The organism is Campylobacter sp. RM5004 (genome assembly GCF_022369455.1).
Lineage (GTDB): Bacteria > Campylobacterota > Campylobacteria > Campylobacterales > Campylobacteraceae > Campylobacter_E.
Genome location: NZ_CP059599.1, coordinates 692,056 through 746,794, shown reverse-complemented (window position 1 = coordinate 746,794; position 54,739 = coordinate 692,056). Strand labels below are relative to the sequence as shown.

Sequence of the window (54,739 nt, the reverse complement as noted above, 5' to 3'; positions counted from 1 at the left end):
ACTTCATAAGTAACACTTGGAGCAGTTGCTATTAAGTCCAAATTAAACTCACGCTCTAAACGCTCTTTTATAACTTCCATATGTAAAAGCCCTAAAAACCCTACCCTAAAGCCAAACCCTAAAGCTAAAGAAGTCTCAGGCTCATAAGAAATTGAACTATCATTTAATTTTAACTTATCTAAAGCATCTCTTAAATCTTCAAATTTATCAGTATCAATAGGATAAATTCCTGCAAAAACAAAAGCCTTTGCCTTAGCAAAACCAGCAATTGGCTCGTCTGCCTTATCCTTTGCTAAAGTTATCGTATCTCCTACGCTAATTGCTGCAATATCTTTAAGACCTAAAACAACAATTCCTACTTCACCTGCTTTAATACTATCTGTTTGCATAGGATTTAGTGGATGTGGATAGCGTAAATCTAATACACTATGTTTTACTCCTTCGTGCATTAAATATATTTCATCGTTTTTCTTAATCTCTCCATCTCTTACTCTAACTAAAGCTAAAGCTCCCAAATAACTATCAAACCAACTATCATAAATTAAAGCTTTTAATTTATTAGCCTTACTAACTGGTGCTGGAATTCTTTCGCAAATTGCTTGTAATAATTCATTAATTCCTATTCCTGATTTTGCACTAACTTCTATTGCATTAGAGCAATCAATTCCTATGATATGCTCAATTTCATCCTTTACCCTTTGTGGATTTGCAGCAGGAAGGTCAATTTTATTAATTACAGGAATTATTTCTAAATCATGCTCAAGCGCCATATAAACATTAGCAATTGTTTGAGCTTGAACACCTTGAGAAGCATCAACTACAAGCAAAGCACCTTCGCAACTAGCAAGACTACGGCTAACCTCATAAGAAAAATCCACGTGACCTGGAGTGTCAATTAGATTTAAAATATAATTTTCATTGTTATAAACATAATTTAATCTCACTGATTGAGCTTTTATTGTTATTCCACGCTCTTTTTCTATATCCATAGTATCCATTACTTGTTTACTCATTTTGCGTTGTTCTATCGCATTACAAGTTGTAATCAAGCAATCTGCTAAAGTGCTTTTACCATGGTCAATATGAGCTATTATTGAAAAGTTTCTTATATTACGCATTGATTATCCATTTTTTTGATGTGATTTTAGATATTAACAAAAAAAAATAAATTACTTGTTGTAGCGAGTAGAATTTGAAATAGGAATTTCAAATTCTACTTTTAAATTATTTAAAAGAATTAGCTCTTTTAAGCTCCCATTCTTCCCAACTATGTGGAGTTGTATCCTTTAAATCATATAAAGTTTTTGCTAAATCTTTATGACCTATATGTTTATGACAATCAGTACATTTCATTTCATCTGTGCTACCCTTAAAGCCTAAATAAGTTTTATGAATAGGTAAAATATTTTCATCTTCTTTATTAAAAGCATTCTCATGGCATTTTAAGCAAGAGCTATCAAAGGTGTAGTTTTTTCTAGCGTGTTCTCTGTTTACTAACCAATCTTTTTTACTTGGATCTTTTGTAAGAGTTGTAAAACCTTCTGCTACTCCATTTTTAGCCTTATTAAATAAATATTTAGCTAAATTATCATGTGGCAAATGACAATCAGCACAATTAACAACTACTCCTTTAGGATTTTTTGCTCCGTGAATATCATCATTTACATTTGTAATAGCAATAGGTCCATCCCAAGAATGACAGCTTCCACAGAATGGATATTTTCCAGTTACATGAATAACTTTATTACCTAAAAACACTAAAACTAAAGTAATAACTACTATTAAACCAATAAAAGCAATTTTATTTTTCATACAACACCCCTTATTTAACTTTTAAATTTTTTAATATTTCTTGTGTATGACAACGTGTGCACATATTTACAGATGGTTTGTGTGTTTTATGGCAATTATCACAATCTAACTTTTCATAATGCGGGCTTTGATGAACATTGTTGTTATGTCCGTAACCTGCTGTATATTCTGCTAATTTTGAATAATCTCCGTGACATTTAATACAACTATTTAACATAGCTGATGAATAATCTTTAGCTTGAACTTCTAAATGACAATCATTGCATTTTAGATTAAGCTTTTTATGTATGCCTTTTACTTCATAAGCTTTTTCACTAAAATCAACACTAACATTACCTAAAGAATCTCTTAAAACATTTTCATTTGCAAACAATATACAGGTAAAAAAACAAATAAAAGCTACAAATCTCATATTATCCCCTTATTAAATTATAATTTTTAGCTAGAGTATTACCAGCTCTTTTTCCATACACTAAACAATCTAAAACAGCATTTGAACCTAATCTATTGTAACCATGTCTTCCACCTGTAATTTCACCACAAGCATATAGACCTTTTATAAGTTCTAAATCATTGTTATAAACTTCGCAGTCTTTATTGGTCTTTACACCACCCATGCAGTGATGAACCTTTGGACCTGGTCTTGCTGCAAAAAATGGAGCTTTTTCTATTTTTATATATTTTCCTTTGTAGTCTGAAAAATTACGATTAAATTCTGGGTCTTTATAATCTTTATCTTTTGAAGCTAATTCAACATATTCATTGTATCTTTTTAACTGCTCTAAGAAAGGCTCTTTATTAATATTATAATGTGCTATTAATTCATCCATTGTTTCAAATTGCTTTACTGCACCAACTAATAACCCCCTATTTAAATCTTCTATATCAACAGTTTTTGTTCCGTTAATATCCATAATTAAAACTGGTGGATTTAAACCTTTTTCATTCATTGCAAGTATTGCATCACTTCCTTGTTTTCTATCTGTGATTTCATTTACAAATCTTTTTCCTGTTTTAGGATTTACCATCATTCCATAAGCATAAGCTCTAGTGATCCATCTATATGCAAATCCAAAGCCACCTTCATCTTGACTTGTTACATGCATACTTTGAATATATTGCATATCAATAAATTTAACACCATCATTAATTAGTTTTTGTGCTGTATAACCGGTAGCTCCTAAGTGATTTGTGGTTAAAACATCATCTCTTAAGCTTGAATCAAATATTTGTCTAAACTTTAAATCAGCTCCCCAACCTCCTGTTGCTAATATAATTCCTCCATAAGTTCTATAATATTTAACAATTCCACTTTTATTATTTTTTTCTTCATATCCTCGCTCAAAATTAAATTGATATTTTTCTCTAACCTTTATTCCTATTACTTTATGATTTTTATCATAAATTATTTCATCCATTATAACCCTAGTAAGGATTTTGCCACCTCTATTAACAATTTGTTCTTGCAATGGTCTTGTGATATAACTACCAGCTCCAGCAGAATGAGAACGTGGAACGCTATGGCCACCACTTCTACTAACCCATTTAAAATTAACCCCATTATCTATTAGCCAATTAAGAGTCTTAACTCCATCGTTAATCATAATATTAACTAATTCAAGGTCATTTAGATTTTTACCACTTTTTAAAGTATCTTTTATATGTAGCTCTATATCATCTTTTATCCCATCTCTTTCTTGAAGTTTTGAACCAGCTACTGCCATAGAACCACCTGAATAAGCAGAATTACCTCCCAAATAAGGCATTTTATCAATGATAGCAACATTTTTAATACCATTGTCTAAAAGACTTAGCATCGCAGCACTTCCTGCAAAACCACTACCTATTACAACAGCATCGTAGTATTCATCCCATTTAATATCTTCGATGCTAATTTCTTCAGAAAATAACATATTTGGAGCTACCATAGAGCCATAAACTAAACTAGAAAATTTCAAAAATTTTCTTCTATTTTCGTTTTTCATAAAACCTCCTAATAAAAATAATAGTAGTTAATAATTTTAATTAATTAAGAAATATATTTAGTTAATAATTAAAATTTAAAAATAAAAAAAATTTTTTAATATTTTTTAAGTTTAATTAATTCAAAAATAATATTTGTTTTTATGCAAATGTATTCGGTTAATGATTAACAATAATTTCAAATGGTAAAATTAGCTTCGCAAATCAAATTAAGGAGAAAATATGTCAGTAGCAGTAGTTTTCGGAAGTGCTATGGGAAATACAGAAGGTGCAGCAGAAAAAATCGCTGAAGCTTTAGGAGCAGAATTATTAAACATTGCTGATGTTGATGCTGATAAACTAAATAGTTTTGATAAATTAGTATGCGGAACTTCAACTTGGGGAAGCGGTGATTTACAAGATGATTGGGAAAGCTTTGATTTTAGTGGATTAAACTTAGCTGGTAAAACTGTAGCTGTATTTGGTATGGGCGATAGCTCAAGCTACTCAGATACATTCTGCGGTGGTATGGGTAAATTAGCTGCGGCTTTAAAAGAAGCTGGTGCAAATCTAGTTGGTTCGGTTTCAACTGATGGTTATGATTTTGAAGATTCAGAAGCAGTAGTTGATGGCAAATTTGTAGGTCTTGCATTAGATAATGACAATCAAGAAGATTTAACTGATGAAAGAATTGCAAATTGGGTAGCACAAATTAAGGCTAATTTCTAATTATAAAATAGCAAGTTTATCTTGCTATTTTAAGGTTTTTGATGAAAAAAGTTTTAATTTTTCTTTTAGTTTTTATTTCAAACAATCTATTAGCTGATTTAATAAAAGTAGCAATCAAAAATCCTCCTACAAACATAAACCCTATATATAATCCAAACAATGATGTCGTGAAATTATTATATTCTGGACTATTTTATAAAAACAATAATCAAGAATTAGTCCCTGTATTAATAACTTCTTATAAGGTTAGTAATGATAAATTAAAATATGAATTTAAACTTCAAAAAGGCTTATATTTTATAAAAAATAATGTAAATTATGGAGAATTCAGCGCCGAAGATGTAAAAATAACCTATGATACTATCAAAAATAAATTATACAATTCTTCTTACGAACAATTTTATAATAATATTTTAGATATTGATATCATAGATAAATACACAATAGAATTTGTTTTAAAAAGTCCAGATAATGATTTTTTAAATAATCTTACTTTAGGCATAATGTCTAAAAATGCCTTGATTAAATATGGTTTAAGTTGGTTTAATACTGATGCAATAGGTCTTGGTACTTATCACTTAAAGCAATATAGTAACGAACAAATAGTATTAATAAAAAATCAAAATGCTATATTAAAACCAAATAACGATGGAGTGGTTCTTAAAATATATCAAAATGATGTGCAAATTAAAAACGCTTTAAATAATAACATAGTTGATGTAGGTCTTATTAATTATAAAAATCTTAAAAATATTGATGAAGATATAGAATATAAGGTATTAAAATCAACTCATTCAATAGCATTAAATCTAAATAATAAAATTATTTATAATAGAAAATTACGCTATGCAATATCTCTAGCAATATGCTCAAAACAAATTTCAAATCAGTTTCCAAATCTCATAATTAGCAAATATGCAAACAATTGCAATAAAGAAGAAGCAAGAAAACTTTTAAACGAATTAGGATATTTCAAAGAAAGAAAAAGCATTGATTTAAATATTAATAAAGAAAACAATGTTAATTATTTTAAAAAGCTTGATATTCCTTTAAAATTAGAAATTTTTGTAGATAATAAAGAATATTTTAACATAGCAGAAAATATTGCAACTCAGCTAAAAGATTTTGGTATTTTAACCACTATTTTACCAAGCAGTAATGATGAATACGAAGCAAGCAAAATAATAGACATAGAATATAATCACAATATAAACTTTATTAAAATATTAAATTCTAACAAAAAAGATAAAACTCAAACAAAAACTACTATAAATGAATTTCAAGAAAATTATTATAAAGAATTTCAAGAGCAAATTAAGTTTAATCAACCTTATATATTTTTAGTTGATTATAACTATTATTTAGCCTACTCAAAAAATGTTTTTGGTATCGATGATATGCTTGTAGGATTTAATGGAAGTGGGTTATTATCTCAAGTTATAAATTGGTATAAATATGAATAATCTTATTTTAGCAATAAAAGACTTTTTTACATTTAGATTTTTAGCATTTTCTTTTGTGCCTTTAATAGTAAGCTCATTAATATTTATCATAATATTTAAGTTTTTTATAAATTACATAACTAGTATAGATTTTAACGAAGAAGCTTTTAGTTTTTTTCTTGGAATATATATTCTACACGCTTTGCAAATACTAATATTTATATTAGGAAATGTATTTGGTGCTTATTTATCAGTTAATTTATCCATAATTTTTGCCCTAATAATTATTTCATTTTTAACACCATTAATAGTAAAAGCAATTAATTTAAAGCATTACAATTACAACAAACTAGATGAAGTTAGCTTTAGCTATACTTGTTGGATGATATTTAAATTATTTATGAAATTTGGTTTTTTATTATTTTGTGTTTTAATTTCTTATCTTATCCCAATAATTAACATATTTTCTAGCATATTTTTATTCTTTTTAATGTTTTATTTATTTTTTAATTTATTAATGATTGATGTTGCTAGCTGTGTATTAAATAAAAATGATTTTTTAAAATTTAACCCATTAAAATTTCATTATATTATGTGGGTTTTCTTGTTTTATTTGATTTGTAATATACCTTGGATAGGATTTTTCTTACCTGTATTTATTGTGATTTTTTTAACCCATTTAATGTATCAAAAAGAATTGCTTGTAAAAAGTATGTTAATTGATTATAAATAAGCCTTATATTCTATTTTTTAGTAAAATATATCATATTTTTTTAAGGAGAATAAATGATTTTAAATGAAGATATGATTTGTAATGTATGTGCCTTAAGAGCGAGTGAAGATGAAAACGCTGTATTTATTAGAGCGCATAAAAATCTAAAACCTATTGATATTTGCACAAGTTGTATTCCTAGTGTAATTCACGGCTCAGGAATAGTTGTAAAAAGCGATGATGAACTAATAAAAGATTTAGATTAATCTTAATTCCTAATTCAAATTCTTGAATTAGGAAATATTTTTTTATTACAGATTCTATAAAATAATATGATTTTCATAATGAATGGTGGAATTGTGGAGATTTGAAAATATCCATAAAATAATAGTTTAAAAATCTTAGGGGCTATTTTAGGGGCATTTTACTATTTTTTTTTTTTTTAATTCTAACTTTTATTTAATTCTTGTGTAAAAATCTCATCAACTTCATCTATGTCAATCTCGTCATTGATGTATTCTTTGATAGTTTTCTTTGATTTTTTTAGGTATTTATCTTTGCCTTTTTTTGTCCTACCAAAAAAATCAGGAGCTTTTTTGATCGCTATTGGGTCGTAAGGCAACACTCCTTCTCTGTCAATTGTAATTACTTTAACTCCTAACTTTTCATTTATATCAATTTTCTTTACTCCTAGCTTTTTGTCAATATATTCTGTTTTATTACCTTTCAAGTCATCAATACTAATTTTAGCTCTTGCTGTCGCACTAATTTTTATCTTTAGCTCGTTTGGTTTTGCTCTGTATGTTTTCATAACGCTTGATTTGTTTAAAATCTTTTTGTCTATGCCTGTTTTTTTCACCATATTATTTACAGCATCTTTTCTTACTTTTGTAATAGTTCTATTCAGTGCGTTCTTTATCTCTTTGTTTGCTTGTTTTTCTATGTCTTTTATATTTGTAATCCCTGTAATCATTCGCTATCCTTACCTATTAAATATCCTGTTATCTTTACGCTTTTTGCATGGTAAACGCTACTTTTTGGCTCTGCACCACGAGTAAAAAGCTCAGGGCTATCTGTCTTGCTAGTGATGAGTATCTTGCAATCTAAAAAATCATCAAAGCAGATGAAATCTACTGGAGTTTTAGCTTTAACAATCTCATCAAGTTTATTTAAAATATCTAGCCTATCTTCTACTAAATAAGCATTAAAACTTATTTCTTCAGTATATCCACCTACGCATTGATAAAAAGTATTACCTATACCTTCTATTTTATTTATCTTAGGAGTTAAGGTCCTTTTTATGCCATCAATTCCATCCTTAATATAAAGCTCTATATTATCAATTAAAATTACCATTTTTACTCCTACATATCAGCAAAGCTATAATCTTGAGCTTGTACTATCGTTGCTATTTCTTGTGCTGATTGCTGATTGTCTACATAAATATTTATTTGCTTATTGTCAGTTATGCTTTTTTGCTTATTTTGATTGTTTATTACTTGCTCTTGCTTAGCTTTATCATACTCTACGTTTAGTTTTATTAGCTCATTTACTTGCGTGTTTTTGATTGCTTTTTGTTCTACCTTTGGCTCATCATCTCCCCACAAGCCAAAGCCTGTACTGAAAGCTTTTTTGGTGTTATCCCATGCGTCGCCTATACTATCTCCTATTTTGCTTTTAATCTCACTAGCTTTATCAATTAGTCCTACCGTGTAATCGTAGGCTTTTGTAATCCAAGAAATAAGCTCTTGCATAAGATAAATTAGTCCACGCACTGGCATCATAACTATCTCAAATGCTTTAGCTAGTCCTTGTCCGAAACGCTCACCTGTGCTTCTTGCATTCTCTAGCTGTTCGCTTGAATACTCTGTTTGTGTAGTAAAAAAGCTAAAAAATGCTTTTATCTTATCCCACACCCAGCTAATAACATTACCTATTGTGTTAAATGTAGGGGTCAAGCTTTCAGTAATCGGAGCAAATGCACTCATAAAACCATCATAAACACCACTAAAAAAGGATTTTATAATATCCCAATTTTTCCACACTGCAAAACCAATTCCAACAATAGCAGTAATGATTAAGCCGATGGGGTTACTAGCGCAAGCTAAAGTTAAAGCCCTTGATACAGCCCAAATAGAACTTATACTAAGCTTTGAGCTTGTTTGCATAGCTGTTCCCGTGCCACGAGCCAAAAAAGCGCTAAGTTTTATACGCTCATTTAAAGCTGTAATTGGTAAGCCTATTAATTTAAAGATATTTTTCCCGCTTTCAAGGGCAAATAAAGCACTCTTATAAGCTACTAAAGCACTAACACCACCAACGATTACTTGAGTTAGCGTTTGATGATTTGCCGTAAAATCACTTACAAGCTGAATGCCACTTGTAAGATAATCTAAAAGCGTGCTAACAGTTGGCAAAAGTGCGTTTCCTATGTTTTGCCATAAATCCGTAACACTATTATTAAAAACTTTAAGCTGATTATTAAAGCCTTGTTGTACTGCTGCAACTTCGCCATCAAGCTTAGATTTGGCGTTCGCATCATTCATTTTCTTTTTAGCTTTGGTGTAAATATCCATATTGTGAGCTAGTTTTAATAACGCCGTGCTTTCTTTAGCACCCACCAAGCTTGTTAAAAGTTGTTTTTGTGTGTGGCTGTCATATTTGCTTATCATTTTCATAAAAGCTTGAAGCGTAACATCTGTATTTTGCTTAAGTGCGTTAGCAAAGTCTTGTGGGTCTATTCCCATTTGCAAAAACGCATTATTATCGCCTTTTGCAAAGCTTTCATAAAGCTTTTCTATTGCTTTTTCGCTTTCATTTGCACCTACACCTAAACTATTTAACGCTCCACTAAGTGCAGCGGTTTGTTCTAAGCTAAATCCGATTTGCTTACCACTTTCACCTAATTTATCCACTACATTTAATATGGCTTGTGGGTTGGTTTGCAAACTCTCGCCAAGATTATGAATTTGACCTGCAAGTAGATTTATCTCATCAGCTTTTAACCACATTTGATGAAGTTTGCCTGTTAGTTCTGCTGCTTTTGTGCTATCTAATCCAAATCCGATTGCAACCTTATTAGTCAGAGTTGTCATTTCATTTAGACTACTAGCACTTACGCCATTTTGAATGAGTGCTCCACTCATTGCTATTAGTTCGCTTGTAGCAGTTGGCGTCGTTCTTGCTAGATTTTTAATAGCATTTTCATAAGCTTTTTTTTGTTCTTCACTTAACGCAAGTGGATTTTTAATACTATTAATGCCTTCTTCAAAACTTGCAGCAGCACTTACATATTTTCCAAATGTATTTTTAAGAGTATAAAATCCTGCAAAAGCTTTAGTGCCATTGCTAACTATATTGTCAAACGCTTCTTTAGTATCAACCACTAGTTTTTGCTTTAGTGCTAGTTTTAAACTATCTCCTAGCTCTTTTATCTTATTTTGAGCTTTACTAATATCTAAATCAGCACTTTGTGAGATTTTTGTAGCTAGTTCTTCTTGAGCTCTTTTGTATTGTTCGTAGCCATCTAAAATAAGGTTATTATATTTAGTGCCTAGCGTTTCGCTTTCTTTGCTTATGCGATCAAACGCTTTACTCCACGCATCAATTCCTACACCAAATTCTAAAACTTTTTATTTTGCCACTAGCCACCCTTTTTTATTATTTTTACAGCTTCACTCATATAAAACTTGATTTCGCTAAAAGTCATTTTTTCACAATCTTTTAGCGAAGTGTTGAAGGTCCTACTGATTACACAATAGGACCTAGCGAGTTTTTTGCGATTTTTTCTAATACACCTTCGGGAACATTTAATGTATTGTAAGCATCTAATAACTCCATCTGCAACGATGAAGGCATTGCGTTATAATCTTCTTCTGTAATAAGTTCATCACTGGCGTAATATAAACCTAAAGCTAAGCCCTTGTGTTTATCTTTTTTCATTTCAATTTCAACAGCTCTCATTTTCTGAACTGAAAGCTCTTTTAAAGTTATTTTAAACTCACCTCTAACAATTTCTTTGCTCTTAAATAAAGTACTAAAATCCATCTTTTCTCCTTTTAAATATTACTTCTAATTTCTGCGTAAATGTCTGTAACGCCATCAGGTTTTAAGCTCTCGTTATCTATGTCATAGCTAAATACTGGCTTCATATCTACTAGCTCGTGATATGCATAACAAGTCATTTCTATTTCTACTTTAATTTCTTCTTCCATTGCTATTTTTGATGGTGTGATTTTTTTAATCTTGCCTTTTGCTACGACTTTATAACTAGTGTTTTTATCGTTATCACTTAGGTTATTTTCAAGTGCGATTAGCGTTCTTTTTAAGCTTGGGTTAAATGCAAGGGCAAACATCTTATTGTCAACTGCATTAACAACTACTTTTAGATTCTGTGGTTTTAATGTTGGTAAAACCATCTCTTTTCTGCCAATGCTCGCAGCTACTTCTTTTGTAATAAATTCATGCTCTGGCAAATCTGCTTCTACTAAAGCACCTTTACATTTAATACCGTTCATTGTTAGGTTTGCCCCTGTTAGAGCTTGTGGTTCTATTCTCATTTATTCTCCTTTTTAATAAATTTCCACTAAGAAAGCTACTAAAGGCTTTCCGTTTGAATCAAGTTTTGGGTTATTGTTTTTATCAAGATAGCATTTTGGATTAGGCAAATGCGTATTTAGCTCATCAAAAGCCATCTTACTTTGCCAAACACCTATATTGTTTCTTGTCTTGCCAGGAAGTAAGCAAGAATGAGTATCTGCGTCAGTGTTGCCTGTATGAATTGCCACTGCCTTATCCCACGACAAGTAATTTTTAGGATTATCGCTCCAAAGTCTGGCTAAAACACGCTTAAACTTATAACTATAATAATAACTTGCATTGTATAGACCAGGCAAAAGTGGTTTATCGTTATTTATTTCATTTGTAGGTTCGCCTGGTGGCTCACAACCGTAACATTCAAACAAACTCTCATTATTTTCTGCTCTTAAATCCCACACGCTAAGGGTTGCTTGTGGGGTTCTTAAATCTCTATGAACTATTAGTTTTTTCATTACGCAGCCTTTTGGATATTTTCAATAATAACGCCAAGATGCCCTGTAACTCTGTTTACAAATCTATAAATCTTCTTAGCGACATTGCGTTCTTGTATATCAAAATCTATACTTATCTCACATCCTGCTAAACTCGTTTCTGTGTTTTTAGTTAAATCAATGCTGATTTTTGCATAAGCAATAACTTTATTTGCAATTAATCTATTGTTAAAATCAGTTATACCTGCAAACACCGTGCTAAATAGCTCTAAATCTTCATCATTTACTTTCTTAAGTATTTTTTTAATCTCTCTTGCATATTCGTTGATGACAATGCCTGTTCTAATATCAGCGAAATCATCTTCTAGCTTTTGTATCTTGCACTCACAACCCCACACTTTAAAGCCATCATCGCTAACTACCATCGTGATATAGTTTGCTCTTAGTCTATCAGCTGTGGTGTCTTCACCTTCAAGATAAGTCGCAATTGTGTTTATTGCTGTGATACCTTTAAGATACTTGCTAGAAAGCGATTTACCAAAAGCGTAAGGCTCACTTGCTAATAATTCGCTATATCTAGCTAATAAAAATGCTTTAAGTGGGCGAATACCACCACCAATTCTTGTAACTAGTTGATAAGAGATTATCGCTTGTTGCACTGGGTAGTTTTCAGTCTTTGTTAAAATCGCACTTTCTGTATTTTCGCTAAGCTGATGAAAGAAAATAAAGCCCATTTTCACTGCGTTTTGATGAAGTTTAAAATAAGTATCATCATTATCTAAATCACATAAAACCCAAAACGCACGGATTTTAAGTGCATTTTCGCAATCATTTAGCTTATCAATAGCATCTAAACAATTTTGAGTAGTGTTTAATGTATCATCGTGATATGTGATAATAGCTATTTGTGAGTTAAAATTAGCTGCTTTTAAGTCGTTTAGATACTCTGTATCTTTTAACTTTAGTTCTGCTAGATCTTGCTCTAAATTAATTAAATCATCATATAAATAATAATTAATGCCTACATTTTCGCTCGCTAATATTAGCACTGTCGGTCTTGCGTTATCAATTTTAATAAAAGGAACACCTTTATTTTTCTTTATAACTGTTGTTCCAAACTTTCCTACTGACATTTTTTCTCCTTTTTATGTAATTGAATATTTTCCAGCACTTGAACCGCTGGTAATATCTGCTTTGGCATTAGCTTTGATTTCAGCTACAACTCCACTAGCGATTGCATCTATAAACTCTTTATTAAATGCTTTATGGTTTACTCCACCTTTAACTTGCTTATAACCAGCATTACTAAGGGCATTACATATAGCTTCACTCATAGCTTCTTTAGTCATTTTGCACTCCTTGTATTACTTGAGCCATCGCCGTGTGGTGCACCTGTAAAATGGCAAATGCTTTGACAAGTAATAACCCCAGTTCCACCAAGCCCTAAATCAATTGAAGGACTATCAACCTTAACAGTATTTGCTTTTACATTACAATCTACGCAAGTAATGTTTATCGTTTTTACTGCGTTGATTTCTAGTGTATTGCTTTTAGTGTTGTAGCTTAGTTCTGTGCCGTCTTCATAAGTTATTTTATGTATAAATTCATCGCCGTTACTTAGATAATCAGCGTTAAAAAAACTAGCTATTGCATACATAAAGCCACCATCTAATTCAATTATGCTTACTTGCTCTCCGACTCTAGCTGGTGTGTAGATTTTCACATACGAGTTTGCAACTTGCTTGTAAGGCATAAAATCGCTTATTGTTCCTTGATAGTCAACTTTAACCAAACTTTTTTCATAGTTTACTTTTACGATTTTTCCTAAGTACGCTTTCATATTGCAAAATGCTCCGTGCTATATTTAAGCTCACATTTAATAGACATTTTAAAAGCTTCTTTATTCGCAAGTTCAATATGTTCACGCTCAATACTTTTAATGCTTTTTACCATCGCTTTTAAATCTGCACTTTTAAGCATTTGCAAGATATTAAAAACAAGTTCATTACATTTAGTATAAGAGCTATCAAACACACTAATATCTAAGTCTATTATGTGAAAATACTGCTCAATATTTGCACTTATACTATCGCTCTTGTCTGTGATAATACATAGAGGAAACTCATCGCTATTTCTAATATTTAATGCGAATAATGAAGTATTTTTAATCAGCTTTTCTAATTCCGATTTTAAATTCAGCATTATTTCATTGATTTTAACTGCTGGTGCTTGTAGCTCTTCGCTTATAAATTGCTCTGTAATCTTCATAATGTCGCTTTCTTTATTGCTTCTCTTAGATAAAATCTATTATTAACTTCAGCGTATATTTCTTTTTTGATTGCTTCATATACGCTTTGATTAATTGTGATTTCATCGCCTACGCATACATAATCACTTGAGCTTTTTAGAGCTATTATTGAAGTTTTAACTTCACTTAGCTCATCGTAATTTAGTAATCTATTTGAAAAATTGGCGTAAAAATTGCCTTTTTCGTGGGCTACTTCTACGCCGTTTTTAAATAGTCTTGACAAATCACGCTCAAGTGTTTTATGTATTTTCATTACTTGCCTTTTTGTTCTTCGCTTTTTAGCTCGTCTGCTGTTTGTTCTTCGGACTTTAGCTCTTCACTAGACTTTGGACCTTCTTGTTTTTTGCTTTCTTTTTTAGTTTTTTTACTTGTTTCATCAAGCTCTTTAATGTAATTTGACCTTAATAGCTGCCTAGCGTCTTGTTCGCTAAGCTCTATATTGTCGCCTACTGGGTAGGTCTTTTTCTCGTAATAAAAGCTAACTAATACTTCATATTTTTTCATTTTTCATCTCCTTAAATTGTGGTATTTTGTGCTAGACAAAATGCTTTTTCATTTAACACGCCCATTCCTACATCATAAAAAGCTTCTAAGATATAAAGTCCTGCAGGTTGTGGCAACATTGACATTCTTAGATTTCCAAATGTTGCAAGTGCTAGATTGCTAAAATCACCAAACACCATATCTCCTTTTTTAGCGTTTGACAATGTGAGATTTTATTGCCTGCTAAGGTGTTATCTTTATCTATTAGATAAATACCTGTATTTGCTGATTTTTCTGTAGTTCTTAAGATATTAATATCTGTTTTATTTGCATAAAACTCAGTATTGCTTGGATCATAATTAGCACTTATTAAAGCGTTTTCAAAATCAAGAGTTTTAGCAAATGTAGGAGCTTTCATATAATTATCGTTTCTAGCTATGCCATTTGTAGCGAACAATCCTGCAAACTTACCAACTTCGCCATAACCTTCGTATAAAGCCATATTTTCAAACTTAGCTTTAAATGCTCTTACGCTCTCTCTCCAAACAATGCTTTCAAGATCAAAATCACTCATATATAACATTTGATGAGTAAGCTTTACTGTAATTCTAAGTGTTACAGGACTTATTTTTAATACATCAAAGTCTAAATTTTGACTTGCTTGTTCTGTTCCGTAAGCAACTTTTTCAGCTGTTAGCGTTGAGAGATCTTTTGGGATTACGATTTCATTTGTAAGTCCTGCAAACATACGACATTTATTTAAAATATCGCTTTCTATTCTCATTTGTTCTACTAATAAATCAGCTCTAAACTCATCGTGTGTTGCACCTTTTAAATTGTCGTTTAAATAGCCATTAAACGGATTTGCAAACTGATGACCGAATGATTTTGGCAATTCTAACATTGTGTTTGTTTTTTGATATTCACTTAGATTAAATCTTAAATCACTACTCTTAATCACTCCAGCTTGTAGCTTTAATGCTTGTGCTAATGAAAATTCACAATCGCTCATACTTCTTCCCGCTCCTTTTACACTAAATGTTTTTAAATCTTTTTGTTGGCTTAATAAAAGCTCATCTTTAAACTCTGCAAGACTTTTGCCTTTTGCGATAAACTCATTTGCTAACTCGCTTTTACCAAATAAAGCTCCAGCTTTTGCTATTTCTTGTTGCTCTGCTAGTTTTGCACTAAGCTTTTTTGATTTAAGCTCTTTTTTGTCTTCATCTTCTTCTAACTCTTTATCTTCTTATTGCTCTAGCTCTTCTTCATCCTTTTCCAACTCATCATCTTTTTTGATGTCTTCATCATTTAGTTTTTTATTCATTCTTGTCTCCTTTTTAAATTGATTAATTTTTTTTGCATTTGGGTCAGCTCCTAGCCAAACAGCAGACAATTCATAGATTTCGGCGTTTTTTAAAATGATATGTTCTAACTCAACGCCGTTACTTACTTCTGTAATTACTTCATAATCATCAGCTCTAGCACCAACGCTTACACTATCGCTAAGTCCATTTTTAAACTTTAAATATGCCTGATAGCTTTGTTCTACTTCTTTAAAGAACTGAACTTTACATTTAATGCCGTCTTGTTCGTGTTTAGTCTGCGTTATCTTGCCGATAGCATTTTCAAAGCTTGGCTCGTGGTCTAGGTAAAGCGTAGTGGCATTAAACTTAGCCGAACTAATATCTATTGATAAAAAGTATTTTTCATCGCTAAAAAAGTCAGTTCGCTCGTGCTTGTTGTCTTTGCTTAAAGCCATAAAACATATTTCAAGTTTTTCATCATCGTGGCTTAGTGCTTTTGCACTTAGCTTGAAATCTTTCACTCTTCTTCTCCTTTCTCTGTATTATTTTGTGTAAAATTTTGTGTATTATTTTGTGTATTTTTGTTTAGTTCTCTTTCCTTAATCAGTTTTATCAACTCTTGTTCTTTTTGCATTTCGCTTAAATGAGTATCAAGCTCTTTGCCTTTTTCTCTTAGTATCTCACTGTAAGTTTTCGTGCCGTTCTTTAATTGAATATCATTTGCCTGTGCGTCTTTGGTTGGGTCAATACTTTCGTATCCTTGCCCTTTAAAACTAAAATTAGCTTTTATTAATTCGTAGTCTTTTATGCTTATTTGTTCGTTTAAATACTCAATCTCTAGCCATTTTGTAAAAATTACTGAGTGTATTTTTCTAGCTAACTTTTTTTGTAGTCTTTTGTAATTTCTTATATTTATTAATGCACCTTGGCGAATGCTCGAGAAATTAACTTGGCTCATATCTCCTGTGTATGTGGCATAATCAACCTTTAAGGCTTTTGCCGTTTCTTGATTTGCACTTAATAAGAATTGTTGGAGTGATACTGGGTTATACTCTTTTATCATTTCAACATCTACATTTGATGGGATAAACTGCATTTTTCCACTATCAACTTCTCTAATTAATTGTATCTCTTCATCATCGCCCAAAGTGTCAGCTAATGGATTTTCTTTTTCTTTTAAAAAGCCTGTAAGTTTGCTTTGTAATTGTGCTCTATCTAATTCAGCTTCTTTTAACTCAGCACATTGTGTAACATTCAAAATCACAGATACAAACTCGCTTATCCCACGATGAGAAAAGGTCGCTTTATCATTTTTCACATAGATAATATTGTTTGAGCTTATTTCAATGGTTTTGCGAGTTATAGGGTCTGTGTAGATAAATGATTTTATCTCTTCATAACTTTCATCTTTGTATCTTATGCTATAAAATAAATCTTTATAATTCGTGTTGGCTGCTAAAAAGTTTGCACTATCAAGTAGCTTAATATGAAGCTTGTTTTTTATAATCTCACAATATATAAAGACTTCACCATCACGAATAATATTACGCAATATTTGCTCTTCTATATCTTCAAAATCAATATCAAGCTCGTATTTAAACCACTTGTTCTGAATAGCTTTGTTTAGCTTTGTATTTGGCGTGGCTACATCTAATACTAGACCTTCATCGCCTAAAATTTGAGCTACCATTGTATTTAAGTAACCTTGAATGAGTGGAAAATCATTTTCTAAATTTCTTGCCTGTATCCTAATTCGCTCAAAATAATTATCAGTTGAGCGTGGGATATTAAGTCTTGAAAATGCGTTTTGCTTAATAGGATTAGTATAGATTGATTTACTGAGATTTGCTTTTGCTTTGCGTTGCTTAGAAAAAAAATTAAATAACTTCATGCAAAATAAACCTCATCTCTTTAACTTTTAAAGAGTTCGCATAAGTGCTTTTTAATCTTTCAAGCTCAAGCACAAGCTCAGCACTTGATTTTTTGCTAATCACAACGCCATCAATCGTATAGCTTGTAATTGGGTCTGCAAGGCTTTCGCTTTGCAAAACTTCATCAATGGCAATGTCAATTAATCTAATTCTTTCTCTTATACGCTCTTTATTCATAGCGTGAGTTTAAAAAATAAAAGGTTGTTAAATAGCCGACATTTAAGAAAAAATAATTTGAAATTAAAAACCTATATAATAAAAAAAATAAAAAATGAATGGAGATTTTATGGCAAATGATTTAAAATTAGAAGACTTAATTTCAACACAAAGATTATCATATTATAAAGATATAAATGAACATTTTGATAATTTAATTTTTATAAGTAAACTTACACCTAAAATTGCAACAATTGAAATATGTATAAGAAACATATTTGATATGCACTACCCTAAAGACTGGATCATACAAAGTCAAGACAGTGAAATACAAAAACAAGTTAAAATAATCCAGCATAGATACAAAAATAATAATAATATTAATCATGAGCAGTATTTATCTAACTTAACCTTTGGGAGCATTGTTTATCTTATAAAAAGCAAGGGTTTGAAGTATCATCTATTTTTTAATAATGTAAATATTATTAATTTTAAAGATTATAGCAATTCCAATAAAAAATATTATAAAACTGAAAAACGTCCAAAAAATAAATTTACTGATCAAGATGTTTTTATTATTATTTTAAATCTGCTTGTAGAAATTAGAAATAGAAGCTATCACTGGGAAAATATGTTAAAAACAAAAATAGATATTAATAATTCAAATAAAATACTACCGCGTATTTCAACAAATATAAGAAATACAACAATAGGAATTATGCCTGAAAAAATCATTACCTTTCTTGATGATGTATTAGATATGATAAATCCAAATATTAAGCAGTTTTTAAACATTCAAAAAAATAAAAGAAGGAGATTTAAAAAAAAATAACAACTTAAATTAAGTTTTAAAAAGTGAGGCAGTAACCCGCCTCTTTCGTTCATCAAAATCGAATTATAGTTTTTTTGATTAACAAATACTTAACATACTTAGCAAAACATGTCAAGATTTTATAGAAATAAACGACCGACTAAGTTTTGCTCAAGTTTCACAGCTCGGAAAACTGCGTGACGCCGCCCCCATAAAATGGTTTAAGCTAGGAAGAACCTATTAAATCTCTAGCTCACAGTTGCTATCTAGTTCTTTATATTTTTCTAATAATTCAAGCTTTAAATCACTTAGCAATACTTCACAAGCTTCTTGTAAGCTTGAATGCTTATGCACTTCTTTATCAAGTTCATAAACTTTTTTTGTGAGCGCTTTGTAAGCATCGCTTAATACATTCTCAACTATTGAAGCTTTTATGTATTCTTTTTGCTTTATTTCATAATCTAATCGTTTTAAATCAGTTTCCGCTTTGGCTTTCTCCGTATCAGCTATAATCTTAGCAATCTTTGGATCATCATTCTCTAAGATTTGATTTCTTAAAAACTCAATATATACTTTTAAAAAATCATTTCCCCAATTGTTTTTCGCAATTGGCTTGATATCGTTTTGCTTTGCGAACTGATAAATCCTATCATCACTAATAGAACAAATGTTAGCAATTTCTTTAGTTGTCATTATACACTTTCAAATACACACTAAGAGCTTGTCTTAAAATCTCACTATGCTTTCGCTGTCTATGTTCGCTTAACTTACAAAGTTCATAAAGAGTTTTATCATCAACTCTTAATGTGAGCTTATGCCTTAAAAATGATTTTCTATTTCTCGTTTTCTTCACTGCTTAATCTTCCTTTTCTTTTTGCTTAAAAATGTTTTTATAGCTGCTAGATTTAGAACGCTTAGGTCTAACGCTTCGTTTCTATCTCTGTCCTTTGTAAATCTTAAGCCTTCATCTCCATATTTATTTTTTATCACCTTCAAACTCTCGGCTGTTAGTTGCTTAAAATACTCATCGCCATAAGTTCTGGCAAATACTACTCGCTTATTTTCTATCATTGCAAATACTTCGCTTTTGCCTGTGAATGTGCCGATTTCAATTAATCCTACACCTTGTTTAATAGCCTTGACTTTATTTACTAATAGCTTTTTATTATTGCTTGTTTCATTCGCCCCCTTTGTCGCAAAATAACTCTTATCTCTAGCTACGAAGTTGTAAACTTCTTCTGTTAGATAGCCACTATCAACAAAACATAAACTGCATTTTAAATACTCACCAACTTCACTCATAAAAACGCCGTTTTGCACTAGTTCGTGCAACTTATCCCACACTATTAAGTCTCTTGGATTGCCCTTAATAACTTTATGCATAATGTTATAAACTCGTAAATCTTTTAGGTCCTTATTTGCTCCTGCGAAATTAACTTCAAGCCTATCTTTTTGCACATCCACACCAGCCACGATAAACGCCACATCTTGCGAAAAACTAAGATTGTCATAATCTCTTTTAAGCTTGATTAAATCACTTTCATTCATCTTGCTTTCCACCTTTGGAGTATAGGTCCTAGCCAAAGTGGTATTTATAAATACTTGTAGTCCTGCCTCTGTTTTACACTTGTCTTTATAATCTTTAATTATGCTTTTTAAACTCACGTACTCACTATAAAGCGATGATAGATGAAAGCCTGCCGTTTCACTTTCGCACTCTTTTATCCACTCGCCTTTTTTAATTATTGCTAGGCGTTCTCTTTCGCTTATTTCGTGTTTGCAACTAATACAAACTAAGCATTCTTTATCTAAATCCACATTCTCCCATTCCAAAACTTGCTTAAACTCACATTTAGGACAAGGCACATAAAAACGCCTTTTGTCACTCTTGTCATACTCGTTTTGTATCTTGCTAGTGCCATGTAAAGTAGGTGTAGATACTAATAAAATCTTTGCGTTTGGAAAAGTAATTGTTCTTTTCTCTGCTAGTGCCACGCTATCACCTTCAGCGGTGTTAGAACATCTATCTACTTCATCAACGATTAAAAATCCGATAGGCTTAGAAGCAAGCTTACTAACACTATTTGAGCCCACAAAGTTTAAAGAGCCACCTTTGAAGTTTTTAATTAGTATCGTATCACTTGCGTTCTCGCCCATTATTTTGGCAACTTCTTTACAATCTCGCTTAAGTGGTGCAAATCTACGCTTACTAAAGTCTTCTGCCATTCCTTCGTCTGGCAACATATAAAGTATCGGCGTTGGGTCGTGTGCTATTAAATAAGCTAAAGTATTTAGACACATTTCAGTTTTGCCAAGTTGTGAAGCAAGATTAAGAACTACTCTTTTATGCTCTTTATCACTAATTACAGTAAGTATCTCACGCTGATAACTAGCCGCTTTAACCTACCTGGACGAGCACTTCCTTCCGCACTTAAGAAACGATATTTCTCACTCCACGCCAAAAGGTCTAAGTGTGGCTTAGTAAAAATACTATTCGCAAGTATCGAATAAAGATGCTTCGTATTCTTTAAGTCGTAATTTACGCTTAAACTCATTTATTAGCTCCGCATATTTGTAATAAATAAACTCGTTTTCAAAAAACACGATTTTATAACCTTGCTTGATTTCTTCTTCACTTAAGTAATCTCTAAAATCTTTCTTGCTTTGCTCTCTAGCAGTTCTTAACAATATGCTTTCAATTTCATTAAGATTTGTATATTTACAAGTTGAGTATAAAACGCTAAAGCTTTCTTTAATAAAGTTTGTTAATTCACTATCTTCATTGTAAGCATTAATCTTTTGCTCTAACAATTGTCTTCTAAGCGAATACGCTTCTCTTAGCTTAACTCTTGTGTAATCACTCTTAAACTCTTCAAATACTAATAACTTTAAGCTCGGTATTTTATAAGCAAAATCAGGCGTGTAAATACGCTCTACTCTTGTATTTTTCATCGGTGGCTTTCTTGCATGATTTTTACTATTGCGTTCTAAAGAATATTTAGTTTCTAAAGTGTCAATAATCTTAATCGGTGCTTGATGAACTAAGTCTTTAATCGCTCCTACGCTTTGCCAGCTATCCAAGATTTCAAGTCTTTTTAATTCAGGTTTTGAGCTACTCATACTACAACCTTTATCTGAAACAATTTAGCTAAGTTTTTACGATCTTGTTCTTCTTGTAAATATCTTTGCTTTTCTTCTTCACTTCTTAAAGCAAGTTGTAAATCTTCATATTTTGTTTGTTTTATTAATCCATCATCGTAAAAAATATAACAAATTGCAGGCTGAAACTCATCACTATTTTTAAGTGCATTTTTCTCGTTATAAACATATCTTCTTAAGCTCTTAGCTTGTTTTGAAGCTAATTCTATATACTTATCGCTAAAGCTTTTTATTCCCCAATCATTAAAGAAATATTCTTCATCTTGCTTGTTAAAAAATTCTAAGCCACCATAATTTTCAACTAAAGCACTTAAGACTAAATCGCTAAAAGTTATCATAAGCGTATTGCTCCATAGATTTCTTGAAGCTTTATAAAGTGTCTTCCTTGCTTTTTCTATGCGTTCGCTTAATGCATATTTAATTAAATCAGCTGGTAAAAGCGTATTTTTTGCATGCATAACTAGACATTTTTTTACTCCGTCTTTTAATTCTTCATCGCTTAAATGCTCTGTAGCTAATTCAAAACTCATTAAACAATTTTTATCTTTATCAAACGCTGATAATAGTGCTATCAATAGCTCTTTTCTCATATTCTGCTCCTTTTTTGATTTCGTTTTTAACCGCATCTAATGCACCCTTTGTTTTGCCAAACAAATCAAGCCACATCGCTTTTTGCACTGTGTAATTTTGCTCTGCATGTGCTTCTCTTTCTGTCATTTCGTTGTTATCTACTTTTCTTTGTAGTTCTGGTGCTAGGTATTTGTAGTTACTATTTGGCTTATTGCTTGTGCTTGTTTGAAAATAATGGCTCTCGCAAGTTATCCACCCTTTAGCTAAACATTTATTTATTGCAGTTAATGGGCTTTGGATTTGTTTTAACTCGTTAATTAAATCGCTTATGAACGCATCTGTGATTTTGTGCTTTTTATTACGATTGTTTAAAAACTCATCTAGTTTAGAAATAAATTCATCGCTAGTATTATTTAGCTCAGTTGCTATTCTTTGTACCTTTGATTTTATTTGAGATTTAATTTCATCTTTGTGGTTTTGTTTGGTTTGAGTTTTTAAAGAAATTTCATCACCAACAACGCAAGCCCCTTGCAAAGGGGTTTGGGGTTTTATAAATTCATCTCTTACTCTACTCTTACTCTTATATATATATAGGTAGGGCTTGTGTCATTTTGGCACTTAGCTTGTGACATTTTGTCAGTTGGCTTGTGACATTTTGTCACTTGCTTTGTGCCAAAAAGTCCCTTTAAATCATTTTCAAAATTGGGTTCTAATTGATAAATAACATCGCTTTCATTATGATATAATTTATCATCATTACTCTTTTTGATTATTAGATTTTTATTTAGCAAAACTTCAACATTTCTATAAAATGTCCTTGATGAGATTTGCAAGGCTTTTATACATTTGTCTAAATTAAACTTAGTTTTGCTTTTTAGTAAAAAATACAATAATTGCTTTTGTGTCTTATTAACTTTTACTAATTCATCAATTTTGCTATCAGCTACGCAAAAAGTCATTTTCTCTCCTTACTAAATTGATAATATTTAACGTTGCTAAAAAGCGTGTTTATCTCTATTAACTCATTTGCTTTTAGCTCTTCTACAAAGCTATCAAGACTATATTTCATATCTTTATCAAGCTTTAGAATTGTTTTCTTTAACTCATCTAAAGAAAACTCGTTTTGGAGTTTCGCTCGTAAGTTAGACATAAACATAGTTCGCTTTTTTTGAGCCCTTAAAAGCTCGTTTGTGTTAAATGTGCCTAATATCATTTTTTATACCTTATTTTCATATTATATATACTTTTTTAATATTAAAGTATAATAATTTAGAAAAAATAATATACTTTTTTGGTAAATATTATATTTTATTAATATACTTTTAGTATAATAAATTATATTTATAAGAATTTAAATCAGGAAAAAGGAGAGAAAACAAATGCTAGATTTATTTTTAATAATAGTAATTGCTTTTGCAATAGTTATGTTTGCTGACTTTTTAGAAATACTAAGCAAGAAAAAATAAGGAGCTAAAAATGAGTAAAGAATTAATTAATATCATCAGTAAAGATGATTTAAAAACAATCAAAGGAGCAAGTAACGATTTATTACTTATAAAAATAAATTGTGTATGATTATAAAAAGGATAGAAAATGGAAAAAGAAAATATAGTAAAACAAACTTGTAAAGAATTAGGAATTACGCAAAAAGAGCTAAGTGAAATTTTAGGTGTTGCACCAAATACAGCTACACAATGGGCTACGCAAATAGAACCACCGCAAATAGCTATAAATTTTATGCAATTATTACTTAAACACAAAAAACAAGAAGAACAACTAAATAACTTTAAAAAAGCATTTGATTTGATAGACGAAGCAAGGAAACACTAAGAAGGGAAAATTTTTCCCTTCTAAAAAATTCATAATATGAATATAGATAATAAAAAATATATATAATATAAATAAAATTACTTGACAATTATTCATTATATAAATATAATAATGGCATAAGAATTCATGTTATGAATTTTTATGTTCTTTTAGAGATGATTGTTAATTAATTTTATTTGCTATAATTTTTACTATGAAAGATTTATTAAAAGAATTAGGAAAACTTTCATTTGATTTTGCAAAAGTGATTTTTGCTCTAGCGATAATTACACCCGTTTTAAAAGATGAAAGTTTTAATTATTGGAGCATCACAGCAGTTATAATCTGTGTTGCTATCGGTTCTATTTATATTTACAAAGGAGGTAAAGATGGAAACGCTTGATATAATTTACAAAACAATTACTATAGGTGGAGCAATTTTAGCTATCGCTTTATGGTTTCTTATTCCAAATCCAAAAAAAGGAAAAGATAGTTAAATAAAATTAAACAATCATCTCTTAAAAATATTAAATTAGGAGATGATTATGTTACAAAAAATACAATACAAAAAACGCAAAAGGATTAAGAAATGATAAAATGCCCTCAATGTGGTAGTGAAAATATAAAAAAAGAAAGAATACATATAGAAGAAGCTGGAGATAGAGAAATAGATACTGGCGATAGAATATGTAAAGAATGTGGATATACATCTTTTAAGACAAGTTTTGAATACAATATAGTAAAACAAACTTGTAAAGAATTAAATTTAACTTATAAGCAATTAGGGGAATTGATAGGATACGGAGAAGATGCAGTAAGCAAAGCATCTAGAACTAACAATGTATCAAGTGCAATGAGTAAAGCAATAGATTTATATTTGGAAAATAAAGAACTAAAAGAAAAGCTAGAAACACTTAACACTCTATCTACAATCATTAAAGATTTAATCAAATAAGCGTATATTTTACGCTTATTTTTATCAATATAACTAACTTAATCATTTTTTTACTTGACTTTTAACGGATAAAATACTATATTTTTATTTATTAAAACGGATAAAAGCCGTTTTAAAATTAAAACGAAGGAAAAATTATGTTAGAAGTTTTTAACAACAATCAGTTTTTAGTCAGAGTTGCAAAAGATGAAAACAATGAGCCATTATTTTGCCTTAATGATGCTTGTAAAAGTTTAGAGTTAACAAACACAAATCACGCTAAAAAGTCTATTGAAAGGGAGTGGCAAGGTGTTACGTTAAATGTAACCCCTTTTAAAACAGAAGGTGGGGTTCAAAATTTTACAATGATTAGCGAACCCCAGCTTTACTTTTTAATAATGCGTTCAGACAAGCCAAACGCAAAAGCTTTTAGAATGTGGGTGAATTGCGAAGTCCTACCAACAATCAGAAAGCAAGGTTATTATAAATTGCAAAAAGAAACAGACAATAAAATCTCAAACCTAGAACGCAGAAATAAGCGAGTTGCCTTAGGCTATAAATCACAATTAGCACAACAAAAAGAAAAGTATGAGTTAAAGCTCAAGGTTTTAGAGTGCGAACTAGAACATAAAAGCAAGATTGATTTAGACAATCCTAGTAACGAGCTAAAGAAAGCATTAGCAGAGCGTGGGTGGTTGCTTATGAATAAGGATAATTTCAATGTTTTAGGAGAAAATATAGCCACTAGGATTTGCACTGGGCTTAGGGATATTCTAGGTACTAATTATCCGCCTTGCTTGAAGCAATTAATTGATATTAGTTTTATGGAAGCAAGGAATTATTTTATTAGAAAAATACACCTTAACCAAAACAAGCCTTATACGCTTGAAAGTTATAAAATAAAAAGAGCCGATAATTCTTATACACCGATTTATGGCAAATGGATTATTGAAGATGGAAAGCAGATTGCAGGTTGGGAGCTTGAGTTAAGGTGGAAAGGGGATAAAAAATTAAGTTATGGGAGCTAATGGCTCCTAATAAATTTAAAATAATCACCGTTTTGTTCTTTAAAATTAAATATTTTCATGTAAGATTAAACAAATTATTAGAAAAGGATTTAACATGGATAAAAAAAATACAATGGATTACGTACTTTGTACAGAGAGTTTGGATGTACGACAAGATATAAAAGCAATAATGGAAACCTATAGAAAAACTCAGCAAAAAATTTTAGACTCTAACAATAATAAAAATAATAACAACAACAATAGTAGCAATCAAAAATAACCCAAAATGGAGACAATATTAGCTTTTTTGAGAATATATTATGAATCTTTAAATGAATCTATGGTTTTGATAGTGTCCGCTGTTGGAGTTATTAAAACATATGTACTTATAGATTCTTATGCGAAAAACAATAGATATAAACAAATAAAGATTGAATTAAAACTAGTTGAGCAAGTAATAAAAAAAATTAAAGAGCTACGTTCAAAAGAAGAGCTTCAAGAAAAAGAGGTTCAAGAGTTCTTAAACCAAGTTGAACAACTAAGCTATTACATTAATAATGGAGATATTGATTTTAAAATTGCACAACAAATGCTATCTCATGTATATGAAACTATAAAAGAAGATTGTGAAGTTTTTTTAAAAGATCCAAAAACTTACAAATCAACTAAGAAAATTATAAATAAATTAAATAATGCTTGTATTTTTAATATTGTTGATTTTATTAAACGATATTTTGCTATTATCTTCGTTATTATATATATTGTTTTAAATTTTATTTATCTGAAATATAAATAATAAAATCGTTTAACTTACCTTATTTAAGATGAGTTGGGCGGTTTTATTAATGCCTTTGATTTCTTCTTTTACTTCTTTGCACATCTTCTTATTCCACAATATTTCAACATTACTTGCATATGTAGCGTTAAAAGTTAACAATAAAAAGGAGAATGGCTAAAAAGTTTTAATAACGATTTTTGGATAAAATCGTAAAGGAGCTTAAAAACTAAAATCTGCAGGATTTTAGTCATTTTTACTCCTTTTGAAACTTTTAAATGATAAAATATCACATAGTCTTATGACTATTAAAATATTTTAAAGGAGAGATAATGAAAGAATTATCCACAACAGATATAACTAGTATGCCAGGTATGGAAGACGCTAAGCAAAAGTTTTTAAATGGAGAGATTGACTTGCAAGTGGGCGATAAGATTATCAGCAATAGAAAAGACAAAGATAACACAAACGATCGTTCTAACGGCGATAAGTAAAATTGTAAATAATTTTATCAGCTAAGTGTGCTAGTTATATTTTATAGTGCAAGCTGGTCTAACAGCAACTAAAAGCATAAAAACAAGGTTTGCATTTATAAAAACCTTGTTTTTTTAATCTAAAAATTTGGGATTACACGCCAATTTACTTCATCCTCTCGCTCAAAACCTTTAAAAGTGTTACGATTTCTTGACTTAAATGCTCAATTCTTTCTAATTTCTTTTGATTTAAATACATTTGATAAATCAACATTCCGCCAAGCACTCCTGCGACCGTTAAATCTTGTATAGTCGCACCTTTTAAAATTAAATGCAACAACCCTTCTTCCATTATTTATCTCCTTCCACAAAATCTCTTATCGCTTTTAACTTAGCTTTGCAATCACGATAAGCACTCACGCTATCTATCACAAACAAAGCAAAATCGCCGTTTGTTTTCATATTTCTATCCATATCCAAATTCTCGCATTCTAAAAAGTCTGTTGGCACTTGCTCTTTTACATACACTATCTTTTCACTGCAAGCTGTTAAAAATATCAAGAAAATAATCATCAAGCTTATCTTTACTTTTCTCATTTTCAATTACCTTTTTTGTTAAAGATAAACGGATTTTTTGTTTATCTTGTAGTTTTTTATTTAGCTCATCTCGTGCTAAATTTGCTCTTTTTAGCTCATCATCTTTTGCTAAAATCACGGCGTTTAGCTCGTTTGCTCTAGTTTTTGCTTTATCTAAACTAGACTTTAAATCACTTATGTATAAATACATTAGCAAGATGATAACTCCTAAAATCGCATTTATCTTCATTAGCAAAACTCCACACTAGTTGTAAATCCACTTGCACTTATAGAATGCGTTATTTTTTCTATTTGAGTGTTTAAAGTCTTGTTTTCAAGCACTATATCAAGCAACGCACCTGCATTCATAGCACGACCAAGCACCTTTAAAGAGCCTTTAAAGCTCGCATTCTTTTGAGTTTGTAGCTTAGAGTTTGCTAGTGTTAATGCTTCTTGTTTATTCTTTACAAAAGAATTAATTTTTTTTACAGGCTCACTGCTACCTGCACGAACTACGATATCTTTATTCTCTTTCGCATCAAAATAAGTAACTTCAACACTACCTGTACTAACTCCAGCAATGAACTCATAATCAAGCTCTATAAGTTCGCTCTCTTGCAGCTCATATTTAAGCCTTTTATTCTCTTTATTAGCATCGTGTAAAATCAAAGTATTATTTTTAATGCTCATATTTACACCCAACTTATCACACTCGCTAGATAGGAAAGCTAAATCGCTTTGATTGTTTTGCTGATAATTTTTAAGCTCGTTTTTGCTAACCTGTGCTTTAAACTTTAAGCCATTTTCTTTTGCTATGCTTTCGGCTACTTTTAAAAATTCACTTTCTTTAAAAGTCCTGTTTTTGATTTGTTTTGCACGGCTTAGATTAGCACTCACGCATTCTAGCTCATAAGTTTGCTTATACTTGATTTTGATTTTATTTATATAAAAAGCACCTAAAAGCACACCATCGCAAAATACTTTTATAGTGTCATTTAATCTTGGCTCAGGTGTGTTATAACTTAGCGTGATATTGCAAGTATCAGCTTGTCCTTTTGCATAATCGTTTATCGTGATATTTATAAAAGGCATTTGAGCTGTTTTATCTACATCATTGTAAAAAAGCGTGATTATAGGCTTATGAACTAGCTCCATAAAGTCTCCGTTTTTTTAGTTTCGGCTTTAGGTTCTATTAATTCTATTTGTTCGCCACCATTAAAATAAATCTTATTCAAGTGTTTATGATTAGCTCTTAAAAACTCTTGATAAAAGCTAGATGAATAATCATCTCTTTTATAATGCTTTGCATAAATCACGCTTAGTTTTTCATCTTGTTTTGCAATATAAATCATCTAAAAGCCTTGTATTTTAAGTAGTGGTAAAATCTGCAAGAGTTGTAAAATAAAGCCGATTTGAAATTGCTAATATCAAGTTCTTTTAATGCAATAAAAAAACACTTTGTCAGCTAAGATAAAGTCTTCATAACTTTTATTATTTTGATATGCTTTATCACACAAGTAGTCATGAACGACTACTGCACTTAAGTATTCAGGTGAATTTGGCGGGTAGATACTCCACAACAAACGAGGTATGTTTGCTCCATTTGTTTTATATCCGCTAGGAATATCAACTTTAGCAAAACCACACTCAAAACTATAATCTTCTATAAGCTCAAACTTATCTTTTTCACAAGGCTTTAAAATAACTCTTTCCATGGTTAAAACTCCAATTTGATTAAATCTAGTTCATCGCTAGTAGTTGCATTTCTAATTTGCTCTTTATAAGACCAATATTTGGCAGTTATTTCTTGTGTTCTTTGTGCAATTAATAAAGATAGATTTTTTAAATCATCTAAGCTAAAAACATTAAGACTATTATCAGAGCTTTTCCAAACAAAATTATCAGGCACTGCACCAACTGAGCTAAAAATCACTAAACTTTGCGTTAATAATTCCTTCGCTTTACTATCTGCTTGATAAAGCTTATCTTTATATAAAATATCAGCATTCTCAGCTTGTGTTTTTGTGTTCTCAAGCTCGTTTAATTTATTTTCCTTAAGCTCATCAAAGCTTAGCTCAATGACTTGAGCTTTATGGATAAACTCGCCTTTTTCATAGAAATTCACTTGATTTTGCATAATTTTTATATATGTTTCTTCGCTAACTTCTACTGCGTTTTCAAGCTTTCTCATATCAATATAATCAATAAAGCCATTGTCTTTTAAAACAACGCTAAAACACTTCTCATCGCTAAAATAATCGTTAAAATCATCAATAATTTCATCTTGTATTAAATTGTTTAATTTTTCCATATTAAAGTCCTATTGCTATAAAATTAAAATTAAGTTTTTCTCTCTCAAATGGTTGTCCTACTGCAGGAACTGTATGCATATCTCTTTGTGCATCTCTATTTCTATATATTCTGTGAAAATTATTCAATGTTTGACCAGAGCAAAAAGCACCTTTGTAACTAGCACCAACTAAAAAGAATCCACTGATAGGTAAAGTAAAACTATAAAATACTTCATAATGACCCATATTTAAATGATTTTGATATCTATCAGCTCCTACAACAGGAACAATAGGAACATTTCTTAAAATTAAAATTTTTAAACCATTAAGTTCAAATAATTTACCATACGGAACATCTTTTTGAATTAAAGCTCCTTCATTAGTAGTTCTGTCAAAAAATATTCCGTGTTTATAAAGCGTATTTGGCACTAGATTACACTTCTTAGGAGAATTAACAAAGCTTCCATTTGGGTGTGCTTCATACATAGCAAATCCTCCCCAATCTACATAAAAACATTCATTAGTTATATTTTTAAAAATATCCCTATATGAATTCGTAGTTGTATTTCTCATAGAATAAATGCCACGACTTGAAGTATCAAAAGTATTTACTATAGAATTTACACTTGATTTTTCTGTTGCATAAAGACAAGCTTTTTTTATATTTGTAAATGTGGAGCTTTTAACATTTAAATTAGAATCATAAGCTAAAAGACCATAAGTTGCATTTTTAACACTACATTCAGCAAATCGTATATTTGCATTATTACCTGCAATTATAAGCCCTTGTGGTTGATTTATAAAGTTAAAATGAGCTTTATAAAAGAAACAAGAATTAGCATTATGAAAAGAAAAAACATTGCGATTTTCACTAATAGGATTAGCAAAATCACAACTTATTATACAATTGTTACTAGAAGTAAGGGTTATATGTGATAAATCGCAATTCTCAAAATACAAAAATTCTTTTAAAACAAAATTAGGTAACATTGTAATTACACAATTTCCTACACTAGGACTAGCTTTTTTAAAATAAGATAATGCCTTAAAAGCTTCAGCTAAAGTTTTAAATTCTCCACCAACTCCAACGCTACAAGTTAGTGGAGTTGTATAAACTTTCATCCTATCATCTTCAACTGCTTTAATCCTTGTTTCCAAGTCGTTTTTAACTTTTGTTAAGTCTGTATTATTTGCTTTAGCACTTAATTTTGTATTAATCTCATCTCTTGTAAAAACATTTAGTTTATCTGCTTTATTAGTTTCAAGAGTTTTTATTTTTTCATCTTGTGCTTTCTGAGAAGCTGTAAAATCGCTTGTATTGACTTTGTCTAATCCTAGTTTATCTATCTTCTCATCTTGTGCTTTTTGAGAAGCGTTGAAATGCGATAGTGTTGGATAAACTATCGTTTCATCTATTTTTATACTTAAATCCTTAGCGTTTTTAAGCTCAATTGCTAACTTATAATGAAACAATGAAGCGTTTGTATCTGTTGCTTTACTTAACACTGGAGTTCTGTTTATTTTAGTAAAACATAACAGCTCCCCATTTTTTGCAATAAAGCCAACGCAATTTATGAAAAAATCCCTAGCTGTATCATTTTTCAATACTGCTTCAAGAATTATTTTTGAGTTGTCAAATTCATCAATTCTAACACTTGTTGGAAGATTTTCATATTTTATGTTTGTTAAAGCCGTTGTGTTTTCATCTAGTGTATCTAAATTGCAATCAGCATAAACGACTTTTGATATAAACAAGTCAAGCTTATTAATGATTGAATGTGTTATTAGCTTTTTACCTTCATTTGTGATTATTGTCATAATTCTTTAAGCTCCTTTATTTGCATAACCGCCTTTATCTTAAGTGGTGTTTTGTGTATTGTGATAAGCTCTATATGTTCGCAAACTGAACGAACATTTTTGTATTTATTTATGTATTCGCTAAGCTTTAGTATGTTTTCGCTAGTTGAGTTTTCGCTAATCTCAACTACTGCTTTAAATGTGTAAGGTTTATCTAAATTAACAACTTTACAATCAGCAAAAACCCCACGCAACATAGTTTTAAAATAGCTCGCAGTCCCTTCGCTTTGATTTAGCAAAAATGGTGTTTTTAAGTCTTGATAATGCCCCCATTGAGATGACAAGATTTTTGTATTTTTTATATTCGGCTTATAAAAATGTTCGGTATTTATAGAATATGCCTTATCAAGTACTTCTAAAATAGAATTCTTGAAATCTTCTAAAGATTTTGAATAGATACTTAGATCCATTTTTCAATCCTTAGTGAATTTAGCCTTAAAATGCTATTTTTATCTACCATTAAAAGTGGAGTTGTGATACTTATATCGCTTATATTCTCATCATTGCATAAGCTTATAATTTTACTCTCGCTTACGCTCTCACTAATGTCAAGTTTTTTATAAAAATCTTTGATAATAAAATCAATCTTGGCTAAGTTCTCAGCGAATAAAAAATCATCTTTTACTTTGATTTTTATCAGTAGATCTTGCGTGATTTCTTTGCATTTAATAAGATTTATCTTATCTGTTAGTGGCACTTTATTTTCAAGTGCTTTTAAGATTTGTGGCTCTACATTTTCAGCTTGAGTGTAGTAGCAGATAAACACTTGCCCTGGTTTTGTGCTATCATCATATATTTTAGCTTTTAATACAGCTTTAGTTGATAATACATAGAACAAATAGCTTTCAGCACTTCCAGCAGTGCTAAATCTATGAAGTGCTAATTTAAAGCGTTCTTTTAGTTCTTCATCGATCTCACGATAGCTATCGTTTTTCCATTCTGTTACTTGTTCAATTTTCTCAATATAGATATTTTGAGTTTCAAGCATCGATATTTTCATATCTAAAAACTCGTTATTTTCTATCTCGCATAGCTCTATAATCTCATCTTTTACATATACATCATTTAGCAAATACGCATAATGTCCCTTACTATCGCTTAATTTTGCATTCTTTGGAATGAAGGTCGGGCTATTTGCTGTGATTTTTATTTTGCAAGTTGCATTATTTGCGTGTTTTCTAGTTAGTCCAACTAATGCTACTAATTCATCTAAAAATGTATCGCGTGAGTATGCTAGATAATTTTGCATAGCTACATTTGTGATATATTCGTGCTTTGTCTTAAACCACTCCAAAAAGCAGTCAGTTAAAATCATAATATCATCATTTATTAATGGCTTATAATCACTTTGATTTGCTTTGTTTTTATAGCTTTCTATGATTTCATTACGAGCTTTTTCAATGTCAAATGGAGCGAAAAATACATCATTATAATTCATAAACGACTCGCTCCTTGCTTTCAATTACTTCGTAATCAATAAGCACATTTGCCCCATTTAAAGCTAATTTTTTGATGATAATTCTAGGCTTAAGTAGTTTTATTTGCTCTGCTAAAGTCTTTAAATATACGTGAGTATTAGCGTGTGTTAGCTCCTTGTCAATCAAGCTATCACAGCCCAAAAATGGACGTAATGCATGGCTGAATTTACGTTTCTTCACAATTCTAGTTAAATTATCATCTATGCTTATCTTATACATAGATGAAGTTTAAAAAATAAAAGGTTGTTAAATAGCCGACATTTAAGAAGAATTATTTTTTTCTATAATATTCTAAAATTACATCTAATATACTTTTAAAATGCTCTCTAATTTTAAATGTTAGAGGAAATAACAATAAAAATATTGTTGCTCCAAATACAAGATTCACAATTCCTTTCCCTATACTTCTAACATAATCTGCATATAAATCAGGGAAAATATTTAATAATCCAGTATATGAACACAAATAGATAAAAACGAAGCATTTAATCATTTCAATAAAATTCTTCTCGTTAGATAAGAGAATTTTTAAAACATCATGATACCTTTCTTTTACCCAAGCATTGTTTAACTTTTCTTTCTTTATTAATTCCTCTTCGCTTGAAAGTTTTTCCTTTACATCGTTTTGCGAAGGCATATTGTTATTTTTTAATAAATCTTCATTTTCTGTTTCTTTTACTTTTGCATCATCAGGTGGCGATACTTGATTATCGCTTATTTTTTCATTCATTCAATAACCCTAAATATTCAAGCCTATAAGCTAAAGCCATACGACTTACAACTAGTTCGTTTGCTGTATTGTCTATATCATAAGCATTGCGTATCCAAGCTCTCCTAACTATATCTTCAGGCATTAACAAGCACGCTGCAAAAAAATTCGCTCTCATTTCGCTTGGATTAACACCTTGCGATGATAAAAGATTACGATAACTATATCTTGGAATATCACTAGGCTCTGCCTTGCATCCATAATCTAGTACCCAATGCCCTATCTCATGAGCAGTAGAGAATTTTTGTCTAAGCGGATAATCATTTCCATTTATATATATCCTTTGGTTTTGCGGATCTAATATACCTGAAATGTCTGGATTTGGTTCATTATATGTATATACAGTTAAACCTAAGTTATTCGCTATTTCAACAGTATTTACAGGAAAAGAGCTGCAGTATTGATTTCTAATATCATCAGCAATTTTGCTTACATATTCTTTTGTAAAATTACTAAGGTCAATGTTAAACATATGTAACTCCTTTCTTATTTAATAAGATTGTATCCTATTAAATTTATTGTATTTAAAACGGATAAGTATAATCTTTATCTATAATACCAAGATTTTTTAATCTATAAAAAGCAGCCATTCTTGATACTTCAAATTTACCTGCAATTAAAAGTATAGCTTCTTTTGCCGATAGTTCTTTTTCTTTTTGATATTCTAAAATACAATCTTCAATATGTTTTAATGGCATTAAAAGCTTAGCAGCAAAAACATTAGCTTTTGTTTCTATTCCACCAAAACGCTCACTTCTATAAAGTGTTTCGTATTTATCTACAATTGGATTATCAATACTAGGTAGCACATCATTAGCCAAATGTCCTAATTCATGTGCTAAAGTAAATCTTTGTCTAGTTTCTTTTTTAATAGGATTAACCCAAATTACAGGTTCTTCATTATTATCCACGCTAATTTGACCTTCATACTGCAATTTATCAAAGTCTAGTGAAGTACTAACATTTATATTTAGTTTTCTAGCTATATCAAACGGGTTAAATGGCGGTTCGTTAAAACCTAACATTTCCAAGATTTCATAAGGGTTTTTGTTTTTAATATCTTTATAGTTCATTTTAACCCTCCTATTTTAGTTTCTTCTTTTTCATAACCCATAAAATAAACATCTACTTTATCTTTAGTATGTAAATCTACCATTCTTTCAAATTCTTCTTTAAAATCTTCATTACTTAATATTTTACTTATTAACTCACTGCGAATACGTTCATCATTAGCAATTTTATCTAATAGTGAATTTGTTGTTTCTTCTATCGCTTTCTTTTTATCTTTATTAAAATAAATAGCAAGAATTATAGTAATAACTGCTGTTGCTAATGTGGCAAGACCTACAAAAACACCACTAGCTGTAATCATCATACTTGCTAAACTTAATACATTTCCATCTTCCATATAGCTATTATAACACAATAACATTATTAATTAAAATGCTATGTATTTACTTAGAATTACCTGCAAATATGCCGATTATCATCAATATAATAAATACCCAAGTAAAATAAAAATAAAAGCCACGCTTTTTCTTACCAGTTGTAATAAACATTATGATTTCTGAATATTTTTGCATTACATATTTCTTTTGCTTATCGTTTAATTTGCTTATATCTATTTCTAATATATCTTTTTTATTATTATCAAAGCTATTTTTTATGTTTTGTTTCATCATTTCATATTCTGCCGTATTTAAATCTGTTTCCTTTGGCTTTAAGATGGTTTTTGTATTGTCTGATGTCATTACTTCGTGTGCACTAGCTTCTGCGATTTTTTTATTAGGGCTTAAATCATGTTTATCAACTTCTTTTTTAGATCCTCACTATTCTCCATGGTATCAAATATACTCATTTTTTCATATTTTGGGTATAAATCTCTTATATTACTTGCATTAAATTTTCTTAAATGCACTGGTAATCTATTGAAAAAGTCTGTTTCTCTTGGAACATCGTAATCAGGATCATATTCGCCATCACGCTCTAGACTTTCTGAATAATCTGCAAGTTCTGAATGTCTTTGATACGTTTTTGCTAAAAACGCTTCAGTTTGAATTTCTTTTATAAAGTAGATTATCATCCAAGGCTTTCGACTGGTTAAATAATATAAAGTATCAATATTTTTGTAATACACCCAAGCAGGGAATTCGTTTAAATACCAAGTGCTTTCTTTGTCTAAAATATGTTCAAACATTCTATTTGTAAAATAAGGGCTTTTGTTTATTAAATACGAAAAACACTCTCTGTTAGTAAATAACATTGCTTCTATTATCTCGCTATCATCTAGCATATTATCATCAACTACTGTAACTATACTAAATGAACGATTTTGAATAAATCTTAATAATATATCTTTTGTTAATAGTTCTTTATTTCTAATATATACTATTAATTCTTGAAAAATTAAAGCATACATAATTATTTCATCATCGGTCAATACGCTTGCAATGTCACTATGAAAACTTTTATCTATATATGCAAATACCTTTTCATTTTCAAATAGTGTTTTTATAAAATCTTTATCTTTAAAATATTTTGGTGGGACAAAAGATACTCTGTTTGCTCTTAAGCCAATTACATTTAATAAAAAATCTTTATTTTCTAAGAGTTCAGGGTCAATCTTGTTAGCAAGGCTTTTATCTTTTGCAAAAGCGACAGCAACAATATCTATATCTTTTTTAAGTTCATCATCTAGGTCTTTATACTTTAAAACACCATTATTTAATTTAAATAAAACATCATCTTTATTCATAAACTATCCTTTTTTATCAAAGGATAGCTAAAATAGTCTTAAAAGCTAGTAAAATCGTAGTTATATGTGCCTATTACAGCCCCTAAGATTTCTAAACTTAAATCTTCGCTTACTGGCTCTGCTGGATATTGTGCTATGTTGTCGCTTATTATATATAGTTTACCTTCACGCTTTGCAAGGCGTTTAACTCTTAATTCATTATCATATCTAATTACATATATAACGCCTTCATGCTGATACTCACAGCACTTTCTAACTATTAATGTATGACCTTCTTTTAGTGTTGGTTCCATACTGTTTCCTTTCATAGGAAGCATTACAACATTTCTTAGTTCGTTTTCACTTTTTGCTTTTAAGTTTTTTAATAATTCATCTTTGTTAAAAGGTATCATAACTCTTTCAGTTTCAAAAACTTGTAAGCCATTTCCTGCACTCACATAAGCATTTTTATAAAAAGGTAGTGAGTGAATATTCTTGTTAATATCAAAATATAATTTTTCTATTTTGTCATAAAGTTCATAATTCTCATCTTTTATATCATGTTTATCTTTAAAAAATACATGCACACCAACACCTTCGTAGTCTGCTATAAAATTTAAAATCTCTATTGAAGGGGTTAAGTTATATTTTTCACTAACCCATTTTTTTATGCTTGGTACACTTGCACCAGCGATACCATTTTCAGCAAATCTTTCAGCCCAAGTTTCATATCCGCTTAAGTGTTTTTTTAGCATTGATAAATCTAACATCTCTTTAAGTATTTTCATATTCTTTCCTTTTAAAAATATACCTAAAGTATAACTTAAATATTTGTATTTGTCAATAAATATACTTTTTGTATAAATAATTAAGCTAATTTTAAGTATAATTATTTATACTTTTAGTATATTTTTAATTTTTACAAGGAGTATATATGTATGACTTTTTAGGCAATTTTGAATACAAATATGTCATTCAGGGACAAAAGGCAGATTATTCTAGTTTATTGTATTTTATGGATAATCAAGGCTATATTAGAGATAATAATATGGGTTTTGTTTGCGATAGAGTAAAAGAATAATTAATTATATTTAAAGGATACAAAAATGCGTAATTTAGAAATTGGTATAAAAGATTGTTTTGCGTCAGATGTAGCAAGATTTAATCTTGTTAATTTTTGCTGTGGCTTTAAAGATAAAAGCCGTGATGATTGTAGATATTACAAAAATAAAGAAGGGGTTGAGTTTTCTAGCTCAACTCACCATGTTGTTGATAATTCAATTATTAGAACTAGAAAATACAGAATTGATTGTGGAGATTTAGATGACTGATATTGTAAAAGCACTAAGTATAGTGCAGCAAGAAATCAAGGTAAAAAAAGATGCTAAAAATCATTTTGCAAAATATGAATATAGAACACTAGAAACTATTTTAGAAAACTATAAAAAAACCTGCAAAGATTTAGGAGCAATTGTAATCTTTACAGAGCGTGTTATATGTGAAATACAAGGAGTTATTTTATTAGAAGCAACAGCACATTTTAGAATTGCAGATAAAGAAATCACCACAAACGCTATCACTGAAATTGATTACAACCATAAAGGAATGAGTAAAGAGCAAATTTGGGGAACAGCTTCAACATATGCTAAAAAAAGAGCAGTTTCATCACTTCTATGTCTTGATGATAGTGCAGACGACCCTGATAGTTTAGCTGGAATGATTGTCTCAGGTTCTTTAGTTGATGAAATCAAAAACCTAGCAAAAATAAAAAATGTAGCAATAGAGCAAATACTAAAGTGCGAAAAACTTAAAAGCTTAGAAAATGCAAAAACCGAACAATTACAAAAAATACTAGATAATTTAAGGAGTTAATATGAAAGTAATTCACTTGGAACAGAACACACAAGAGTGGTTAGATTATCGCAAAGATAAGTTTAGTGCGAGTGTTACGCCTTGCCTTTTTGGCGTGGGCTATCACAAGGCCTATCAAGAAGCATATTATAGATATGGTGGTGGTAAACGCCCTGATATTTCGTGGATACCTGCAGTTGAACTTGGCGTAGAATATGAGCCAAAAGTTAGAGATTTTATAAATGTTAGCTTGGAGCGTAATTTTAAGCCTATCGTGTGTGAATGTGAGCAAGACGGTCGCTTTATCGCTAGTCTTGATGGTTACGATAACGGCGAGATATTAGAAATTAAGGTAAGCGAACTAGGGCTAATCGCTTATAGAAAGTCACACGAAGTTCCATTAAGATATATGTATCAAATACAGCATCAAATGATGGTAAGTGGAGCTAAAAAAGCACTTTTAGCTATCGCATATCCAAAGTATGATGGCACATTAGATATTGAACTTATAGACATAAAGCCTATTCCAACTATGCAAGATGAAATTAAAAGCAAATGGCTAGAGTTTGAAAGCACTTATAGATACAAAAATATTGATTATCAAGCACTAATAAAAACAGATGAATTATGCGAAGTGCAAAAGCAATTAAAAGCATTAGGGGAGCGTGAAAAAGAACTTAAAAGCTATTTTTATCAGTTTGATGATAGCACGATTTACGAAACACCTACAGCAAAGCTAACTTATAGCATAGGCACAAGAGAAACTATTGATTATAAAGCGATAGTTGAGCGTAACGGATATGAGATTTTAGAAAGCGATAAAAAGATTAGTGAAACAAGAACAATAAGAATTAAGGAGATAGCGTGAACAAATGCATAATAATAGGACGCTTAGTGCGTGATGTAGAATTAAAAACTTTAGGGCAAAGTGGCACAGCAGTAGTCAATAACGCAATAGCAGTTAGTAGATTTAGACAAGCACAAAACGGAGAGCGTATAGAAGAAACGCTCTTTTTAGATGTGGCGTTTTTCAATCGCTATGCAGAAGTTGTCAGTCAATATCTAAGAAAAGGTTCAAAACTAGCCGTAGAAGGCTTTTTAAAGCAAGAAAGCTGGGTGGATAATAACGGACAAAATAGAAGTAGAATTGTTCTTATCGTAGAAAGTATGGAAATGCTAGATAATAAGCAAGATAATCAAAATAGCAATCAAGGTGGTTATCAGAACAACTACCAACAACAGCCAAGACAAAATAATAACTATCAGCAAGGACAAAATAACTATCAACAGCCACAGCAAAATTATCAAAGCAATAATTATCAGCAAAATCAAAGCTACGGAGATGATCCTTATGTGCCATTCTAACATTAAGGAGCTTATTATCTTTTGCTTAGAAATAAGCATTAGAGAGCTTTTTATAAAGCGTTTTGGTTTAGCAAGATATAACGAAAACTTAGGCACTAGTTACACAACTAGTAGCCTAAACAAACTAAGAAATAATGAATTAAAAATTTTAAAGGGTTTAAGATGAGAGAAATAGTAAAGCTAATTAATAAAAAAGATTTAGAAGAAATAATAGACTTAAGATTCAAAATTAATAACTTTTATAAGCATAGTTGTTTAATAGGTGTTACTTTATTAGTTGGTGATAGTATTTGTTTTCATATGCAAAATGAAGACATAAGAAAAAAATTAGAAACTAATTACATAAATTACTTTTCTTTTTATGTTGATTTGAATTATGCAACAATTGAAACAAAATTTACAAGTTATAACGAAGTTATTAACATTAAAAAAGACATTCAGCTAGAAAATCAATTTACACCAAAAGATATAGCAAAACATATAGAGAAAATCATTGATGAATATAACAAAGAGCAAGATTATATTACTTTCGTTTGGGGAGATGAAGAATGAAATTACATCCATTGTTCAATCCAAAAAGCCAGCACTATGGCAACGGTAAGGACGCTACGATTTATGATTTATGGGATAGATATTCAGTGATAGAAATGCGTTCTTGGTGTCTAATCAATGCCGAGAAATATCACGCTAGAAAAGGCAAAAAGCAAGGCGAAAGCGAACAGGACAATCAAGAAAAATATGAAAGCTTTTATTATACGGCTTTACTTGTTGATTGCGTTTATGTGTTTGATTCTAGCTTTGCTAAAAAAATTCTTAATGGAGAATTGATAGAAGAAGAGCTAATTACAAAGTTAGAAAGCTTAAGAAAACAAGTGGTTTATTTAGCAAAAGATAAAATCTTGCTTGAAGTTTTAGAGTATATGAATAGGGGTTAAAATGAAAAAAACATACACATTAAAAGAAGTGGCAAAAATTACAGGACAGCACTACAAAACAGTATATAAACATTTACAATTAGGATTATTAAATGCAAAGTCACTCACATTTGGCGGCACTTGGAGAGTTAGCGAAGAAAATTTACAAGAATATTTAAATAAAATCGCATAAGAAATAATCACTTGTGAAATATAAGCTTTAATTAATATTTTTTAATTAGAATGTTCTTAATTGCTTTTAATAGCAAGTTTTGTCCCCTTATCGCAAGATAACGGCTCGGATGCCTAGCCTTAGAGCTAGGGGAATTAAAAAAAAGGCTAAATTAAATTAGCCTTTATCTTATCTCTAATATTTTCAAAATCACTTTTACTTATATTAATATTTGCTATATTTTCTACTCTTTTTGTATCGAATAATTTTATTTGAGATAACAAAGCCGTTCTAATATCATTATTTTTAGTATAAAAGCTATAAAAGTATGGAAAGCTATTGTCTTTTGTCTTAGTGCTTAATGGCACTCCTATAAACGAGTTTTTATAAATTAATTTTAACACAAGCACAGGTCTTACATAGTTTTTACCCTTACCGTAAACTTCAGAGCCAATATTTAAACCTAATCGCACCCAATATACCTTACCTGTTTTAACAGCTTTTTCTTTACTACTATTTGTACTCTTTTTTACTTCATTCCATTCATTGTAATTCATAGAAAATCCTTAATAAACTTCTCTAAATAATCGCCCCACCATTGCATAAGTTCCCTTTTAGCTTCTAGCTTGTGACTTCTATCATACACGCCTTTTACTCCTCCTACCGTGTGAGCTAGGCAAAGCTCTATAATTTCGCTTGAATAATTATTATCGTTAGCTATCGTGCTAAACATTGCACGAAATCCGTGTGGGGTAAATTCATCGTTTGCCACTCCGTTTTTACGTAAAAAAGAACGCATAGTATTATCGCTTATACCTTGATTTTGCTTTTTTTCGCTGTAAAATACATAATCGCTGTTTTTCATAGTTTTCATAATTTCTAGCACTCTTTTTGCTTGGGTGCTAAGTGGTAGATAAAACGGCTTTTTTCTTTTCATTTGTTCGGCAGGTATTTCCAAGACATCATCATTTATATATTCCCACTTAAGCAGTCTAACATTACCAGGGCGTAATGCTGTAAGTGCGTTAAAAATCAATGCGTATTTTGTAATAGGTCTTGCTTTTTGAATTAGTGTGAATAGATATTCTAAATCATCGCTTTTAGTTATCGTTGGGTAATTTTCCACTGACTTATAGCGAACTATCATATCAAGCTTGATAGGGAATAATATATGATTGTCAGTATAATCAAGCATACAGGCATAAGAATATATGCGTTTTAGCAGATTTAAAAGCTTTTTTGCAGTTGAGCTTTTATCTTTTAGTATTCCAAAGCGTTTTATAACATCGGCTTTGCTAACTTCTTTTATGTCTTTGTCGCTCAATTCTTTATCAAGTATAAATCTATCTAATAGTGAATAATATGTGTGTAATTGCTTATCGCTAATTTGGTTTTCTTGAGTTTGCATATAATCATAACATACTTGTTTGAAAGGTATTTTATTTTTATCATTAATAATTTTTTCTTGTGTGCTATCAATTTGCATTATTGCATTTCTTATTCTAAAACTTGAGCTAAATTCGCCTAATGTCTTTTTAACTCTTTTTTTATTAATGAATGTAATTAAGACAAAAGATTTTTTACCTTTAGGTGTTACACAAATATATAAATTATCAACGACCTTTTTCATATAAACTTTATCATTTGGTTTTAATTTTATGATTTCACTATCAGTTAGCATAATAAGCTCCTTTTTTTATTGTTTTAGTCCCTAATAGTTCAATTTAAGTCCTTAAAAATAATTAAGGACTAAATTAAGGACTAAAATTATTAGAAAAGAAGTTAAACAAAGTCTAAAAAATATCCAAAACTATCTAAAAATAACTAAAAACATATAAGCTAAAATGCTTATTTTATAAGTATTTTATTAATTTTTTAGTAAAGAATAGAAAAGAATGAAAAAAATAAGAATGGTGGAGTTGTGGAGATTTGAACTCCAGTCCAAAACTAGCTCAAAACCAGCGTCTACATGCTTAGTAGGCTGCTTAAATTCATTTTTACCAAGTGCAGCTTACAACTTTAGTAAAAACTAAGGCTTTTACTTCATTTAAAGCTTAGCCAAGGCTTTAAACTAGCTTGAATGATGACCCGCTAAATGCTATTACAAGCTTTAAGCATTGCAGGGCTCAACTGAACTTACGCAGCGTAAGCGTAAGCAGGAGCTAATTCTTTTTTGTTTGCGTTTAATTTTAATTTAGCGTTTAACGTAGCAACACGGCATGCAGCTAATCCCTTACTAATCCTGTCGAAACCTAATCAACCCCATTAGTAAAGCGAAGATTATAACAAAATTATATTATTTTTCAAGGTCTTATATCGCTTAAAGGACCCAAAGCTTCTGTTATTATGTCTAATTTTTTTCTTAAATCTATTTCTTCTTCGCTTAAAACAATATGATTAATATCTAAATTAACCACATTTTCTTCTTCTATTTCTTTAGCTATTACAAATTTATCAAGCTCAATTTCACCCAAATTACGAGCTATATTAAAATCTTGAGCTTTATTAAAATCTTCGGCTTTAATTTCTAACGAAGTTTTTTTTTATCTAATTCTGCATTTATTATTTTTGAATTCTTAGTCTTAAAATAAGCATTACATTTAGCTAAAACATCTTTAATATTTGCTCTTAAAATGCCTTTTTCTTTCTCATTGCATGGTGGCATTACATGTAATTCTAGATTATTATTTTCTATTTTAATCTTTACTAAAGATTCAAAAAGTATATTTTGAAGTTCAGGGTCATAGTCTTCTAAAACCTCATCTGGTATTTCATAAACATTCTCTTCTTCTTCAAAAGCAAAATCTGAATCCAAATAATCATCACTTTGATATTCAGGATATTTGATTTCTTCTTCGTATTCTTGTTTTATTGGTGTTTTTTGTAAAGGCTCAACCTTTACTTCATTAGCTTTTGGCAAATCACTTATCAAAACTAATTTTGCATCATTAAATATGCTTGCAAATATATTTTTTACAACCGAGCCATAATATTGTTTGAAATATTGCTTGTCTTCTTCATTATTTGGATTAATTTTTATACAAAATTCATTACCATCAAAACTAACAAAAGATGCATAATTTTTAAAAATTTCTCCTAATCTATAATCTCTTTTAGCAATCATTGTGATGAAATTTAAATAATCTTGCTCATTTTTATTAACAATAGGCTCATTAATTTCTTTATCAATACTCTTAAGCCCAACTGCTTCTTTTAATAAAAACGCAAGAATATATAAAATAAACTCATCATCATCGCTTATTTTTGTCATATTCTTAGCTTTTGCAATTATATGAAAAAATCTATCATATAAAACTAAAGAAAAATTAGGATTATTATTTGCAAAACAATCCTTTAAATACGAGCTAATCTCATCAATAACAATACTAGCTTCATAAGATTTAGCTAATTCTAAAAACTTAAATATCCCACTATCATTAGCATTTAAAATATCTACAAAAAACTGCTTAATAAGACTAGGTTCAATCAAGCCTAACATTAATGCAATACTATCTTTACTTAGTCTTTTTTGAGTATAAATAATACCTTGCTCTAGTAAAGTTAGGCTATCTCTCATAGAGCCACCGCCACTTCTTGCAATCAGCATTAAAGCTTCTTTTTCATAAGGTATTTGTTCGTTTGCTAAAATAAATTCCATTCTACTTACAATATCTTGAATAGGAATTTTTTTAAATCTAAAGTGTAAAACCCTACTTAAAATAGTAGGTGGTAATTTATGAACATCTGTTGTTGCTAAAATAAACTTAACATGTGCAGGTGGTTCTTCAAGTGTTTTTAAGAGTGCATTAAAAGCTTCACGAGTTAGCATATGCACCTCATCAATTATAAAAATCTTAAATCTTGAATGGAGCGGTGCGTATTTTGTATTTTCTATTAAATCCTGAATACTATCAATCCCACGATTACTAGCAGCGTCTAATTCATAAATATCAATCCCATCATTACTTAAACAGCTAGCACACTTACCACAAGGAGTTGAGCTAATTCCACGCTCACAATTTAGTGCTTTTGCTAAAATTCTAGCTGAGCTTGTCTTTCCACTACCTCTAAGTCCAGAAAAAAGATAAGCATTTGCTATTATTTTATTGTCAAGTGCATATTTTAAACTCTTACTAACAGCACTTTGACCTATCAAATCATCGTAATTTTTTGGGCGATATTTAAGCGATAGACTTTGCATATTATTCGTTTAATCCTGATAATAATTCTTCATTATTTTGAGTTTTTAGCATTTTTGCATATAAGAACTTAAGCGCTTCAACATCTTCCATAGAATTCATTGCTGATCTAATTGCCCAAATCTTAGGTAAATTAATTGGACCTTGCAATAATTCTTCTTTTCTTGTTCCACTCTTGGTTATATTAATTGCTGGATAAATTCTTCTATCTGAAATATTTCTATCAAGAACAATTTCGCTATTTCCTGTTCCCTTAAACTCTTCAAAAATCACATCATCCATTCTTGAACCTGTATCAATTAAAGCTGTTGCAACTATCGTTAAGCTTCCACCATGCTCTATATTTCTAGCAGCTCCAAAAAATCTCTTTGGTTTATGAAGAGCATTTGCATCAACACCACCACTTAAAACCTTGCCACTACTTGGAGTTGCAGTATTATATGCCCTTGCAAGTCTTGTGATACTATCAAGTAAAATGATTACATCTTTTCCCATTTCTACTAAACGCTTAGCTTTTTCAATTACAAGCTCTGCTACACGCACGTGATTTAATGCTGGTTGATCAAATGTAGAACTAAAAACTTCGCCTTTAACACATCTTTGCATATCAGTTACTTCTTCAGGACGCTCATCAATTAAAAGAACTATTAATTGACTTTCTGGATGATTTTTTGCAATTGCAGTTGCAAGCTCTTTCATAAGCTCAGTTTTACCTGTTCTAGGAGGTGCAACTATTAGCCCACGCTGTCCTTTTCCAATAGGAGTGAATAAATCAAGCACCCTACCAGTTAGCTTTAATGGGTCATACTCAAGTTGTAGTTTTTCAGTAGGAAATATAGGAGTAAGGTTATCAAATAAAGCTCTTTTTTTAGCTTCTGCTAAAGGAAGATAATTAATAGCTTCGATCTTAAGTAAAGCATAATACTTTTCTTGCTCTCTTGGTTCTCTTACTTGACCTGTAACAATATCTCCAACCCTTAAAGCAAACTTTTTAATCTGAGAATTACTTACATAAGCATCGTTTGCACTATCACTTAAATTTGCATCCATTGCTCTTAAGAAGCCATAACCTTCTTGATTAATTTCTAAAATACCTGTAAAAAGAATAAAGCCACCTTTTTTAGTCTGAGCTTTTAATATCTCAAACATAAGCTCTTGTCTTCTAAACTCCATAGGGTTTTCTACACCAGCTTCGTTTGCGATTTCTATTAATTTTTCAAGAGTTAGTAGTTTTAATTCTTCTATTTTATATCCATCTACTGGAATATGCTTTTTTTGATTTTTTTTATCTTGCTTTTGTTCTGTTTGTATATCTTTATCCATTGATTTCCTTATTTGTAAAAAACGAAGTATTAAAAATTATTTTATAAATTAAAAATAAAATTGTCAATAAAATTAAAGGAAATTATCTTGAAGTGTTTTCATTGTAGGTTAGATTTTGATGAAAAAAGTATGATTTTTCAAGGCGAAAAGGTGTTTTGTTGTAATGGCTGTAAAAATGTTTATAATCTAATAAATGAAAACAATTTAGAAGAATTTTATAAAAATGCCACTAATTTATCTAAAGTAGATGAGAAAATTTCTTATGATGAACACTCGTTTTTCATACAAAAAGAAGAAAATTATGAAAAAATTTTAATTTTAATTGATAATTTGCATTGCATTGCTTGTGTTTGGCTCATTGAAAAAATGCTTTTAAAAAACGAAGGCGTTTTAGAAATTGATATAAACTATCATACAAAAAGAGCTAGTATAGAATATAATCCCCTAATCACTAATGCAAAAGATATTTTAAATACCATCATATCTCTTGGCTACACTCCCCTAGCCTTTAATCCAAGCACTACGACAAAAGCTAAAAAAACCCATATTGAGTTTTATTCAAGGCTAATAGTAGCAATTGCTTGTGTTATGAATATTATGTGGCTTAGCATAGCAAGATATGCTGGGTATTTTTCTAGTATGGAGCAAAGCATTCAAGATATTATTAATTTTGCGGAGTTTGTATTATGCACTCCTGTTCTTTTTTATAGTGCTTCATCAATGTTTAAAAGCGCTTATTTAGCCCTTAAAAACAAAATATTAAATATGGATTGCTTAGTAACTGCGGGTGCTAGTCTTGTTTATATTTATAGCATTATTGCGATGTTTAAAAGGCTTCCTTATGTTTATTTTGATAGCGTTGCTATGATTATTTGCTTTGTTTTTATAGGAAGATTTTTAGAACAACTCGCAAGAAAACAAGCTTTAGAAAATATTGATTTTTTAAGCGATTTATTAAACGCTAGTGTAAATGTGATTAAAGGTGAAAATATAGAAAAAATCAGCGTTACAAATATTAAAAAAGATGATGTTTTAAGAGTATTTTTAGGAGATAAAATCTTAATTGATGGATATGCTTTAAATGATGCTAAATTAAACCTTAGCGCAATTACAGGCGAAAGTGAATTAGTAAATATTAAAAAAGGTGATTTTATCAAAAGTGCTAGCGTGGTTGAATGTGCTAGTTTTGATTATATTGCAAGCTGCACTTTTAATGATAGTTATATTAATAAATTAGCAAATTTATTAAATAAAACAAAAAAATCAAACCTTGAAAGACTAACAGATAAAATCGGAGTTTATTTTTGTTATGCGATTTTTAGCATTGCATTTTTGTGCTTTTTATATAATATTTCTAATATAAATGAAGCTATTATTAGAAGTGTAAGTTTATTAATAATCGCATGTCCATGTGCTTTAGCACTTAGTGCTCCTGTTGGAAATATTTTATGTATTCACGAAGCTTTAAAGCTTAAAGTATTATTTAAAAACGCAAGTTTTATTGAAAATCTTAGCAAAATAAATATGGCTGTATTTGATAAAACAGGGGTATTATCAAAATCAAAACTTGAATTATTAAGCAGTATTAATCTAAATGATAATGATAAAAGCATATTAAAAGCGATTTTAAATAAAAACAATCACATAATCGCAAGCTCACTAAACGAGTATTTAAAAGATATAAAACCAAGCGAAAAGGATTTTAATCTAATTCAGCTAAATGGCTTAGGAGTTTTGGCGGAATTTGAAAACGGAATTAAATATATTTTTGGCTCAGCAAAACTACTAAAACAATACAATATAAATGCGATTTCAAAGAATGAAACCGAAGTGTTTTTCGCTAAAAATGATGAAATTTTAGAGCATTTTATATTTTCTAATGTAATTAGTAATGATGCACTAAATCTAATTAATTATTTAAAATCATCTAATATAAAAATAGTAATGCTCTCAGGAGATAAGCAAAAACCTTGTGAAAAAATAGCAAACGAGCTAGGAATTAGCGAATATTATTATGAATGTTTGCCTGAAGATAAGTTAAAAACGATTGAAAACTTTAGCAAAAATAACAAAGTTTTAATGGTAGGCGATGGCATAAATGACGCATTAGCATTAAAACTTGCGCTTGTTGGAATTAGCTTTAAAAACGCTAGTAATTTAGCTCTAAATTCAAGTGATATTGTTATGCTTGATAATAAATTAATAGGTATTAAAAACTCTCATTTATTAGCTACAAAAACATATAAATTAATTAAGACAAATCTAGCTTTAAGCTTTTTATACAATATCATAAGCATTCCATTAGCTTTCAATGGACTTATAAACCCACTAATCGCAAGTATATTTATGTCGCTTAGTTCAATCTGCGTGATAATCAACTCTACAAGAATTAAAAGCTACGCCAAAAAAATCAAGAATTTGAAATAGGAATTTCCTAATTCAAATTCCAAAAAAATTAACAAAAGATATCTAAAATATTACCTTTTACATAGTCTTCATAGCTAGGCAAGGTATCTTTATTATTGTAATAATATAAATATACTTTTATATCATTATGAGTAGCACCATTTTTGCTGAAAATACTCTCAAATCCTTTTATTTTATCTATAGGATTTTGCCCACGCGTTAAGCCTTTTGGGTCTATAAAATATATGCTTTCAATTCCACTTATTTTATCCTTTAGCCAAAAGATAAAATCAGGATAAAATTTTCTATAAATTTGACTTTGTGTATCAAAATAAGGGATATAAATATCATCTACATTTTCAACAATTCTACTAAAACCCCATTCGCTATTTTTTAAAACTTTACAATCTACTAAATTTATTTCCAAATCATTCAAAAACTCTATTTCACTTTTTACACTTATACAATAACTTATTTTGTCATCATTTTCTTTTTTAATCATGGGTAGATAATAATGACTTTGTAGTTTTGCACTAATTAAATAATCATCTTTAGAAGCAAGCTCATTTAGTGGTTTAGTGTTTTTTAACTCCATCAATTCATCTAAATTAATTTCACCTTTATTAAATTTTTCTTTTAATTCATCATCACTATAAGGTTTTTTACCAACGCTTTTTAAAACCTCTTTTATTTTAGAGTTTATGCTTTTTACAATATCATCGCTTAAAATAGCACTAAATTCATTAAAATGCTTTATCTCATCATTAATCACTTTAAATCCTTCTAGTTTTTTAGCTTTTGATTTTATTGTTTGATAGATTTTTTTTAAATTTACTTTATCATTTTGAAAATAATTCACACTCACGCCTCTTTCAAAAAGCTCATTTTTACTTTCATCTTTTATCTCATCAATTATTTTTACCCCTAATTCATCGCATAAATCATCATAAAAATATAATACATCATTATCAAAATCATTCACATATTTACGCAAATTATCCAAATCGTTATTGCTTAATTTTAATTTTGCTCTTGTGTCTAAATTTGTATAAATAGGAATTTTTGGCTCTTTATAAGCGTTAGTTTTTTGAAATCCTACTAAAGCCTTTGTATTACCTTGCATCATTTTAAAACCGCTTAGGATTTGCTTTACTCCGCTACTATCACTAGCCATTACAAAAAGCGTTTCTATACCTGTATTTTCTTTGCGTTTTTTATCCCCTTTTTTAGGCTCTATTCTAACACCACGCCCGATAGTTTGAGTTACATACTTTATAGCGTCTTTGCTACCTATATTTAAAAATAAAATCTCATTTACACGATTACTATCCCATCCCTCACTAAAGACTTTTGAGCCTAGCATTATATTTATAGGAGATATATCTTCATTTATCTTATCAAAATATCCATCCGATAACTCATTTCCTACCTCAATCCCCAAATCATCACATAAAAAGTCTTTCCACTCCTTATTGTCACCAATATTAATAAGCAAAAATGGCTTTGATGAGTTTTTACTTTTCACTACTATTTCTCTTTGATTTTTACTAATTTTACAAGCTTCTAAACCATTTACCAAACCATCATGAAAAACATATTTTTTCATATCGTTCTCATCAATTTCGTTTATCAAATCTATAAAAACACTATTTAAAGTGTAACTAGAAAACTGAGTTTTCAACCCTTGTAATTCTAATTTTAATTTCTCTTTTAATGCATATAAATCAAAACTATTTTCAATTATTTTCTTAACAGCTTTAAAATATATCTTTATTCCCGCATCACTTGTATCAACTTTATCACTTACCACTATCATCAAAGGATTATGATAAGTTAGTGTTTTATCTTTTATCAATTTTTTACTTTTTTTAACTAGAGAAAATACCAAAAAGCTTTTTAAAACATGCTCTAATCTCAATTCTTCTTCACTATCTTTATCTATCTTCAATTCATTATCAAATAAAACTATTTCTTTTCCATATCCACTTAAATTAAATTTGCTTAAATTATAATCATAAGCACATGTTAGCTTATCTACATCATCAGTAAAAGTAGCCGAAAAGTTAAATATAAAACCTTTTTCTTTAAAACCATTACTAAGTTCTTTTATATAGACTTTTCTTTTGGAATCATTATTACCCCTATGAGCTTCATCTAAAAATATATACCAACCATCATCTTGTAAAAAATCATTATAGTCTTTTCTCTTACCATCATTACTTTTAGATACATTCTCCCCATCATCTAACAAATCACTTCTAAACAAAAACACATCATTTTTAAATAAACTAGGTGTTGCCAAATTTTTCTCATCTAGTTCTTTAGGGTCTAAACCATTTAACAATAATTCTTTTTTTATTTGGTTTAAGATGATATCAGTAGGTGCTAAAATAAGCATAGGCTTATCTTTTATAAAACCATCTTTTATAGCTTGGTATATTTCTTTTATCAGCTTTACCATTACGATAGTTTTACCACTTCCCGTTGCCATCCAAAAAGAAGCTTTATTGATATCACTTTTATCTATACCATAGTTTTTATAAATACCCTCATAAAAACTATACTCATCACTACTCTGATATAATCTAAGTACTTTTAAAGCATTTTTTACAGCATTTAATTGATAATCAAAAAGACTTTTATCTCCTAATTTATCATCAATATCTTTTATAAAATCATACTCATCAATATCTTTTATAAAATCATACTCATCAATATATTTTAAATACTCGCTTAGCCTTAAAGGTATTTGTTTATCTTCATTTTTCTTGCTCATCACTCTTCCACCATAAATAATCTCTTAATTTTGTATAAGTGCCTAAATCCAAATCCTTCATACAATAGCTTTTATTATCGCTAGTATTTATATAAAGCTCATTGTTTTTAATCTCATAAGAGATAATACTAAGCCCGTAAATATTTGCAAATGAAGTGAAAATATCTAAGTCCTTAAAATATTCGTGTTTTAAATCTATATAAAGCTTTTCTTTTTTATCTAAAGACTTTATAAGCTTTCTTGATTTTTTATAATCAATCAAACCCAAATCATCACTTACATACTCACACTCTCTTAAGGCTTCTTCATAGCTTTCTAACTCATAATATACAAAAGCTCCACCACCATTAAAATCAAGTGTTTTACTAATACCACCTTGCTCAGCATTTATTACCTTTTTTAGTCTTGGCAGTGTAGTGCTATAAAAATATTCGCCTAATTCAATACCTATATAAAGCCTATTCATTTTATGAGCAACAGCCGCTGTAGTCCCACTACCTAAATGAAAATCCATCACAAGGTCGTTTTCGTTAGTAGAAATCTTTAAAATATCTTTTATTAATCTTTCTGGTTTTTTACCATTATTTAAAGTAACTCCGCCCTCTTTAGAAATACCTTGCCACAAATCATCATAAAAAATATTAGTTATATAATCTAACTTTAAGACCTTTTTTTCCTTATTATCTAATTCTGTGTAATTTTTAAGCATTAACACATCTTCGCCATTATAAAACATTCGCTTAATTTCATTATTTACATCTAACTCAACGAATAATTTATTTTTTAAATCTCCAAATTTTTCCTTTAACCTAAAAATTAACTGATTATTAGTAGGTGCAGTTCTAAAGATATTATCTATATTGTTATAATAAAACAACTCGTCAATATCAGATTTTTTAATAGTTTCTATTTGATAATTTAAATTATCCAAATAATATAAATTTTCAAAATCATCAATCTTTTCTAATTTTTTTATATCAAATTTCTTAAATATACTTTTATAATTATCTTTAGTTTTATCTTCATTGCTACCAACTACTGAAGTTGTAATTTTTGTAATATTAAAATTAAATTTTTCAATATTTTTAGCATATAATAAAATATATTCAGAGCAATCAAATATTGCTCTATTTCCACTACCTAAACCACTAGGTGCTTTAACCTTGCAAGTTATATTTGTATAATAATTCTCCTTCCCAAATACTTCATCCATTAAAAGTTTTAGCCTTGCTTGCTCATTATCATCACATTGAACGAAAATCGCCCCATCATCACTTAAAAACTCTCTTGCTAAAACTAGTCTATCACGCATAAAACTTAGCCATGTAGCGTGATTAAACTTATCAAAATATACAAAATCATCATTTGTAGTATTGTAAGGTGGGTCTATGTAGATACACTTTACCTTGCCACGATATTTGTTTTTAAGGGTATTTAGAGCGTTAAAATTATCGCTTTTTATAAGCTCTCCGTTTAAAATCTCGCTTAGATTATCAAAATGACTTAAGATTTTCTCTCGTATTTTAGGGCTAAAATGTTTAGTATCAAGCGGCAAGGTGCTATCAAAACTCTCGTAATTCATCCCTAACTCTTGCCATTCTTTAAGCTGAGTTTCAAACCCTTCATCACTGACAATTTCTTTTTCTAATCCTTTTAATAAATCTAAGCTAAATACATAGTTTAATTTCTTTACAAACTTAGGTTTTAGCCAAATTCTTAGCACTTCGTTTTCAAGCTTTGCTATAAGTTCTATAATTTTATAAGCAATTAATTTTAGGTTTTTTAATTCTTCAAGCCTTTCATCACTCCATTGCGTATCGAGTGTCAAATCCTTGTAAAAATAGTGGTATATAAATAAATCAAATTGTTCTTTTAAAAACTTTTCTGCGTTTTTATGGATAAAAAAATCAATAGTATTTTGCTTTTTAAACTCTTGTTTTATTGCTTTGTATTCATCTTCACCAAAGTCTATTTTTAGAGTTTTTTTAATTTCTTTTTTTATATTATCATAATTATTTTTTTTCTTTGCCATAAATTTTGCATTAAAATTAATATTGTTTCCTTCTATGCTTAATAATTCTAGGTCTATTTCTTTGTTGCTTTTATTATTATCCTTTTTTTGCTCTAGATTTTGTGCTAATATGTGTATGGTATACTTTTTATACTCTAAACTTATATTTTTATAAATAGTGTCTGATTTTACATAATAAAGGTCTTTAGTTTTATAAAAAAGACTTACATCATCGCTATTATTATATACTGGAGCATAAATGTTTTTATGAAGTGGGGTTTTTATAAAAAATGGTGTTCCACTAGCATTTAAGTATGAGCTAAAAAAATCATAAAGTTTGTTTGCAATATCATTTGATACGCTTTGTGTTTCTAAAAAGCTTTTTATTGCTTGAAAATGTCTATTTTTTATATTTAGATAATTATCAAAACCATTTGTTTTGCTATATAAATCATCATCTTTTGGTTTAAATCTCACATAATGTTCTTTTAAAAGTTCTATAAATTTATAATAACTTTGCATTCAATATCCTTTCACTTAAAATACCCATCAAGTAGTTCGCAGATGCTATGAATTGTAAAAATATGGATTTCTTGAATTCTTGGAGTAT

General features: G+C 29.6%; 77 protein-coding genes and 1 other RNA gene (2 of these 78 running past the window's edge). 22 read left to right on the top strand and 56 right to left on the bottom strand.

Annotated elements, in window-relative coordinates; genetic code table 11:
- From lepA to AVANS_RS03805, 4 genes are all read right to left on the bottom strand, one after another.
- A protein-coding gene (lepA, locus tag AVANS_RS03820; protein ID WP_239818337.1) for a translation elongation factor 4 crosses the window boundary here: on the bottom strand, nt 1-1,118 show its 5' portion. It extends 670 nt beyond the left edge of the window; 1,118 of the gene's 1,788 nt are visible here — the first part of the coding sequence; the start codon lies at nt 1,116-1,118; its stop codon lies beyond the left edge, outside the window.
- Between the two features lie 106 nt (nt 1,119-1,224).
- Complete coding sequence (locus AVANS_RS03815) at nt 1,225-1,812, bottom strand: NapC/NirT family cytochrome c (protein ID WP_239818336.1); 588 nt, start codon at nt 1,810-1,812, stop codon at nt 1,225-1,227.
- 10 nt (nt 1,813-1,822) lie between these two features.
- Nucleotides 1,823-2,224 carry a cytochrome c3 family protein gene (locus AVANS_RS03810; protein ID WP_239818335.1) on the bottom strand — a complete coding sequence of 134 codons (402 nt, stop codon included), beginning with the start codon at nt 2,222-2,224 and terminating at the stop codon, nt 1,823-1,825.
- A 1-nt stretch (nt 2,225) separates the two neighbouring features.
- Nucleotides 2,226-3,797, bottom strand: a complete 1,572-nt coding sequence (locus AVANS_RS03805) for a flavocytochrome c (RefSeq protein ID WP_239818334.1) — start codon at nt 3,795-3,797, stop codon at nt 2,226-2,228.
- A gap of 220 nt (nt 3,798-4,017) precedes the next feature.
- Here AVANS_RS03805 and fldA point away from each other — a divergent pair, with 220 nt between their 5' ends.
- The 4 genes from fldA to AVANS_RS03785 are packed head-to-tail and all read left to right on the top strand — an operon-like array spanning nt 4,018 to nt 6,923.
- Complete coding sequence (gene fldA, locus AVANS_RS03800; protein WP_239818333.1) at nt 4,018-4,503, top strand: flavodoxin FldA; 486 nt, start codon at nt 4,018-4,020, stop codon at nt 4,501-4,503.
- A gap of 41 nt (nt 4,504-4,544) precedes the next feature.
- Nucleotides 4,545-5,966 carry an ABC transporter substrate-binding protein gene (locus AVANS_RS03795; protein WP_239818332.1) on the top strand — a complete coding sequence of 474 codons (1,422 nt, stop codon included), beginning with the start codon at nt 4,545-4,547 and terminating at the stop codon, nt 5,964-5,966.
- Complete coding sequence (locus tag AVANS_RS03790) at nt 5,959-6,678, top strand: EI24 domain-containing protein (protein WP_239818331.1); 720 nt, start codon at nt 5,959-5,961, stop codon at nt 6,676-6,678. The genes AVANS_RS03795 and AVANS_RS03790 overlap by 8 nt, the downstream gene beginning before the upstream one ends.
- A gap of 53 nt (nt 6,679-6,731) precedes the next feature.
- A complete protein-coding gene (locus tag AVANS_RS03785) occupies nt 6,732-6,923 on the top strand; it encodes a hypothetical protein (RefSeq protein ID WP_239818330.1) in 192 nt (63 codons plus the stop codon).
- Nucleotides 6,924-7,105: 182 nt separating this feature from the next.
- Here the strand turns inward: AVANS_RS03785 and AVANS_RS03780 are convergent, their stop codons facing one another.
- From AVANS_RS03780 to AVANS_RS03700, 17 genes are all read right to left on the bottom strand, one after another.
- Complete coding sequence (locus AVANS_RS03780) at nt 7,106-7,630, bottom strand: hypothetical protein (RefSeq protein ID WP_239818329.1); 525 nt, start codon at nt 7,628-7,630, stop codon at nt 7,106-7,108.
- Complete coding sequence (locus AVANS_RS03775) at nt 7,627-8,013, bottom strand: hypothetical protein (RefSeq protein WP_239818328.1); 387 nt, start codon at nt 8,011-8,013, stop codon at nt 7,627-7,629. Before AVANS_RS03775 ends, AVANS_RS03780 begins: the two co-directional genes overlap by 4 nt.
- An 8-nt stretch (nt 8,014-8,021) precedes the next feature.
- The gene (locus tag AVANS_RS03770; RefSeq protein ID WP_239818327.1) at nt 8,022-10,043 is read right to left on the bottom strand and encodes a phage tail tape measure protein; all 2,022 of its coding nucleotides are present in this window, start codon (nt 10,041-10,043) and stop codon (nt 8,022-8,024) included.
- Nucleotides 10,044-10,407: 364 nt separating this feature from the next.
- Nucleotides 10,408-10,704, bottom strand: coding sequence for a hypothetical protein (locus AVANS_RS03765; protein ID WP_239818326.1), 297 nt, complete (start codon nt 10,702-10,704; stop codon nt 10,408-10,410).
- An 11-nt stretch (nt 10,705-10,715) separates the two neighbouring features.
- Complete coding sequence (locus AVANS_RS03760) at nt 10,716-11,216, bottom strand: phage major tail tube protein (protein WP_239818325.1); 501 nt, start codon at nt 11,214-11,216, stop codon at nt 10,716-10,718.
- A gap of 12 nt (nt 11,217-11,228) precedes the next feature.
- Entirely contained in the window at nt 11,229-11,708 is a 480-nt protein-coding gene (locus tag AVANS_RS03755; protein ID WP_239818324.1) for a DUF5675 family protein, read from the bottom strand.
- Complete coding sequence (locus tag AVANS_RS03750; RefSeq protein ID WP_239818323.1) at nt 11,708-12,820, bottom strand: hypothetical protein; 1,113 nt, start codon at nt 12,818-12,820, stop codon at nt 11,708-11,710. Before AVANS_RS03750 ends, AVANS_RS03755 begins: the two co-directional genes overlap by 1 nt.
- A 12-nt stretch (nt 12,821-12,832) precedes the next feature.
- Nucleotides 12,833-13,036, bottom strand: coding sequence for a hypothetical protein (locus tag AVANS_RS03745; RefSeq protein WP_239818322.1), 204 nt, complete (start codon nt 13,034-13,036; stop codon nt 12,833-12,835).
- The gene (locus AVANS_RS03740) at nt 13,033-13,527 is read right to left on the bottom strand and encodes a hypothetical protein (protein ID WP_239818321.1); all 495 of its coding nucleotides are present in this window, start codon (nt 13,525-13,527) and stop codon (nt 13,033-13,035) included. The genes AVANS_RS03745 and AVANS_RS03740 overlap by 4 nt, the downstream gene beginning before the upstream one ends.
- On the bottom strand, nt 13,524-13,955 hold the full coding sequence (locus AVANS_RS03735) for a hypothetical protein (protein ID WP_239818320.1): 432 nt from the start codon (nt 13,953-13,955) through the stop codon (nt 13,524-13,526). The genes AVANS_RS03740 and AVANS_RS03735 overlap by 4 nt, the downstream gene beginning before the upstream one ends.
- The gene (locus AVANS_RS03730) at nt 13,952-14,248 is read right to left on the bottom strand and encodes a hypothetical protein (RefSeq protein WP_239818319.1); all 297 of its coding nucleotides are present in this window, start codon (nt 14,246-14,248) and stop codon (nt 13,952-13,954) included. Before AVANS_RS03730 ends, AVANS_RS03735 begins: the two co-directional genes overlap by 4 nt.
- Entirely contained in the window at nt 14,248-14,499 is a 252-nt protein-coding gene (locus tag AVANS_RS03725) for a hypothetical protein (RefSeq protein WP_239818318.1), read from the bottom strand. Before AVANS_RS03725 ends, AVANS_RS03730 begins: the two co-directional genes overlap by 1 nt.
- A gap of 11 nt (nt 14,500-14,510) precedes the next feature.
- Nucleotides 14,511-14,675, bottom strand: coding sequence for a hypothetical protein (locus tag AVANS_RS03720; RefSeq protein WP_239818317.1), 165 nt, complete (start codon nt 14,673-14,675; stop codon nt 14,511-14,513).
- On the bottom strand, nt 14,651-15,490 hold the full coding sequence (locus AVANS_RS03715; protein ID WP_239818316.1) for a phage major capsid protein: 840 nt from the start codon (nt 15,488-15,490) through the stop codon (nt 14,651-14,653). The genes AVANS_RS03720 and AVANS_RS03715 overlap by 25 nt, the downstream gene beginning before the upstream one ends.
- A gap of 234 nt (nt 15,491-15,724) precedes the next feature.
- Complete coding sequence (locus tag AVANS_RS03710) at nt 15,725-16,303, bottom strand: hypothetical protein (RefSeq protein WP_239818315.1); 579 nt, start codon at nt 16,301-16,303, stop codon at nt 15,725-15,727.
- Nucleotides 16,300-17,673, bottom strand: a complete 1,374-nt coding sequence (locus tag AVANS_RS03705) for a phage portal protein (RefSeq protein WP_239818314.1) — start codon at nt 17,671-17,673, stop codon at nt 16,300-16,302. The genes AVANS_RS03710 and AVANS_RS03705 overlap by 4 nt, the downstream gene beginning before the upstream one ends.
- On the bottom strand, nt 17,660-17,890 hold the full coding sequence (locus AVANS_RS03700; RefSeq protein ID WP_239818313.1) for a hypothetical protein: 231 nt from the start codon (nt 17,888-17,890) through the stop codon (nt 17,660-17,662). Before AVANS_RS03700 ends, AVANS_RS03705 begins: the two co-directional genes overlap by 14 nt.
- 109 nt (nt 17,891-17,999) lie before the next feature.
- Here AVANS_RS03700 and AVANS_RS03695 point away from each other — a divergent pair, with 109 nt between their 5' ends.
- Nucleotides 18,000-18,701 carry a hypothetical protein gene (locus tag AVANS_RS03695; protein WP_239818312.1) on the top strand — a complete coding sequence of 234 codons (702 nt, stop codon included), beginning with the start codon at nt 18,000-18,002 and terminating at the stop codon, nt 18,699-18,701.
- Between the two features lie 219 nt (nt 18,702-18,920).
- On the opposite strand, the gene AVANS_RS03690 is transcribed toward AVANS_RS03695, so the two are convergent.
- From AVANS_RS03690 to AVANS_RS03655, 8 genes are all read right to left on the bottom strand, one after another.
- Complete coding sequence (locus tag AVANS_RS03690; RefSeq protein WP_239818311.1) at nt 18,921-19,373, bottom strand: hypothetical protein; 453 nt, start codon at nt 19,371-19,373, stop codon at nt 18,921-18,923.
- Nucleotides 19,363-19,533 (bottom strand): hypothetical protein, encoded by a 171-nt coding sequence (locus AVANS_RS03685; RefSeq protein WP_239818310.1) that lies wholly within the window; start codon nt 19,531-19,533, stop codon nt 19,363-19,365. Before AVANS_RS03685 ends, AVANS_RS03690 begins: the two co-directional genes overlap by 11 nt.
- A complete protein-coding gene (locus tag AVANS_RS03680; protein WP_275583461.1) occupies nt 19,530-21,056 on the bottom strand; it encodes a terminase gpA endonuclease subunit in 1,527 nt (508 codons plus the stop codon). Before AVANS_RS03680 ends, AVANS_RS03685 begins: the two co-directional genes overlap by 4 nt.
- Before the next feature lie 114 nt (nt 21,057-21,170).
- Nucleotides 21,171-21,800 carry a hypothetical protein gene (locus AVANS_RS03675; protein ID WP_239818309.1) on the bottom strand — a complete coding sequence of 210 codons (630 nt, stop codon included), beginning with the start codon at nt 21,798-21,800 and terminating at the stop codon, nt 21,171-21,173.
- Nucleotides 21,797-22,429 carry a hypothetical protein gene (locus AVANS_RS03670; RefSeq protein ID WP_239818308.1) on the bottom strand — a complete coding sequence of 211 codons (633 nt, stop codon included), beginning with the start codon at nt 22,427-22,429 and terminating at the stop codon, nt 21,797-21,799. The genes AVANS_RS03675 and AVANS_RS03670 overlap by 4 nt, the downstream gene beginning before the upstream one ends.
- The gene (locus tag AVANS_RS03665; protein WP_239818307.1) at nt 22,389-22,943 is read right to left on the bottom strand and encodes a hypothetical protein; all 555 of its coding nucleotides are present in this window, start codon (nt 22,941-22,943) and stop codon (nt 22,389-22,391) included. The genes AVANS_RS03670 and AVANS_RS03665 overlap by 41 nt, the downstream gene beginning before the upstream one ends.
- A 29-nt stretch (nt 22,944-22,972) precedes the next feature.
- Entirely contained in the window at nt 22,973-23,368 is a 396-nt protein-coding gene (locus AVANS_RS03660) for a hypothetical protein (protein WP_239818306.1), read from the bottom strand.
- Nucleotides 23,365-23,622: a hypothetical protein gene (locus tag AVANS_RS03655; protein WP_239818305.1), complete on the bottom strand. Its 258-nt coding sequence runs from the start codon at nt 23,620-23,622 to the stop codon at nt 23,365-23,367. The genes AVANS_RS03660 and AVANS_RS03655 overlap by 4 nt, the downstream gene beginning before the upstream one ends.
- A 380-nt stretch (nt 23,623-24,002) precedes the next feature.
- Here AVANS_RS03655 and AVANS_RS03650 point away from each other — a divergent pair, with 380 nt between their 5' ends.
- The 7 genes from AVANS_RS03650 (at nt 24,003) to AVANS_RS03620 (ending at nt 27,428) form a co-directional block, all read left to right on the top strand.
- Nucleotides 24,003-24,239: a helix-turn-helix domain-containing protein gene (locus AVANS_RS03650; protein WP_239818304.1), complete on the top strand. Its 237-nt coding sequence runs from the start codon at nt 24,003-24,005 to the stop codon at nt 24,237-24,239.
- A gap of 193 nt (nt 24,240-24,432) precedes the next feature.
- Nucleotides 24,433-24,621 (top strand): hypothetical protein, encoded by a 189-nt coding sequence (locus tag AVANS_RS03645; RefSeq protein ID WP_239818303.1) that lies wholly within the window; start codon nt 24,433-24,435, stop codon nt 24,619-24,621.
- Between the two features lie 186 nt (nt 24,622-24,807).
- Entirely contained in the window at nt 24,808-25,173 is a 366-nt protein-coding gene (locus tag AVANS_RS03640) for a hypothetical protein (RefSeq protein WP_239818302.1), read from the top strand.
- Nucleotides 25,174-25,310: 137 nt separating this feature from the next.
- Nucleotides 25,311-26,180: a BRO family protein gene (locus AVANS_RS03635; RefSeq protein WP_239818301.1), complete on the top strand. Its 870-nt coding sequence runs from the start codon at nt 25,311-25,313 to the stop codon at nt 26,178-26,180.
- A gap of 94 nt (nt 26,181-26,274) precedes the next feature.
- The gene (locus AVANS_RS03630; protein ID WP_239818300.1) at nt 26,275-26,439 is read left to right on the top strand and encodes a hypothetical protein; all 165 of its coding nucleotides are present in this window, start codon (nt 26,275-26,277) and stop codon (nt 26,437-26,439) included.
- Nucleotides 26,440-26,445: 6 nt separating this feature from the next.
- Complete coding sequence (locus tag AVANS_RS03625) at nt 26,446-26,955, top strand: hypothetical protein (protein WP_239818299.1); 510 nt, start codon at nt 26,446-26,448, stop codon at nt 26,953-26,955.
- Between the two features lie 311 nt (nt 26,956-27,266).
- Nucleotides 27,267-27,428, top strand: a complete 162-nt coding sequence (locus tag AVANS_RS03620) for a hypothetical protein (protein ID WP_239818298.1) — start codon at nt 27,267-27,269, stop codon at nt 27,426-27,428.
- Between the two features lie 145 nt (nt 27,429-27,573).
- On the opposite strand, the gene AVANS_RS03615 is transcribed toward AVANS_RS03620, so the two are convergent.
- The 18 genes from AVANS_RS03615 to AVANS_RS03530 form a co-directional block, all read right to left on the bottom strand.
- Nucleotides 27,574-27,759 (bottom strand): hypothetical protein, encoded by a 186-nt coding sequence (locus tag AVANS_RS03615; protein WP_239818297.1) that lies wholly within the window; start codon nt 27,757-27,759, stop codon nt 27,574-27,576.
- Complete coding sequence (locus AVANS_RS03610; protein WP_239818296.1) at nt 27,759-27,980, bottom strand: hypothetical protein; 222 nt, start codon at nt 27,978-27,980, stop codon at nt 27,759-27,761. Before AVANS_RS03610 ends, AVANS_RS03615 begins: the two co-directional genes overlap by 1 nt.
- Nucleotides 27,943-28,233 carry a hypothetical protein gene (locus tag AVANS_RS03605; RefSeq protein WP_239818295.1) on the bottom strand — a complete coding sequence of 97 codons (291 nt, stop codon included), beginning with the start codon at nt 28,231-28,233 and terminating at the stop codon, nt 27,943-27,945. The genes AVANS_RS03610 and AVANS_RS03605 overlap by 38 nt, the downstream gene beginning before the upstream one ends.
- The gene (locus AVANS_RS03600) at nt 28,233-29,138 is read right to left on the bottom strand and encodes a hypothetical protein (RefSeq protein ID WP_239818294.1); all 906 of its coding nucleotides are present in this window, start codon (nt 29,136-29,138) and stop codon (nt 28,233-28,235) included. The genes AVANS_RS03605 and AVANS_RS03600 overlap by 1 nt, the downstream gene beginning before the upstream one ends.
- Nucleotides 29,129-29,335: a hypothetical protein gene (locus tag AVANS_RS03595; RefSeq protein WP_239818293.1), complete on the bottom strand. Its 207-nt coding sequence runs from the start codon at nt 29,333-29,335 to the stop codon at nt 29,129-29,131. Before AVANS_RS03595 ends, AVANS_RS03600 begins: the two co-directional genes overlap by 10 nt.
- A gap of 75 nt (nt 29,336-29,410) precedes the next feature.
- Complete coding sequence (locus tag AVANS_RS03590; RefSeq protein WP_239818292.1) at nt 29,411-29,698, bottom strand: DUF1353 domain-containing protein; 288 nt, start codon at nt 29,696-29,698, stop codon at nt 29,411-29,413.
- A gap of 2 nt (nt 29,699-29,700) precedes the next feature.
- Nucleotides 29,701-30,294: a DUF4376 domain-containing protein gene (locus AVANS_RS03585; protein ID WP_239818291.1), complete on the bottom strand. Its 594-nt coding sequence runs from the start codon at nt 30,292-30,294 to the stop codon at nt 29,701-29,703.
- 1 nt (nt 30,295) lies between these two features.
- Nucleotides 30,296-32,092, bottom strand: coding sequence for a phage tail protein (locus AVANS_RS03580; RefSeq protein WP_239818290.1), 1,797 nt, complete (start codon nt 32,090-32,092; stop codon nt 30,296-30,298).
- On the bottom strand, nt 32,089-32,541 hold the full coding sequence (locus AVANS_RS03575; RefSeq protein WP_239818289.1) for a hypothetical protein: 453 nt from the start codon (nt 32,539-32,541) through the stop codon (nt 32,089-32,091). The genes AVANS_RS03580 and AVANS_RS03575 overlap by 4 nt, the downstream gene beginning before the upstream one ends.
- Nucleotides 32,532-33,569: a baseplate J/gp47 family protein gene (locus AVANS_RS03570; protein ID WP_239818288.1), complete on the bottom strand. Its 1,038-nt coding sequence runs from the start codon at nt 33,567-33,569 to the stop codon at nt 32,532-32,534. Before AVANS_RS03570 ends, AVANS_RS03575 begins: the two co-directional genes overlap by 10 nt.
- Nucleotides 33,559-33,828 carry a hypothetical protein gene (locus AVANS_RS03565; protein WP_239818287.1) on the bottom strand — a complete coding sequence of 90 codons (270 nt, stop codon included), beginning with the start codon at nt 33,826-33,828 and terminating at the stop codon, nt 33,559-33,561. Before AVANS_RS03565 ends, AVANS_RS03570 begins: the two co-directional genes overlap by 11 nt.
- 52 nt (nt 33,829-33,880) lie before the next feature.
- Entirely contained in the window at nt 33,881-34,339 is a 459-nt protein-coding gene (locus AVANS_RS03560) for a hypothetical protein (protein ID WP_239818286.1), read from the bottom strand.
- Nucleotides 34,332-34,850, bottom strand: a complete 519-nt coding sequence (locus AVANS_RS03555) for an ImmA/IrrE family metallo-endopeptidase (protein ID WP_239818285.1) — start codon at nt 34,848-34,850, stop codon at nt 34,332-34,334. The genes AVANS_RS03560 and AVANS_RS03555 overlap by 8 nt, the downstream gene beginning before the upstream one ends.
- 52 nt (nt 34,851-34,902) lie before the next feature.
- On the bottom strand, nt 34,903-35,451 hold the full coding sequence (locus AVANS_RS03550; protein WP_239818284.1) for an ImmA/IrrE family metallo-endopeptidase: 549 nt from the start codon (nt 35,449-35,451) through the stop codon (nt 34,903-34,905).
- Nucleotides 35,448-35,810, bottom strand: coding sequence for a hypothetical protein (locus tag AVANS_RS03545; protein ID WP_239818283.1), 363 nt, complete (start codon nt 35,808-35,810; stop codon nt 35,448-35,450). Before AVANS_RS03545 ends, AVANS_RS03550 begins: the two co-directional genes overlap by 4 nt.
- Before the next feature lie 22 nt (nt 35,811-35,832).
- Nucleotides 35,833-36,129, bottom strand: a complete 297-nt coding sequence (locus AVANS_RS03540; RefSeq protein WP_239818282.1) for a hypothetical protein — start codon at nt 36,127-36,129, stop codon at nt 35,833-35,835.
- A gap of 41 nt (nt 36,130-36,170) precedes the next feature.
- Entirely contained in the window at nt 36,171-37,133 is a 963-nt protein-coding gene (locus tag AVANS_RS03535) for a hypothetical protein (protein WP_239818281.1), read from the bottom strand.
- A 38-nt stretch (nt 37,134-37,171) separates the two neighbouring features.
- A complete protein-coding gene (locus tag AVANS_RS03530) occupies nt 37,172-37,900 on the bottom strand; it encodes a S24 family peptidase (protein WP_239818280.1) in 729 nt (242 codons plus the stop codon).
- A 146-nt stretch (nt 37,901-38,046) separates the two neighbouring features.
- On the opposite strand from AVANS_RS03530, the gene AVANS_RS03525 reads away from it, so the two are divergent.
- From AVANS_RS03525 to AVANS_RS03485, 9 genes are read left to right on the top strand one after another with little or no spacing between them, the layout of a single operon-like run.
- Nucleotides 38,047-38,193 carry a hypothetical protein gene (locus AVANS_RS03525; protein ID WP_239818279.1) on the top strand — a complete coding sequence of 49 codons (147 nt, stop codon included), beginning with the start codon at nt 38,047-38,049 and terminating at the stop codon, nt 38,191-38,193.
- Between the two features lie 25 nt (nt 38,194-38,218).
- Complete coding sequence (locus AVANS_RS03520) at nt 38,219-38,443, top strand: hypothetical protein (protein ID WP_239818278.1); 225 nt, start codon at nt 38,219-38,221, stop codon at nt 38,441-38,443.
- Entirely contained in the window at nt 38,436-38,984 is a 549-nt protein-coding gene (locus AVANS_RS03515) for an ERF family protein (RefSeq protein ID WP_239818277.1), read from the top strand. Before AVANS_RS03520 ends, AVANS_RS03515 begins: the two co-directional genes overlap by 8 nt.
- A gap of 1 nt (nt 38,985) precedes the next feature.
- On the top strand, nt 38,986-39,831 hold the full coding sequence (locus AVANS_RS03510; RefSeq protein WP_239818276.1) for a lambda-exonuclease family protein: 846 nt from the start codon (nt 38,986-38,988) through the stop codon (nt 39,829-39,831).
- A complete protein-coding gene (gene ssb / locus AVANS_RS03505) occupies nt 39,828-40,328 on the top strand; it encodes a single-stranded DNA-binding protein (protein WP_239818275.1) in 501 nt (166 codons plus the stop codon). Before AVANS_RS03510 ends, ssb begins: the two co-directional genes overlap by 4 nt.
- Entirely contained in the window at nt 40,315-40,494 is a 180-nt protein-coding gene (locus AVANS_RS03500; RefSeq protein ID WP_239818274.1) for a hypothetical protein, read from the top strand. The genes ssb and AVANS_RS03500 overlap by 14 nt, the downstream gene beginning before the upstream one ends.
- The gene (locus tag AVANS_RS03495) at nt 40,491-40,880 is read left to right on the top strand and encodes a hypothetical protein (protein ID WP_239818273.1); all 390 of its coding nucleotides are present in this window, start codon (nt 40,491-40,493) and stop codon (nt 40,878-40,880) included. Before AVANS_RS03500 ends, AVANS_RS03495 begins: the two co-directional genes overlap by 4 nt.
- Complete coding sequence (locus AVANS_RS03490; protein WP_239818272.1) at nt 40,877-41,263, top strand: DUF3310 domain-containing protein; 387 nt, start codon at nt 40,877-40,879, stop codon at nt 41,261-41,263. Before AVANS_RS03495 ends, AVANS_RS03490 begins: the two co-directional genes overlap by 4 nt.
- A gap of 1 nt (nt 41,264) precedes the next feature.
- The gene (locus AVANS_RS03485) at nt 41,265-41,435 is read left to right on the top strand and encodes a helix-turn-helix domain-containing protein (RefSeq protein WP_239818271.1); all 171 of its coding nucleotides are present in this window, start codon (nt 41,265-41,267) and stop codon (nt 41,433-41,435) included.
- Nucleotides 41,436-41,581: 146 nt separating this feature from the next.
- Here the strand turns inward: AVANS_RS03485 and AVANS_RS03480 are convergent, their stop codons facing one another.
- From AVANS_RS03480 to rho, 6 genes are all read right to left on the bottom strand, one after another.
- Nucleotides 41,582-41,971, bottom strand: coding sequence for a type II toxin-antitoxin system PemK/MazF family toxin (locus AVANS_RS03480; protein ID WP_239818270.1), 390 nt, complete (start codon nt 41,969-41,971; stop codon nt 41,582-41,584).
- Nucleotides 41,968-43,095: a site-specific integrase gene (locus tag AVANS_RS03475; protein ID WP_239818269.1), complete on the bottom strand. Its 1,128-nt coding sequence runs from the start codon at nt 43,093-43,095 to the stop codon at nt 41,968-41,970. Before AVANS_RS03475 ends, AVANS_RS03480 begins: the two co-directional genes overlap by 4 nt.
- Nucleotides 43,096-43,325: 230 nt before the next feature.
- Nucleotides 43,326-43,678: a transfer-messenger RNA gene (ssrA, locus tag AVANS_RS03470) on the bottom strand.
- A 39-nt stretch (nt 43,679-43,717) separates the two neighbouring features.
- On the bottom strand, nt 43,718-43,888 hold the full coding sequence (locus tag AVANS_RS03465; RefSeq protein WP_239818268.1) for a hypothetical protein: 171 nt from the start codon (nt 43,886-43,888) through the stop codon (nt 43,718-43,720).
- 53 nt (nt 43,889-43,941) lie between these two features.
- Nucleotides 43,942-45,615 carry a DNA polymerase III subunit gamma/tau gene (gene dnaX / locus AVANS_RS03460; RefSeq protein WP_239818267.1) on the bottom strand — a complete coding sequence of 558 codons (1,674 nt, stop codon included), beginning with the start codon at nt 45,613-45,615 and terminating at the stop codon, nt 43,942-43,944.
- Between the two features lies 1 nt (nt 45,616).
- Nucleotides 45,617-46,936, bottom strand: coding sequence for a transcription termination factor Rho (gene rho, locus AVANS_RS03455; protein ID WP_214118675.1), 1,320 nt, complete (start codon nt 46,934-46,936; stop codon nt 45,617-45,619).
- 87 nt (nt 46,937-47,023) lie between these two features.
- On the opposite strand from rho, the gene AVANS_RS03450 reads away from it, so the two are divergent.
- Nucleotides 47,024-49,363 (top strand): heavy metal translocating P-type ATPase, encoded by a 2,340-nt coding sequence (locus AVANS_RS03450; protein WP_239818266.1) that lies wholly within the window; start codon nt 47,024-47,026, stop codon nt 49,361-49,363.
- A 28-nt stretch (nt 49,364-49,391) separates the two neighbouring features.
- Here AVANS_RS03450 and AVANS_RS03445 read toward each other — a convergent pair whose 3' ends face one another.
- The 3 genes in view from AVANS_RS03445 to AVANS_RS03435 are tightly spaced (at most 11 nt apart) and all read right to left on the bottom strand, a layout consistent with a single transcriptional unit that may run on beyond the window.
- Complete coding sequence (locus AVANS_RS03445) at nt 49,392-52,118, bottom strand: DEAD/DEAH box helicase family protein (RefSeq protein WP_239818265.1); 2,727 nt, start codon at nt 52,116-52,118, stop codon at nt 49,392-49,394.
- Nucleotides 52,102-54,651: a DNA methyltransferase gene (locus AVANS_RS03440; RefSeq protein WP_239818264.1), complete on the bottom strand. Its 2,550-nt coding sequence runs from the start codon at nt 54,649-54,651 to the stop codon at nt 52,102-52,104. Before AVANS_RS03440 ends, AVANS_RS03445 begins: the two co-directional genes overlap by 17 nt.
- Before the next feature lie 11 nt (nt 54,652-54,662).
- Nucleotides 54,663-54,739, bottom strand: the 3' end of a protein-coding gene (locus AVANS_RS03435) for an SIS domain-containing protein (RefSeq protein WP_239818263.1). Its footprint extends 481 nt past the window's final position; the window shows 77 of its 558 coding nt (coding positions 482-558); its start codon lies beyond the right edge, outside the window — the gene reads right to left on this strand; the stop codon is at nt 54,663-54,665.

Coding starts and splice junctions, on each gene's coding strand:
- AVANS_RS03815 (WP_239818336.1), bottom strand. CDS start 1,812: ATGAAAAATAAAATTGCTTTTATTGGTTTAATAGTAGTTATTACTTTA.
- AVANS_RS03810 (WP_239818335.1), bottom strand. CDS start 2,224: ATGAGATTTGTAGCTTTTATTTGTTTTTTTACCTGTATATTGTTTGCA.
- AVANS_RS03805 (WP_239818334.1), bottom strand. CDS start 3,797: ATGAAAAACGAAAATAGAAGAAAATTTTTGAAATTTTCTAGTTTAGTT.
- fldA (WP_239818333.1), top strand. CDS start 4,018: ATGTCAGTAGCAGTAGTTTTCGGAAGTGCTATGGGAAATACAGAAGGT.
- AVANS_RS03795 (WP_239818332.1), top strand. CDS start 4,545: ATGAAAAAAGTTTTAATTTTTCTTTTAGTTTTTATTTCAAACAATCTA.
- AVANS_RS03790 (WP_239818331.1), top strand. CDS start 5,959: ATGAATAATCTTATTTTAGCAATAAAAGACTTTTTTACATTTAGATTT.
- AVANS_RS03785 (WP_239818330.1), top strand. CDS start 6,732: ATGATTTTAAATGAAGATATGATTTGTAATGTATGTGCCTTAAGAGCG.
- AVANS_RS03780 (WP_239818329.1), bottom strand. CDS start 7,630: ATGATTACAGGGATTACAAATATAAAAGACATAGAAAAACAAGCAAAC.
- AVANS_RS03775 (WP_239818328.1), bottom strand. CDS start 8,013: ATGGTAATTTTAATTGATAATATAGAGCTTTATATTAAGGATGGAATT.
- AVANS_RS03765 (WP_239818326.1), bottom strand. CDS start 10,704: ATGGATTTTAGTACTTTATTTAAGAGCAAAGAAATTGTTAGAGGTGAG.
- AVANS_RS03760 (WP_239818325.1), bottom strand. CDS start 11,216: ATGAGAATAGAACCACAAGCTCTAACAGGGGCAAACCTAACAATGAAC.
- AVANS_RS03755 (WP_239818324.1), bottom strand. CDS start 11,708: ATGAAAAAACTAATAGTTCATAGAGATTTAAGAACCCCACAAGCAACC.
- AVANS_RS03750 (WP_239818323.1), bottom strand. CDS start 12,820: ATGTCAGTAGGAAAGTTTGGAACAACAGTTATAAAGAAAAATAAAGGT.
- AVANS_RS03745 (WP_239818322.1), bottom strand. CDS start 13,036: ATGACTAAAGAAGCTATGAGTGAAGCTATATGTAATGCCCTTAGTAAT.
- AVANS_RS03740 (WP_239818321.1), bottom strand. CDS start 13,527: ATGAAAGCGTACTTAGGAAAAATCGTAAAAGTAAACTATGAAAAAAGT.
- AVANS_RS03735 (WP_239818320.1), bottom strand. CDS start 13,955: ATGAAGATTACAGAGCAATTTATAAGCGAAGAGCTACAAGCACCAGCA.
- AVANS_RS03730 (WP_239818319.1), bottom strand. CDS start 14,248: ATGAAAATACATAAAACACTTGAGCGTGATTTGTCAAGACTATTTAAA.
- AVANS_RS03725 (WP_239818318.1), bottom strand. CDS start 14,499: ATGAAAAAATATGAAGTATTAGTTAGCTTTTATTACGAGAAAAAGACC.
- AVANS_RS03715 (WP_239818316.1), bottom strand. CDS start 15,490: ATGAGCGATTGTGAATTTTCATTAGCACAAGCATTAAAGCTACAAGCT.
- AVANS_RS03705 (WP_239818314.1), bottom strand. CDS start 17,673: ATGAAGTTATTTAATTTTTTTTCTAAGCAACGCAAAGCAAAAGCAAAT.
- AVANS_RS03700 (WP_239818313.1), bottom strand. CDS start 17,890: ATGAATAAAGAGCGTATAAGAGAAAGAATTAGATTAATTGACATTGCC.
- AVANS_RS03695 (WP_239818312.1), top strand. CDS start 18,000: ATGGCAAATGATTTAAAATTAGAAGACTTAATTTCAACACAAAGATTA.
- AVANS_RS03690 (WP_239818311.1), bottom strand. CDS start 19,373: ATGACAACTAAAGAAATTGCTAACATTTGTTCTATTAGTGATGATAGG.
- AVANS_RS03675 (WP_239818309.1), bottom strand. CDS start 21,800: ATGAGTAGCTCAAAACCTGAATTAAAAAGACTTGAAATCTTGGATAGC.
- AVANS_RS03670 (WP_239818308.1), bottom strand. CDS start 22,429: ATGAGAAAAGAGCTATTGATAGCACTATTATCAGCGTTTGATAAAGAT.
- AVANS_RS03660 (WP_239818306.1), bottom strand. CDS start 23,368: ATGACTTTTTGCGTAGCTGATAGCAAAATTGATGAATTAGTAAAAGTT.
- AVANS_RS03655 (WP_239818305.1), bottom strand. CDS start 23,622: ATGATATTAGGCACATTTAACACAAACGAGCTTTTAAGGGCTCAAAAA.
- AVANS_RS03650 (WP_239818304.1), top strand. CDS start 24,003: ATGGAAAAAGAAAATATAGTAAAACAAACTTGTAAAGAATTAGGAATT.
- AVANS_RS03645 (WP_239818303.1), top strand. CDS start 24,433: ATGAAAGATTTATTAAAAGAATTAGGAAAACTTTCATTTGATTTTGCA.
- AVANS_RS03640 (WP_239818302.1), top strand. CDS start 24,808: ATGATAAAATGCCCTCAATGTGGTAGTGAAAATATAAAAAAAGAAAGA.
- AVANS_RS03635 (WP_239818301.1), top strand. CDS start 25,311: ATGTTAGAAGTTTTTAACAACAATCAGTTTTTAGTCAGAGTTGCAAAA.
- AVANS_RS03630 (WP_239818300.1), top strand. CDS start 26,275: ATGGATAAAAAAAATACAATGGATTACGTACTTTGTACAGAGAGTTTG.
- AVANS_RS03625 (WP_239818299.1), top strand. CDS start 26,446: ATGGAGACAATATTAGCTTTTTTGAGAATATATTATGAATCTTTAAAT.
- AVANS_RS03620 (WP_239818298.1), top strand. CDS start 27,267: ATGAAAGAATTATCCACAACAGATATAACTAGTATGCCAGGTATGGAA.
- AVANS_RS03615 (WP_239818297.1), bottom strand. CDS start 27,759: ATGGAAGAAGGGTTGTTGCATTTAATTTTAAAAGGTGCGACTATACAA.
- AVANS_RS03610 (WP_239818296.1), bottom strand. CDS start 27,980: ATGATTATTTTCTTGATATTTTTAACAGCTTGCAGTGAAAAGATAGTG.
- AVANS_RS03605 (WP_239818295.1), bottom strand. CDS start 28,233: ATGAAGATAAATGCGATTTTAGGAGTTATCATCTTGCTAATGTATTTA.
- AVANS_RS03600 (WP_239818294.1), bottom strand. CDS start 29,138: ATGGAGCTAGTTCATAAGCCTATAATCACGCTTTTTTACAATGATGTA.
- AVANS_RS03595 (WP_239818293.1), bottom strand. CDS start 29,335: ATGATTTATATTGCAAAACAAGATGAAAAACTAAGCGTGATTTATGCA.
- AVANS_RS03590 (WP_239818292.1), bottom strand. CDS start 29,698: ATGGAAAGAGTTATTTTAAAGCCTTGTGAAAAAGATAAGTTTGAGCTT.
- AVANS_RS03585 (WP_239818291.1), bottom strand. CDS start 30,294: ATGGAAAAATTAAACAATTTAATACAAGATGAAATTATTGATGATTTT.
- AVANS_RS03580 (WP_239818290.1), bottom strand. CDS start 32,092: ATGACAATAATCACAAATGAAGGTAAAAAGCTAATAACACATTCAATC.
- AVANS_RS03575 (WP_239818289.1), bottom strand. CDS start 32,541: ATGGATCTAAGTATCTATTCAAAATCTTTAGAAGATTTCAAGAATTCT.
- AVANS_RS03570 (WP_239818288.1), bottom strand. CDS start 33,569: ATGAATTATAATGATGTATTTTTCGCTCCATTTGACATTGAAAAAGCT.
- AVANS_RS03565 (WP_239818287.1), bottom strand. CDS start 33,828: ATGTATAAGATAAGCATAGATGATAATTTAACTAGAATTGTGAAGAAA.
- AVANS_RS03560 (WP_239818286.1), bottom strand. CDS start 34,339: ATGAATGAAAAAATAAGCGATAATCAAGTATCGCCACCTGATGATGCA.
- AVANS_RS03555 (WP_239818285.1), bottom strand. CDS start 34,850: ATGTTTAACATTGACCTTAGTAATTTTACAAAAGAATATGTAAGCAAA.
- AVANS_RS03550 (WP_239818284.1), bottom strand. CDS start 35,451: ATGAACTATAAAGATATTAAAAACAAAAACCCTTATGAAATCTTGGAA.
- AVANS_RS03545 (WP_239818283.1), bottom strand. CDS start 35,810: ATGTTATTGTGTTATAATAGCTATATGGAAGATGGAAATGTATTAAGT.
- AVANS_RS03540 (WP_239818282.1), bottom strand. CDS start 36,129: ATGACATCAGACAATACAAAAACCATCTTAAAGCCAAAGGAAACAGAT.
- AVANS_RS03535 (WP_239818281.1), bottom strand. CDS start 37,133: ATGAATAAAGATGATGTTTTATTTAAATTAAATAATGGTGTTTTAAAG.
- AVANS_RS03530 (WP_239818280.1), bottom strand. CDS start 37,900: ATGAAAATACTTAAAGAGATGTTAGATTTATCAATGCTAAAAAAACAC.
- AVANS_RS03525 (WP_239818279.1), top strand. CDS start 38,047: ATGTATGACTTTTTAGGCAATTTTGAATACAAATATGTCATTCAGGGA.
- AVANS_RS03520 (WP_239818278.1), top strand. CDS start 38,219: ATGCGTAATTTAGAAATTGGTATAAAAGATTGTTTTGCGTCAGATGTA.
- AVANS_RS03515 (WP_239818277.1), top strand. CDS start 38,436: ATGACTGATATTGTAAAAGCACTAAGTATAGTGCAGCAAGAAATCAAG.
- AVANS_RS03510 (WP_239818276.1), top strand. CDS start 38,986: ATGAAAGTAATTCACTTGGAACAGAACACACAAGAGTGGTTAGATTAT.
- AVANS_RS03500 (WP_239818274.1), top strand. CDS start 40,315: ATGTGCCATTCTAACATTAAGGAGCTTATTATCTTTTGCTTAGAAATA.
- AVANS_RS03495 (WP_239818273.1), top strand. CDS start 40,491: ATGAGAGAAATAGTAAAGCTAATTAATAAAAAAGATTTAGAAGAAATA.
- AVANS_RS03490 (WP_239818272.1), top strand. CDS start 40,877: ATGAAATTACATCCATTGTTCAATCCAAAAAGCCAGCACTATGGCAAC.
- AVANS_RS03485 (WP_239818271.1), top strand. CDS start 41,265: ATGAAAAAAACATACACATTAAAAGAAGTGGCAAAAATTACAGGACAG.
- AVANS_RS03480 (WP_239818270.1), bottom strand. CDS start 41,971: ATGAATTACAATGAATGGAATGAAGTAAAAAAGAGTACAAATAGTAGT.
- AVANS_RS03475 (WP_239818269.1), bottom strand. CDS start 43,095: ATGCTAACTGATAGTGAAATCATAAAATTAAAACCAAATGATAAAGTT.
- dnaX (WP_239818267.1), bottom strand. CDS start 45,615: ATGCAAAGTCTATCGCTTAAATATCGCCCAAAAAATTACGATGATTTG.
- rho (WP_214118675.1), bottom strand. CDS start 46,936: ATGGATAAAGATATACAAACAGAACAAAAGCAAGATAAAAAAAATCAA.
- AVANS_RS03445 (WP_239818265.1), bottom strand. CDS start 52,118: ATGAGCAAGAAAAATGAAGATAAACAAATACCTTTAAGGCTAAGCGAG.
- AVANS_RS03440 (WP_239818264.1), bottom strand. CDS start 54,651: ATGCAAAGTTATTATAAATTTATAGAACTTTTAAAAGAACATTATGTG.